The organism is Allofournierella massiliensis (assembly GCF_004345265.1).
Classification (GTDB): Bacteria; Bacillota; Clostridia; order Oscillospirales; family Ruminococcaceae; genus Allofournierella; species Allofournierella massiliensis.
The window spans coordinates 1-55,170 of the sequence record NZ_SLUM01000025.1 but is presented as its reverse complement, the minus strand read 5'-3'; the positions used below and the strand labels follow the sequence as shown (position 1 = coordinate 55,170).

Below are 55,170 nucleotides of genomic sequence, written 5' to 3'. Positions count from 1 at the left end.
GACTGGTGAGCTTGTAGCCCGCTGCACGCAGGGAATCGCCACCGCTCTGGAAGCCCTTTTCAATGGTGATGCCGATGCCGCACACGGTAGCGCCGGACTGCTCGCATACATCCAGCAGACCATGCATTGCTTTGCCCACGGCCATGAAGTCGTCCAGAATCAGCACCCGATCCTCGGGGCCCAGGAACTTTTTGGCCAGGGTAATATCGTAATCTTTTCCGTAAGTAAAGGAATGCACGGTGGAAGTAAAGACTTCGCCGTCCAGATTTTTGCTCTTTGCTTTTTTTGCAAAGACCACCGGCACATCAAAGTAACGGGCGGTCATGCAGGCAATGGCGATGCCGGAAGCCTCAATGGTCAGGATTTTGTTGATCCCGTCGTCTTTATAAATACGATAGAATTCCTTGCCGATTTCGTCCAGCAGGTTCACATCCAGCTGATGGTTCAAAAAGGAATCCACCTTAATAATATTGCCCGGGCGGACCTGACCGTCCTTTACAATTCGCTCTTCCAGCAGTTTCATACTTTCATAACGCTCCCTACACAAAAGTATCCCCACCGCGGGCAAAATGCACACACGGAAAAAGGTAATACACCTATTATACAGAAAAGCGAAGGGTTTGCAATGCTTAAAACGCTCTTTTTTGCCGAAAAAACGGCTTTTTAGCAGAATAATAATAACGAAAGCATTACAAATTGCCAAACGAACAGTTTTGTTTGTCCAAAAAAACAAAGAATACTGTGCATTATCACTACGTTTACGCTTTACAACGATAAAAAGTATGTGAAAATAGCGAATTGCAATTTTGCACTGATGTCCGTATAATTTAGAAAAGCAAAAAATTCCCCCCACAGAAAACGCATAAGGGGTGTGCGGGGGAAGATCGGAGGAGAATCCACATGAAAAAAGCAATGAGTTTGGTTCTTGCGGCCGCAATGGCATTCGGCTTCGCTGCTTGTGGCGGCGCATCCAGCACCAGCGGTGCAGCATCCACCGCTTCCAGCACTGCCTCCGGGGCAGCCATTAAGATCGGTGGCATCGGCCCCCTGACCGGTGGCGCTGCAATCTACGGCAACGCTGTTAAGAATGGCGCCGAGCTGGCTGTGGAAGAAATTAACGCACAGGGCGGCCTGCAGTTCGAACTGAACTTCCAGGACGATGAAAACGACCCCGAAAAGTCCCTGAACGCTTACAACAACCTGAAGGACTGGGGCATGCAGGCTCTGCTTGGCACCGTTACCACTCAGCCCTGCCTGACCGTAGCGCCCGAGACTGCTGCTGACAATATGTTCCTGCTGACTCCTTCCGCTTCTGCGGTAGACGTCATCAAGGAGGACAATGCTTTCCAGGTCTGCTTCACCGACCCCAACCAGGGCGTTGCTTCCGCAGACTACATCGCTGAGAACGGCCTGGCCACCAAGATTGCCATCATCTACGACAGCTCCGACGCCTATTCTTCCGGCATCCACGACAAGTTCAAGGAAGAGGCTGCCACCAAGGGCCTGGAGATCGTAGCCGACGAGGCCTTCACCGCCGACAATAAGACCGATTTCTCCGTGCAGGTTCAGAAAGCCAAGAGCTCCGGCGCTGAGCTGGTGTTCCTGCCCATCTACTACAGCGAAGCCAACCTGATCATCCAGGAGATGAACAAGCAGGGCTGCACCGCTTCTGTATTTGGTTGTGACGGTCTGGACGGTCTGCTGACCATCGAAGGCGCCGACACCTCCCTGTTCGAGGGCGTAATGCTGCTGACTCCCTTCGCTGCCGACGCGCAGGACGAGAAGACTCAGAACTTCGTTTCCAAGTATGAAGAGAAGTACGGCGAGACTCCCAACCAGTTCGCTGCCGACGCTTACGACGGTGTTTACACCATCCTGGCTGCCTGCGAGCAGGGCGGCGTGACCGCTGATATGGACGCTTCCGCTGTTTGCGATGCGTTGAAAGCTGCCATGACTCAGATCACCGTAGACGGTCTGACCGGCGAAGGCATGAAGTGGGAAGCCACCGGCGAAGTAAACAAGGCTCCTCGTGCCGTTAAGATCCAGAACGGTGCCTACACCGCAATGTAATTGAAACAGTCCGGCCTGGTCCGGTGCTGAAAGGGCTGCTCGCCGGGGGCGCAGCAGCCCTTTTTTATTCAAAAACCGGCAAAATCCGGCAGAAAATGCTGCGGGATTCTTGTGTGCACTTTACAGCAGTGCTATAATAATCCATATATTCTGTGCGGTGGCGGCAGACAGGTGTAGGCATCACCGGTCCGCCGCCGCGAAAAAAGGGGAATCGAGTATGGAATTTCTGTCCTACTTAATCAACGGCATCAGCCTGGGCAGTGTGTATGCCATCATCGCCTTGGGCTACACCATGGTGTACGGCATTGCCAAGATGCTGAACTTTGCCCATGGCGACGTAATCATGGTGGGCAGCTACATTGTGTTCATTGCGGTGAACCAGATGGGCATGCCTCCGCTGCTGGCCATTGTTATTTCCATGGCTTTGTGCACGCTGTTGGGCATCGTAATCGAGCGGTTTGCCTATAAGCCGCTGCGCAGTGCCTCTTCTCTGGCAGTTCTGATCACCGCCATCGGCGTGAGCTACCTGCTGCAGAACCTGGCGCTGCTCATCTGGGGCGCGGACCCCAAGTCCTTCACCTCCGTGGTGGGGCTGGCTCCGGTGCAGCTGGCCGGTGGCCGTCTGGTCATCTCCGGCGAGACCATTGTGACCATTGTGGTGAGCGCTATCATCATGGCTGGTCTGATCTTCTTCGTGAACAACACCAAAATGGGCCGGGCTATGCTGGCCGTGAGCGAGGATAAGGGCGCTGCTCAGCTGATGGGCATCAATGTGAACTCTACCATCGCCATGACCTTCGCCATCGGTTCTGCCCTGGCTGCAGTGGCTGGTGTGCTGCTGTGCTCCGCCTATCCCACTCTGCAGCCCACCACCGGTGCCATGCCTGGCATCAAGGCCTTCACTGCTGCGGTGTTCGGCGGTATCGGCTCCATTCCCGGCGCCTTTGTGGGCGGCATCCTGCTGGGCGTGATCGAGATCATGAGCAAAGCTTACATTTCCACCCAGCTGGCGGACGCTATCGTGTTCGCGGTGCTGATTATTGTGCTGCTGGTGCGTCCCACCGGCCTGCTGGGCAAGAAAATCAGTGAAAAGGTGTGAGGTGGCGGTTATGAATATGCTGAAAACCATGAAAAAGTCCACCCGCAGCAACCTGATCACCTATGGCATTGTGGTGCTGTTTTATCTGGTGATGCAGCTGCTGGCCAGCGGCGGTCTGCTGAGCAACTCCATGCAGGGCATGCTGGTGCCCATCTGCACCTATGTGGTCCTGGCAGTATCCCTGAACCTGACCGTCGGTATCCTGGGCGAGCTGAGCCTGGGCCATGCGGGCTTCATGAGCGTCGGTGCATTCTCCGGCGCGGTATACTGGATGATCGCGGGGCAGAACCTGCCCTCCGCGCTGGGGCTGGCGGTGGCTATGCTCATCGGCGGCGTGATGGCCGGTGTATTCGGCTTCCTGATCGGCATCCCTGTGCTGCGGCTGCGGGGTGACTATCTGGCCATCGTAACCCTGGCCTTCGGCGAGATCATCAAGAACATCCTGAATGCCATCTATCTGGGCTGGGACAGCAACGGCTTCCATTTCTCCATGAAGGATGCCACCTCTCTGAACATGGGCGAGGACGGCGAGGTCATCATCAATGGCGCCATCGGCATCAGCGGCATGACCAAAGCCTCCAGCTTTACCGCCGGCATCATTCTGGTGCTGATCACCCTGTTTGTGGTACTGAATCTGATCAATTCCCGTGCCGGGCGTGCGATCATGTCCATCCGCGACAACCGTATCGCTGCCGAGGCCACCGGTATCAACGTGACCAAGTACAAGCTGATGGCCTTCATCACCTCTGCTTTCCTGGCCGGTATGGCGGGCGTGCTGTATGCACTGAATATGTCCGCTCTGGCGGCCAAGAAGTTCGACTACAACACCTCCATTCTGGTTCTGGTGTTCGTGGTTCTGGGCGGTATCGGCAACATCCGCGGCTCGGTGATCGCGGCAGCTGTTCTGTATGTGCTGCCTGAGCTGCTGCGCGGTCTGAACGATTACCGCATGCTGATCTATGCGGTGATCCTGATCGTTATGATGATCTTCAACCAGAGCGCCCAGGTGGTCGCCTGGCGTCATCAGGTGTGGGAAAAGCTCTCCGCCACCGGCCCGTTCCAGAAGCTGGCCCGGGCAAAAAAACAAACGAAGGGGGAGGCATGATCCATGGCTCTGCTTGAAGTAATGAACGTGGGCATCGCTTTCGGCGGTCTGCAGGCGGTTGCTCAGTTGGATATGAAGATCGAAAAGGGCCACCTGTATGGCCTGATCGGCCCCAACGGTGCGGGCAAGACCACCGTATTCAACATGCTTACCGGCGTGTACCGTCCCACCGAGGGCGATATCATTCTGGATGGCAAAAATATCACCGGCAAGGCACCGGCCAAGATCAATCAGGCCGGCATTGCCCGTACCTTCCAGAACATTCGCCTGTTCAGCCAGATGACCGTGCTGGATAACGTGAAGATCGGTCTGCATAATCAGGTCAAGTACTCCATGTGGACGGGAATTTTCCGCCTGCCCGGCTTCCGTGAAAAGGAGCAGGAGATGGATTACAAGGCCATGAAACTGCTCAAGATCTTTGATCTGGACAAGGAGGCCAATCTGCCCGCTTCCAGCCTGCCCTACGGTAAACAGCGGAAGCTGGAGATTGCTCGTGCGCTGGCCACCAATCCCAAGCTGCTGCTGCTGGACGAACCCGCTGCCGGTATGAACCCCAGCGAGAGTGAGGAACTGATGAATACCATCAAGTTTGTGCAGAAGGAGTTCGGTGTGGCGATTCTGCTCATCGAACACGACATGAACTTTGTGATGGGCATCTGTGAATACATCTATGTGCTGGATTACGGCCGGGTCATCGCTCAGGGCAACGGCGAATCCATCCGCAATAACCCCAAGGTTATTGCGGCATATCTGGGAGGTGACTGACCATGGGTGAGATGCTTCGCGTAAGCGATCTGAATGTGTTCTATGGCTCCATCCATGCCATCAAGGATATCTCGTTCCATGTGGACGAGGGCGAGATCGTGACCCTGATCGGCGCCAACGGCGCCGGCAAGACTACCACCATGCACGCCATTTCCGGCCTGCTCAAACCCAAGAGCGGTACCATCGACTTTCTGGGCAGCCGCATCAGTCAGATGGAAGCCCACAAGATCATCCGGCTGGGCCTGGCCCAGGTGCCGGAAGGTCGCCGGGTGTTCAGCCATCTGACCGTGCAGGAGAACCTGTCCATGGGTGCGTTCACCCGCAAGGACGGCGCTTCCGCCATCGCGCAGGATCTGGAGATGGTGTTTGACCGCCTGCCCCGCCTGAAAGAGCGGCGCAAGCAGCAGGCGGGTACCCTGTCCGGCGGCGAGCAGCAGATGCTGGCCATCGGCCGTGCGCTGATGTGCAAGCCCAAGATGCTGCTGCTGGATGAGCCCTCCATGGGTCTGTCGCCCCTGCTGGTGAAGGAGATATTCAAGATCATCGAGGACGTGAACAAGGACGGCGTGACCGTTCTGCTGGTGGAACAGAACGCCAAGATGGCGCTGGAGATTGCCGACCGCGCCTATGTGCTGGAAACCGGCACCGTGAAGATGGAAGGCCCCGCCGACGAGCTGGCCAACAACATCGAAGTGCGCAAGGCCTATCTGGGCTGCTGAGCGGTCAAAGAAAACGATGTCTGTTGTATCCCCGCTGTGTGTTTCACAGCGGGGATTTTATTGTTTATGATCACGCTGTATCAACTGGAAAAAGTATGCTATAATAAAAAGCACTCAGCCCAGATGTCCGGCTTTGACCCGCGCGGGGCGAGTGCTTTTTGTTTTGGTATGGAGGCGGTTTTCGTTGACGAAAGATCTGACCCAGGGCGGCATCACAAAGACTCTGGTTCTGTTTTCCCTGCCCATGATTGCGGGCAACCTGCTGCAGCAGTTGTATAACATTGCCGACACTCTGATTGTGGGTCGCTTTCTGGGGGCGAATGCTCTGGCAGCGGTGGGCTCGGCCTACACCCTCATGATCTTTCTCACCTCGATTCTGCTTGGCCTTGCCATGGGCAGCGGGGCGCTGGTGTCCATCTGCTGGGGCCAGCGGGATGGCGAGCGGATGCGCTATTGTGTGGCGGCGTCCTTCTCGCTGATCGGTGTGCTGGCAGCTCTGCTCACCGTGGGCGTTTATCTGCTGGTGGATCCCATTCTCGCTTTGTTGCAGGTGCCGGAGCAGGTCTGGGCGCTGATGCGGGTGTATCTGCTGGTGATCTTCGCGGGCATCCCCGCCACCTTCCTGTACAACTATTTTGCCTGCATGCTGCGGGCGGTGGGGAACTCGGCAGTGCCGCTGGCTTTTTTGGGGATCTCCTCGGTGATGAACATCGGGCTGGATCTGCTGTTTGTTCTTCGCTTTGAATGGGGCGTGGCAGGTGCGGCCTTCGCCACCGTGCTCAGCCAGTATCTGTCCGGTATCGGGCTGGCGGTGTACAGCCTGTTTGCTGCCCGGGAGCTGCTGCCACGGCGAAAGCATTGGCGCTTTGGCCGGGCCCGTCTGGCGGAAGTGGCCAGCTATTCGCTGCTCACCTGTATGCAGCAGTCCATTATGAACTTCGGCATCCTGATGGTGCAGGGCAGGGTGAACAGCTTCGGCCCGGCGGTAATGTCTGCCTTTGCGGCCGCGGTGAAGATTGACACCTTTGCCTATATGCCTGCGCAGGATCTGGGTAACGCCTTTTCCACCTTTGTGGCCCAAAACTACGGGGCGGGCAAGGCGGACCGTATCCAGAAGGGCATCCGGCGGGCAGTGGCCATTTCGGCCGGGTTCTGCGTGGCGGTGAGCGTTCTGGTATTTGTGTTCGCAAAGCCGCTGATGCTCATCTTCGTGGTCCCCGAAGAGACCGAGATTCTGTCCATCGGCGTGCAGTATCTGCGCATTGAGGGCAGCTTCTATTGCGGCATCGGCTGCCTGTTCCTGCTGTACGGCCTTTACCGTGCCATGGAAAAGCCGGGCATGTCGGTGGTGCTCACTGTCCTTTCGCTGGGCACCCGGGTGATTCTGGCCTATGGCCTTTCTGCGATCCCGGCCATCGGCGTCGTTGGCATCTGGTGGTCGGTTCCCATCGGCTGGTTTTTGGCAGACGCGGTGGGCTTTGTATACTACTGGAAAAACCGTGCCCGGCTGCAATCTGTGCTGACCGGGAACGAAAAAGGAGAAACTACATGAAAGAACGTTTGACACATCTTTACTTCGGCAACGGCAAGGGCAAAACCACTGCTTCCATGGGTCTGGCGCTGCGGGCGCTGGGCAATGGCTGGCGGATAGTGGTGGTCCAGTTTCTGAAAAGCCACCCCAGCGGCGAGGTTGCCGGGCTGGAAAAGCTGGGCGCCAAAGTAATCCGCAGCACCGAGACCATGAAGTTCGTGTTTAAAATGACCGAGGAGGAGAAGCAGGCTGCCCGGGCTGTGCAGCAGAAGATGCTGAACGAGGCCATCCGTCTGGTGGATGAGGGTCAGGTGGATCTGCTGGTGCTGGATGAGGCAGGTTCTCTCTGCCAGCTGGATATGCTGGAGGATATGAATACCCTGCGTCAGCTGGTAGAGCACAAGCCCGCCGGGCTGGAGCTGGTGATCACCGCCCACGAGCCCGCTCAGTGGCTGCTGGATGCGGCGGACTACTGCACTGAAATGCGCTGCCATCGCCATCCCTTTGACCGGGGTATCCCGGGCCGCAAGGGCGTGGAGTTTTAAAGCATCGGATAAGAAAACAAAGAACGCCCGTGACCTGTGTGGTTTGCCAGGTCACGGGCGTTTTCGTTATTGCTTATGAAAGGATAAGAACGGAGAAATTAGACCTTTTCGGCGTTCTCATCCGCTTTGGTAGGCTCCGGCTGGGTCAGAGGGCTTACCACCGCATCCTCCAGACGGTGCTCCCGCACACGGGCGGTGTGAATGGTCACCGGCGGCAGCTTGACGGAAAAATGCGCCTGATCCTCCGGTACTGTGCCCAGCTGACCGAACACAAAGCCGCCGAAGGTGTCGTATGTATCCAGCACCTCTTCCGTAAAATCCAGCGAAAGGCTGCGGGCTACCTCTTTCAAAGGCGCGGAGCCCTGAATCCGCCAGCGGCCGGGAGCCAGCGATTCGATTTCCTGCGGCTGGGCTGCCTTTTCCAGGTCATCCTCCAGATCACCCACCAGCTGCTCCAGCAGGTCGTTCATGGTCACCACGCCGGTCACACCGCCGTATTCATCCAACACCACGGCAAAATGATTGCGGGTGCGCTTCATGTCCCGGAAAAGCACGTCCGCCCGCAGATGCTGGGGCACGAAGTAAGCCGGGCGAACGGCTTTCTCCATCACCAGAGCGCGATTGCGGTTTTGCAAACGGAAATAATCCCGTACATTCAGCACGCCGATCACATCATCGGCAGTCTCGCCGCACACCGGGTATTTGGCGAAGCGGCTTTCCCGGATGGTGGTATCCCAAACCTCGTCGCTGTCCTCCTGCCAGAGCACGGTCAGTTCGGTGCGGTGGGTGGCAAATTCGGCCACGGTGCGGTCGTCAAACTCAAACACATTCTGGATAAACTCCCGTTCTTCCTGGTCGATCACGCCTTTTTTGCTGCCCGCATCCACCATCATGCGGATCTCTTCTTCGCTCACTTCGTCCTCCTCGGCGTTGGGATCCAGGCCGCACAGCCGAAGCACAAAGTTGGTGGAGGCAGTAAGCACCCACACGATGGGCGAGGCCACCCGGGCCAGCGCCGAGATCATGCCGGACATGGCCAGCGCCAGACTCTCGGCTTTTTTCATGGCCAGACGCTTGGGTACCAGCTCACCGAATACCAGAGTGAAGTAGGAAAGAATCAGGGTGATCAGAACCACCGAAACCGCGTTCAGGGTTTGGGCGGGCACCGGTACGCCCAGACGGAGCAGGCCATCCACCAGAATACCGGCGAAGTTGTCCGCCGCGAAGGCGCTGCCCAGAAAACCGGACAGGGTAATGGCAACCTGAATGGTGGCCAGAAAACGTGCAGGCTGGCTGGTAAGCCGGGCAAGGCGCATGGCACGCTTGTCGCCCTGGGAAATAAGCTGGGCCAGTTTGGCATCGCTTACCGAGATCACGGCAATCTCAGCGCAGGCGAACACCGCGTTCAGGGCGATCAGAATGATTTGCAGAAAAATCTGCCATACAATGGGGTTCATAAATGAATATAACTCCTTTTTCGTGTATCAGGATAAAAATGAAAGCAGGCCGGAAGCCAGGGGGCGGAAGGCGTCCCGGAGCGGAGAAGAAATCCTAACGCAGCATCCGCCGAAAACGCAAGAAGACACGCCCGTTTCCCGTAAAAGCAGAAAACAGGTGTGTCTTGTATCGCCGGTCTGATTCAGTTGCAATGGGGCATCGGGCAGGGTCGCCGTCGTCCATAAGTCAAAAGCTCTCCTTTTCGGGTTTTATGGGAATGCCTAGATAATACAGGATATGAGGTGGCTTTGTCAAGCGCAGGATGGGGGCGATTTTGGGCGCTTTTACCAGTATCGGCCAGATAAACGCTGTGTGCACTGGAAAAACGGAAAAAGCGGCGAAATACCGGCAAATTTTCGGTTTTGCTGTTTTCTTGCCCCAAAAGATGTGCTATAATCATGGGTAAACTGTGAAGCAAACCAGTCGCAAAGGGAGGAAAATCAATGGCAGAAACCATCTTAGTTGTGGACTTTGGCGGCCAGTACAACCAGCTGATCGCCCGCCGTGTGCGTGAGTGCCACGTTTACAGCGAGATCGTGTCCTACACCAAGGCCATGGAGGCCATCCGGGAGAAAAAGCCCGCCGGTATTATCTTCACCGGTGGCCCCAACAGCGTTTATCTGGAGGATTCCCCCTCCATCAGCACCGAAGTGTTCGAGCTGGGCATCCCCGTGCTGGGCATCTGCTACGGCTCGCAGCTGATGATGCATCTGCTGGGCGGCCATGTATGCGTTGCCCCCGAGCGGGAATACGGCAAGACCGAGGTCACTGTGGATACCAGCAGCAAGCTGTTCCAGGGCGTGAGCGAAAAGACCATCTGCTGGATGAGCCATAACGATTACATCGAGAAGGCGGCCCCCGGCTTTACCATCAGTGCCCACACCGTCAACTGTCCCGTGGCTGCCATGGAGTGGCCCGAGCGCAACCTGTACGCCGTGCAGTTCCATCCGGAAGTTCTGCACACTCAGGAAGGCACCAAGATGCTCTCCAACTTCGTGTACAACGTCTGCGGCTGCAAGGGCGAGTGGACCATGGATTCCTTTGTGGAGAAGTCCATCGAGGCCATCCGCGCCAAGGTAGGCAATGGCAAGGTGCTGTGCGCCCTGTCCGGCGGTGTGGACAGCTCTGTGGCTGCCGTTATGCTGGCCAAGGCAGTGGGCAAGCAGCTCACCTGTGTGTTCGTGGATCACGGCCTGCTGCGCAAGAACGAGAGCGAAGAGGTTTGCAGCGTGTTCGGCCCCGAGGGCCCCTACGACCTGAACTTCATCTGCGTGAACGCCCGCCAGCGCTTCTACGACAAGCTGAAGGGCGTGGAAGAACCGGAGAAGAAGCGCAAGATCATTGGCGAGGAGTTTATTCGCGTATTCGAGGAAGAGGCCAAGAAGATCGGCACCGTGGATTTCCTGGTGCAGGGCACCATCTACCCCGACGTGGTGGAGAGCGGCGCCGGCGGCGAAAGCACCGTGATCAAGAGCCACCACAACGTGGGCGGCCTGCCGGATTATGTGGACTTCAAGGAGATCATCGAGCCCCTGCGCGACCTGTTCAAGGACGAGGTGCGCAATGCCGGCCGTCAGCTGGGTATTCCCGAGTACCTGGTGAGCCGTCAGCCCTTCCCGGGCCCCGGTCTGGCCATCCGTATCATCGGTGAAGTGACCGAAGAGAAGATCAAGATGGTGCAGGATGCCGACGCCATCTGGCGCGAGGAGATCGCCGCCGCTGGTGAGGACAAGAACCTAGGCCAGTACTTCGCGGCGCTGACCAACATGCGCAGCGTGGGCGTTATGGGCGACGAGCGCACCTACGATTACGCTGTGGCCCTGCGTGCGGTGACCACCACCGACTTCATGACCGCCGAGCCTGCCTACCTGCCCTGGGATCTGATCGCCAAGGTGACCAGCCGTATCGTGAACGAGGTTCCTCATATCAACCGCGTCATGTACGACTGCACCGGCAAGCCCCCGGCAACCATCGAGTTCGAATAAGGTAAAAGTGGATATGAGAGCCCGCAAACCCGCATAAACACTGGGTTTGCGGCTCTTGAAAATCCTCTTTGATAGCAGATTGATCGCATTTGCCCAATTTCGATTTATTCTTTAATGATCGAAAGACTGGCGAATGCGCGGTCAATTTATCCGAAAAGAAAAAGGTCACCGAAAGGTGGCCTTTTTCTCGTATTGGGTAGCTTGAGCGAGCGACAACCACCAGCTAAGCTGGTGGAATAAAAACGGCTTTAGCCCTAGACAAAGAGAAACCTCCCCGTAGAATAGAGTGTGGGTTTGCCAACCACATTCTAGGAACAGAGAGGTTTATCTTTGAAATGAAAAATAGCAAACTATTTTTTACAAAGGCATAATGCCAAGTGAAAAGATTTTAGATTTTCCAGTGGATTGTAACTTCCTCACTGGTAGCGTCAATTTGTGATATGAGAATATCAACCACCTTGCGCTTATCGTCAAAGCTCACGGACTCCCAATCATCCAGATAGCCCGTAATGCTGTCAATCTGTGAAGCGGAAACGGAATTAGCGGTGAGGTCGGCCACCAGCTTTAGCTGCTTTTGACGTTCCGCGTCCAGTTCCTCAATCCGGTTATTTGCGTATTGCAGGAGCAGCGGGTTTGCCCCGGACAAAGTGTCCAGAAGTTTCTCGATCTCGCTCTCTGTCTTTGCAAGGGCAACACGGGCGGCGGTCAGCTTCGGATTATAGCTTTGTTCCTTTCCGCCTTTCAGCGTGTGGAATTTCTGCATCTTCTTAACCATCTCGCCGTACACAAACGCCTCCATGTTTTGCGTTGTCAGCGTACCGGCCCCCTCACAGCTCCCATTTTCCGCCCGCTGTTTGCACCGCAGGTAGGTAACGCCATTTTGGGCTCTCAGAGCAGCCAGCGCATAGCCGCAGCGCCCGCACTTGATTTTCCCGGCCAGCCATGTATTATGGCATTTGCGGCCATTCTGGAAAGAGGTGTTCTGTGACAGCTTGCGCTGAACAGTCAGCCAGAGCTGGGAAGAAATGCGGCCCTGGTGCGGGGCGATCACAAGAATTGGCTCCTCACCCTCGCGCCCTTGATAGAGATAGCAGCTGTTGTCCCCTGTGAACATTTCCGGGGGACTTTCAATTTTTACGCCCTGGGCCTTGAAGTATTCGTAGATGTCCATATCAGCCTGGACATAAACGGGGTTTCTCAGTAGTTTGGAGATAAAGGCCCGCTGGAGTGCCTTGTCATAGACCTTGATGGAGTGTTTGACAAAGTACCGTGTTATATCGCCATAGGAATTGCTCGGCTCCGCATACATTTGAAACATGAGCTCGGCAAAATCCATTTCCGCATTTTCCACCAGCTTCTTTGTCTTGATCCCGTCCATGACGATGGGCTCGGTATCAAAGCCGTATGGCGTCCGGCCCCGCATATAGTAGCCTTTGGCACACCGGGAATAGAAAGCGTCCTGCACACGCATTTGGATGCTCTCACGTTCAAGCTGGGCAAAGACAATGCAGATATTGAGCATCGCCCGGCCCATTGGGGTGGAAGTATCAAATTTTTCCGTACAGGAAACAAACTCCACATCGTATTGCTTGAACAGCTCCATGAGCTTTGCAAAGTCTACAATGGAGCGGCTGATCCGATCCAGCTTGTAGACAATCACCCGTTTAATCAAGCCCAGCCGGATGTCCTGCAAGAGCCGCTGGAAGTCGGGGCGTTCAATGTTCTTGCCGGAATACCCTTTATCTTTGTATTCCTTACCTTCACCGCCTTTTAACTCATATCGGCAAAATTCAAATTGACTTTCAATGCTGATACTGTCCTTTTTGTCAATCGACTGCCGCCCGTAAATTGCATCAATTCTATTATCCATAATTAGCTCCCTTTCTGTTCATTGGGAGCCAACCTACAAGTATATTATACCTCTGCCGCCCCCCTACAACAAGGATGACTCCGGCCTACCCCCGCTGCCCGGCATACTTGCGGAACACGTCAAACAGCCGCCGCTCGATCTCGCGGTTGAGCTTGTCCTGTTCCTGCGGGGAAAAAACGGGGGTGAGATTTTTGACGGTGATCGTCCGATCTCCGAGAACAGCCGATTTAACTTCACTTTCATATTTGACCTGCGCCTGCATAAAATCCCTCCCATACAATCAAAGAATATTTTGAAGCATAGCAAAGGCCAGCACCGCGAAAGTGCTGGCCTTTGGCCGGATATGTACCTCTGGACAAAGTGTCCAGAAGTCAGTAAGGGCTTTCCTCAAAGTGCTGCTGGGCCTCTTCCAGACTGCGGAAGTCGAAAACCTCATAGAGCTCTGCCACCACGCGCCGGATGTCGTTGGGAGAAAACCCGCAGTTCTCCATCGCGTAGATGACATAGCCACGGCAGGCGTTGTTGCTCCACGGCTGGGACAGCATAGCAGCCAACATAGGATCATAGTCCATTCTGTTATCCCTCACTTTCATAAATGGCGGGGAGCGCCGCGCTCATTTTCTTGCCCCGTCATAAGACAGCCATACTCGGCAGCGGCGCTCCCCCACAAAGGGGGGCGGCGGCCTGCGGCCCCCGCGCCTCCTTTGCGGAGAGAACTTCCTCTCACATACCACCAGAAAAAGAGGGGTAAATGGAGATGGTAACTTAGAAATTTTCCTGCAAATATTTTTTCATGCGCTCAATCCCGCATTTCACGGAGCAGCGGACGGCGCTCTTGTCCACGCCCTCCTCGCGGGCGATCTGACGGTAGCTCTTTCCAAGGATCAAATGAGCGTCCACCCGGCGGCCCTGGATCTCCGGCAGGGAGTTGAGGGCGTTCCACAGACGGAAAAACAGCTCCTTGCGATCCATGAGCTCCTGGGGGCTGGGCTCGTGCAGGCAGGCGGAGTATTCGATCCCATCGTCACAATCCAGGGAATAATATGCCTTGTTGTAGCGTACCCGTTCCGCATGAGCGGCCTCACGCCGCTTGCTGGCCATGAGCTCCTCGGCCACCTCGTCAGGCACCTCCACCAGCTCGTCCGTTAAGTACCAATAATAAAAATCTTTCAGATTGATCGTTGTCATAGCTTGTCCTCCATTTTGTTTCGGTTGATGGGTTGATCGAAAACAAAATGGAGAGCTGGCGGGGAGCGGCACCCTGGGGAGCCGCCCCGAACCTCTGGACAAAGTGTCCAGAAGTCGGACAAACAAAATGCGCCTGCGCGACACACGGCCACACAAGCGCATGAAATTATAAATTCATTTATGTACTGCCAAATTTCATATCCGCTGCCAAACTGATCCTGTTGGGCGGGTGAGCTTTTTTTGACAGGTTAGGAGGAAAAAAAAAGATAAAGGACACGGCAATACCTCCAGAGGGCCTCCGTGTCCTTACAAGTCGTCATTAGTTTGTGTAAACGCAAAGGAACGGCGGCTTTGAAATCAAGCCGCCGTTCCCAATGGGCGTGTTAAAAAGGCTGCTGTACGACGGCTTTTTTCTTTTGCCGTCGTCCGGCAGGTCACTCCATCTCTTTTACACCAACTATTTTGTCATTTTCGTAAATCGTTTGGACATTGATGCTACCTCCATCTGTTGACTGGAACGTAAACACGTCTCCACTTGGGGATAAATCCAAGAAATACTTTACGAGTTTCCCGTTATAGTAGATATTTCCGGTACCGCTGGCGTTTTCCGACTCAACATATTCGATCCCAAATTCTTTATATTTGTCAAATCGATCTGCAAAACTCTCTGCGGTAGGATCATAAAAGCCTGAAACATAGACCGAACCACCAGGAGCATCATAAAAACTTGATAGATCCCTGTTGTCAAATTCCTCCTGGCTGTACCGTTCGATACCTGTCAGCCGACCAAAAGGATTGACACTTCCATCCGCATTTTTGATTGTTTCTCGCGTCGTGTGAATATCTACGGTGCCGTTTTCATTGAGAAATTCGCAGTAGACACTTTGGACACCGTCTGCCACATCGACACCATCATAAAAATACCTGACCAGCTCACCATCAAAGTACAGCTCATTTTTGCTTTCATCGTATTTGAGTCCAAACGTCTCGTACTCCTGATAGGATACCTGCTTTTGGGGTAGCTCGTGCTGCTCCACATAGGTCTGCCCAGCGTCGCTTGACGCAACTTCTGAAGTGCTGGAAAGTTTATCAGGAACCGCCTGTGCCGCAGCTGCAGCGCCACAGGCAGCCAAGCCGCATAACATTGTAAGAAGCAGGAGTGCGGCAACTCCTTTTTGAATTTTTTTCATAGAGAAATCACCCTTTCTTATTTTGTATGGTTATATCTTAGCAAAGATATTTGTGATAGAATTGGGGGCAATTTGTGATTTGTGTGTAGTTGAAAAAAGGGGCGGCTATTGAAAGCCGTCCCTTAGAAATTGCGATTTTATAATAAAAATGAAAAGCATACCCCCCGTTCTGTATTGGTGACATTACATTCACTTCCATGCTGTTTTAATATCTTTTGAACAATGTAAAGCCCCAACCCACTTCCACCTGTTTGTCGGCTCCTTGAATGGTCTACACGATAGAAAGGCTCAAAGATTTTGGATAAGTCCTCATTGGGAATGTGGACGCCTGTATTCTCTATACGAAACCTAAACTTTCCACTCTGTGTTTTGGCCGCAATATAAATATCGTTATCTGGAGGTGAATAGAAAATTGCATTACTGATCAGGTTTCCTATTACTTTTGATAGTAAACGGCTATCACCTAAAACCAATGCCGGAACTTCTATATCGGTATGCAATGTTAGGTTCTTGCGGATCATCAAATCTTCTGTGGAAGAAAGGTAGGTCTTGAGATACTGTGCAATATCAAATTGACTATGCACAATAGAGGCTCCGGATGTTTCTAAGCGTGAGATCGTTAATATCTCCTGCACCATGCTTTCCATTGTATTTGCCACTTCTAACGACCGTGTAAGGTATTTCTTGTGATCCCTATATGCCCCAACATCTAACAGCATACCCTCTAACTGTCCTTTAATAACCGTAATAGGGGTCTTTAATTCGTGTGATACAGCAGAAAAAAACTCCATCCTCTCTTTTTCCAACGCTTTCTCTTTTTCAATGTCCCCTTGTAGTTTTGAATTTGCTTTTTGCAAATCTGATAAAGCAGTTGAAAGATTTCGAGACAGTATATTGAGACTTTTTTGTAAAACTCCTAATTCATCTGTACGATTTTCCACGCAATCCCAGTCAAGAGAAAGCTGCGACATATTCTTAGCTACGCTACTTATTGTCAATACAGGCTTTGTTACAACACGCGAGAATAGGAATGCGATAACAGCAGCTAATATAATAATAAGGCATAGTATCAATGGCGCAGTTTGTAGAATTGACTGCCTAATTTGACTTACAGGCTGTGCATTACCATAAACAATCAATGTGTATTGAGTATTGTCATTAAGAAATGAAAAGTCAAAACTTTGTGTGGTAGTGGGCTCGCCCAGATCGTGGTCAGATAATATTACGGTAGATCCAGTATAGGTGTTTTGTAAAGATGGAAGTGGGATGGATGTCCCATTTTCATCTATCAACTCCACAGTTGAAATATCCGGGTTTCCTATAATGCTGTCAAACAAAGCCCCGCTGCTATCGAAATCCACAGTTTCCAATCGGGAAACAAATTGCTGGGCCTTTTCGGCAAGAGCATCATTCAAGTATAGCGAATAGGTTTTAGGCATAAATATGGCAATCAAAAGATAGGTAAGGAAACCACAAAGAATTAACAATAACAAGGAAAGTAAAAATACCTTTGCTGCCAAACTATCCTTAATTCTCTTTATCAATTTTATATCCCACCCCTCGAATTGTTTGAATAAAATCTATTCCTAACTTTTTGCGTAAATTTTTAATATGGGTATCAACAACCCGCTCGTCCCCATAAAAATCATATCGCCACAGCTTGTCCAACAGGTTTTGCCGAGTTAATATCCGGCCTTGATGGGTCAGTAGCTCCCGCAGTATTTCAAATTCTTTTTGTGTTAGTTCAAAAGTGTTGCCATTCATTGTAGCAGTATATCCGTCACAATTTAAAAGCAAATTACCGTAAGTGATGCTCTGATAGCTCTCTACTGTTCCCTGGCTACTGCGTCGAAGCACAGCTGCAATTTTTCTAATCAAGATTGGCATGGAGAAAGGCTTAGTAATGTAATCATCCACCTGCAAATCCAACCCCTTGATTTGATCATCCTCGCCGTTCAATGCGGTCAGCATAATGATAGGGACATCAGATTGCTTTCGTATCAGTTCACAAACACCGTAACCGTCAATTTTGGGGAGCATAATATCCAGGAGAATTAGGTCATACTTTCCATCAATAAAAATAGATAGAGCTTCAACGCCATCGCCTGCAATATCTACTTCATATCCCGTTTCTTGTAAAAAATTTTGCAAGAGTTCCTGAATGTCGAAATCATCTTCGACAACTAAAATTCTTTGCATAATATCACCTCAATATATAGCATATCATATGAATTTGTGATTTAAGTGTAGTCTGCAATTTTTCAACAACAATATTGTATCTCAAAGATTGCAATAATGGCAATCTTGCAAACATGAAATTATTTAGTCGGTGGTATGAAATATGTGGTCGTTCAAATAATAACACCTGAAATGTAAAATTACATTAGGTGATATTATGAAGATTGAAAGAGATGAACGACGGTTTGATTTTCACGATATAGGGCTCGCCATCAAGCGGGCAAGGGAAGCCAGCGGGATGACACAAGAGCAACTGGCCTATATTGTTGACCGGGCTCCGCGCACCATCATGTATAACGAGAATGACGGCCAGCACCCCAGCCTCAACACCTTTTATCAGATGGTGACAATGTTTGATATATCGGTAGATCAATACTTTTATCCGTCCAAGAATAAAGGGAGCGAGTGCAGAAAGCGGATTGATGCCATGCTCAATTCCCTGGACGAAAAGGAATTGAAAATTTTAGAAGCCACGATCCAAGCGATGATGGCGGCTAAAGAAACGGAGAATGCGTAAGAGAAGCACGCGCCTCCGTTTTTTCATGCCATGTTGCGGGGTGCGCGTTTTGGCAAGCAATTCGGGTGTGGCCACACTCCGAAATTTTCACAGGCCGCAGGCCCGTGAAAATGCTTGTTGGGGAGCTCCCCAAACCCGCTGAACTTCTGGACACTTTGTCCAGAAGTCCCGGCGCAAGCGCCCATTGTTGGCGGCCCGGAGCTAACGCTCCTGGGCCTTATTTTTTTGCTCGTCCGCGTGTCCGAGCAGGTGATCGATATTCGCCTTGACTGCCACGGCCTGCCGCATATCCGCCTGGGCCTTGCGGTATTCCGCGTAAAGGGCTTTTTTCTTTTCGGAGAGCTCCCGGCGCTGCTTTTTCAGCGTGTCCATTTTGGGGAGCTTTGCCCCGTCCAAAAGCTCACTCATGGCCGCCTTTGCCGCCCGGTAGTCTGCCAGCTCCGCCTCGTGCTGGGCCAGATACTTTTTAGAATACCGGGCCGCCTTGTAGCCGTCAAACACGGGCCGCGTCTTTGCGTACTGCACCACCGCGCCCATGAGCTCGGAGGTTTTGGAAAGGGCGGCCTCCGTGTCCCGCAGCTCCCCGGCCAGCTTGTGAGCCCGATCCACCGCCGCCTCGGTGCTGGATGCCAGCGCCGCATAGTCCATAAGATCGTGCTCACGGAGATACAGGAGCGCGGCGGCCATCTGCTTTATGTTATAGACTTTGGCCCACCGCTCATAGGCCGGGCCCTTGCCCTGGGCCATGCGTTCTTGAATGTCGATGATCAGATTAACGCGCCGGGCCGGGGCCGGGCTGTCCTGGGGAAGCTCCGGGATGGGCCGCTCCCCGGCAATCGCCGCCCGGATGTCATCGGGATCAAAACCGGGGCCCAGGGTAGAAGCCCGCAGGCGGGTGTACTTTTCCTGCCCAGGGGCCAGGAACGAGATCGCGCCGCCCCGCCCATGCTTTACTTGAAAGCCGGACTCCTCCATGAGCCGCAGAAACGCCGGGAAGTCGGCGGGCTTTTGCTCCAGAGCCGCCACGATCCCCAGCCGCACCCGCTGCTGGGCCGAGGGCGGCTTTTCCCCGATCCATTGTCCATAGTGAAGAAAGCGGCCCTTGCTGTGCTGCTTCGGATTTTGAATAACAGACAGCTCGTGCTCAATGCACACCCGGTCAGAGAGCCGCCGCACCGCAAAACTGGAGCCGATGAAGTTATGGAATTTCCGGGAACAATCCTGGGCGGTGGAGTTGTAATAAATGTGATTGTGAATGTGGCCCTTGTCAATGTGGGTGCATACGAAGAACTGATACTTGCCCTTTGTCCAGCGCATGGCTGTTTCATAGCCGATTTTATTTGCCTCCTCCGGCGTGACCTCGCCGGGCGGGAACGCCTGCCGGATCTGAAAGAACAGGGCCCCGCGCTCCACGGCCCGGCCCGTTTCCGCCTGGTACTGGCTTTTCAGCAGCAGGAACTCAGCGGGGGCGGATGCAGGATCACAGAGATAGGCAGACACAGCCCCCAGCTTTTTCGGATTGAGCCCATAGGCAAACCGCTCCTCCATCGTCTGGATGGCCGTTTTCCCAGCCGCTACCTTGTAGGGCCGGATGTAGGTTGTAGCGATAGCCGCACCTCCTTTCCCAGCAGAAAAAACGGGCGGCGGTCTGTTCCACCCGCCGCCCGGAACTTCTGGACAAAGTGTCCAGAAGTATCAGCTTGCCATAAAATCCATCGCCGCATACTTCACACCATAAAGGCGCTCCACCAGCCAGCCGCCCAGGGCCGGGAGCCCAAAGGGAGAAACCAGGAACGCCAGCACGAACATGGCGATGCAGCCTGTGGTCTGCCCGGCCAGCAGGCAAAGGATCGCCAGCAGGGACAGGCCCACACACGCCACAACGCACACAGCGCCCGCCACGCAGGACAGAAACGAGAGCACTGCCACGGCGAGGATTAGGGCCAGAATAAAGGGGGCCGCGATAATTTTTAAGATCGTCCGCATGGTTCATACCTCCTACAAAAGTTTGATATTTGCCTCTATATGTATATTATAACTCCGTAAGAGGGGCCCAACAAGGATGCCTCCGCTATCCCCACCTCTGGACAAAGTGTCCAGAAGTCGAGATAGCCGAGGAACGGCGCAGGGCCGCTCCCCGGCAGGTCAGAGCCGCACAATGGCGGAGAGCTTTTCCAGAAGATCGGACAGGGGACGCCACAGCTTTTCATAGTCCCGCTGCAACGCCTTGATTTCCTCCGGGTAGATACCGCCATAGGTGTTTGCCTGGATCGCCACCTGGTTTAAGTTGTTGGAGCACCGCCGCTGGAGCGACACCAACTCCTGGACAGGTGACAGGTCAACATGGAGCACATAGCCATTGAGGGCCATTTTCCGCACATAGGCCCCCATATTGCGGATGCCCGCCTCGGCCATGCGCTCCTGGATCAGCGCCAGCTCCTCCTCGGACACCATCACATGAAGATGAATAGGGCGGCGGCGTTTCTTTGTCACCGCTCCTCCCGTTCCAGGCTCCGGCTGGTACGGGGCGGCTCCTTTACCTTGTCCAGCGCCTTGTCACGCTCCGGGGGCAGCGCGGGGATCGGCGTACCAAACACCCCGCAAAGCCGCTTCACTTCCAGATCGGCAAAATCCTGTTCACGCTTCTTGTCCATAATCATCCTCCTATCTATCGCCCTAATTGGGCCAAAATCTGCGATTGAATAGTACTCAGAAAATGCTATAATTGGTTTATAAAATAAGAGGGAGCGGAGCCTATGGGTATTAAAATTACTGGGATTGATACGCCATTTGGGGGTGTATCATGGGAATATACTGAAACATCAAAAAATGGTATTCAAGAACTTTTCTACTATCTTGAAACTAAACGTATTTTGATCAATCCAGTAGAGATGGAAATAAAATCATGGTGTGTTCAATCTGCCATTGAAATGAAGCGAGAGATTGCATCGGTTTTATCCAAATATAAGTTTAATTCTGATACTATTTGTTGGTTGAGAGCAATGATAAACGCCTGTAATCTGTTCTTGGATAGTTTGAGCTCGGTTAAAAATTCCGGGATAATATATAAGAACAGTAGTGGAGATTGGGAAGATGCCACGTTTTCTCGAGCAATGAAGCAGTTTAGAAAAGTATTCAAAGAAAATATTTTGCTTTTATCTCAAGCGTATGACATCCCCTTTCCAAACGATATTCCAGATTAACAGCTTTTCAATTCCTTTTAAGATGTTGACAGCATCCGGGCCAAACAGGGGCAGGCCGTAGAAACACACGGCCCACCCCAAAAGCGGCCCCGGAAAGCCTTGTAATCAGCGGGGTTTCGGGGGCCTAATTGTCAACGCCCCAGCCCCGCTTTTTCCGCATATATTCCCGCTGTTGCCGGCGGTGGGCTTTCTTTGCACAGGCCGCCGAGCAGTAAGCCTGCCGCCGATCCGGGGCAACGGGCCCGCCGCAGATAGGGCAAATCTTAAAATCCGGCCTGGGCCCCTCGGTCAAGAGGGCGGCCTCCAGCGCCGGATCAAGGGGCAGCACCGCCTCCCGAAAGTAGCGGCACAGCGCCCCCGTCCAGCATTTCCCCAGCATATAGCACTCGCAGTCCAGGGGCAGGCAGCCGCACTCCCGGTCATAGTTGGCACACCATTTTGTCACCAGGGCGCGGATCGCCCGTTTTTCCTCGCGTGTCAGTTCACGGGCCAAGCCGTCACCTCCCGCCAGCCGGGGCCCGCATAAGCTCCCGGTAGCAGGACACGCAGCCAATCCCGCGCCAGTAGGGACACCCGGAGCACCGGGAGCCCCTGGGCGGCTTTGCCGGGGCCGGAGCCTGGGGGCGGGGCTTCTGCTGCATCATCTTTTCATAGGGGCTGTTGGTAAACCTCATTTGTCCGCCTCCTCTCCGTCATCGTCCTCCTCGTCCCAGGGCGGGCCGTCATCGTCCTCGTCCCCGTAGCCGTCCGGCTCGTCATAGTCCGTGAGCTCGTCGCCGTAGTCCTCCTGGGGCGCGGCGGCTTTCTGCTGTTTGGGGCGCAGCACCTTGAAATAGAACGCCGCTCCGCCGCCCACCAGGGCCACGGCCAGCACCGCCAGGAGCATCCCTGTGTTGCTACCCGTTTCCGGCTCGGCCTCCTCCGGGGCGGGCTCCTGGGTTTCCGTGGGCTCCGGCTCCGGCTCAACACCCACGCACTTACTCATATTGGCAGAGCAGACGGCGCAATCCGTATTGACGGCCCCCGCCTCGCATTTTTCAGAGCAGGAGCACACCGCCTGTTCCACGCCAGCGGCCTCCGCCGCAGCCAGCAGATCAGCCTCATCCACAACGCTGAAAAAGTAGGTTTCGTACTGTTCGCCCTCTTCGTCCACGGGCTTGTCATAGTCAATGACGATATAGAACGTGTTGCCGCCGCTGGTCTGGACGGTAATAAACTGCTTGTTTGTGTGCTCGTCATAGAGCAGATCGCGGGTCACAAGGCTGCCCTCTTCGGAAAAGCCCTCGCCGGGCTCAATGGTGGGCTCCGGGGTGGGAGTTTCCTCCGTCATGGTGGGATCGCCGTAGTCCGCGCCCTCGCCGCCGTCCGCGTAGGCATACGCCGGGACACTAAAGCCGCATAAAAGAACGACGGCGCAGAGCGCCGCCGCCATCACCCGAAAGCGTTTCATCTTCAATTTTCCTCCTTTCCGCCGTCCTCAGACTTCTGGACACTTTGTCCAGAGGTGCCGCCGTCCCGGAGCCGCTGGAGCACCAGGGGCAGTTCCTCCAGGGAAACGCTCATGCTCCGCACGATGTCCACGATCTCCTCGTTTTCCGCCTCCCGGTGCTTTTGCTCCAGCTCTTTCAGCCGGGCCTGCTGTTCGCTGATTTTGGCCTTGACCTTATCAATCTCGGCCTGGATTTTTTGGCTCTTGCTTGCCGCCATAGAGTACCTCCTTGTCAGGGTAAACGCCCGTAGGCGTAGAAATGAGATTGCCAGTAGCTTGTATTCAGGTTTGCATATTGGATGGGATCGCCACAATGGATCATCATCCCGTCCCCCACATAGATGCCACAATGGGACACGCCCGCCGTGTCATAGGTGCCGACAAAGAACACCAGATCGCCGGGGCGGGGTGCGCTGGTGGGGGTGCAGATGTTATAGAGCCCCTGGGCTCCCAGGCGGCCCACATTCCAGCCGGAGTGATTGATCACCCAGGACACAAAGCCGGAGCAGTCAAAGGACGTGGCCGGAGAGCTGCCGCCCCACACATAGGGATAGCCCAGGTATTTCTCCGCCTCGCCCAAAATGGCCGCAAAGGTTTCATCGTCCAGATATTCCTCCGGCACGTCATAGTCAGCGGGCGGGTTTGTGATGTATTTCCCCACATAGGCTGACTCCGGGAACAGATCGGGCCTGTTCCCCAAGGTGGACATATAGAGGGAATAGCGGGCCATCTGTTCCTCGCCCATCATTTCCAGGGGCAGATGGGAAAGGTTTTTGTTTTCCAGCGTGACATAACAGATGTACCAGGAGTAGGGATCGCCGTCGCTGTCATACCGGGTTTCCCGTACCACGCGCTCCGTCAGGATATACTGGCGGTCAAAGAGGGTTTCCAGGGTGCCCTGCACCTCGTCCGCCGTCCATTCCCCCTCATGGAGCACACAGAGGATAGAGATCAGCACATAGGGATCGTGCTCGATCTCGTCCAGGTCAAAATGGTATTCGTCATAGCTGTGGGTGGCGGTATAGGTGTCCAGGTAGTTTTGCAGCTCGGCCTCCATGCCGGAATAGGCCGCCTCCGCCGCCAGGATCTCCCCGTCCTCCGAGGGGTAGGTGGTAGCGCCCACGGCCCCCGCGCCGGAATTTCCCAGCATCACCAGGGAAGAAGAACAGGACTGCATCATAAAGAGCAGGAGCACACAGGCCAGGGCCAGCAGCACCCCCACGGGATGCCGCTTCACAAAGCCCGCGATCTTCGCCCCGGCCTTTTCCGTGGCGGCGGCGGTCTTTTTGGCCGCGCTTGCCGCTCCCGTCTTTGCCGCCTCCCGCGCCCGCTTTTGATACTGCTTTTTCAAGCGGTGCTTGCGCCACATCCGGGAAACAGGGTTGCCGGACATTTCCGGGTGCTCCTGGGCGGCCATGCGGAAATGATAGTCCGCCGTGGCCTTGACATATTTGGACTCGGCCCGCTGGACAGCCTTTGCCGGGTGCTGCCGGATTTTCTTTTGCACAAACCGCTTGCCATGCCGCAGGCCGGACTCGCCCACCAGCTCGGAGCGGTGGGCCCCCTCGATCCCCACGTTTTCCTGTTCATTCTCATAAATCTTGCCATGCACAAAACCGTGGGCGGCCCCGCCAGCGGCCCGGCCTATCCGCCGCACCAGGCCGGGCTTTTTGGGCGGCTTCTGTTTTGCCAGCTTATCCTTTGCCCGTTCCAGCTTTTCCCCGCGCTCCTCCATGCGGAGCTTGGACGCGGCGGCCTGCTCCTGTTTGCTTTTCTGCCGGAACTTTGACTTGTGGACACTTTGTCCAGAAGTGCCGTTGTCCGCAGCCCCGGCACCCCCTGAGGAGCCGCCCCCAGCGGCCCCGCCAGGATCGGCGGCGCTCTCCCAGGAGCCGGGGCGCTCCCTGGGCTCCTGTTTGGGCTTATTCGGTTTTCGCTTCATTCTTCAAATCCTCCGGACGGGTAGTCAGCAGGTTATAGATCTCCCCACGGGGGAACCGATCCACAAAGGGGATCGTCACATCCCCATAGAACAGCAGGCCCTCGCCGGAATTGCTGTGGGTGATGTAGGAGAGCTGGTGCTCCGAAATGCCGAGCTGCTTTGCCAGAATAGCCCGGTCACTTTGGGCCTGGGACAGCAGGATCATAAAATCCGTGTTGTCCAGAATGGCCTCAATCTCCCGGCTGGCCAAAAGGTCTTTGACGTTCTGCGTCAGGGCCGAGGGGACACAGCCTTTCTTTCTCAGCATCTTCCACACGGCCACAAAGTAGCTGGCGGTAAGCGCGTCCCGGAGCAGGATATGGAACTCGTCAAAATAGCACCAGGTAGAAACACCGCTGTGAAAATTCACATTGACCGCCGAAGTTACAAAGTCGTTGGTAACGTGCATGGCGATCTTGCGGAGGTTTTCTCCCAGCCCTTTGAGAACGATGCACACGATATGGGACGTGAGCTTTACGTTGGTCTGGTGGTTGAACAGGTTAAGGGAGCCGGTGCAGTAGAGCTCCAGGGCGGTTGCCACACGGCGGGCCTCCGGCTCCGGCTGCTTCAAAAGCTCCTCGTACAAGTCCTGGAGCAAGGGCGGCTTGCCGTCCCCGATCCCCAGGGCCATATCCCGGTAAATGAGCCGCACACAGCGGTCAATCACGGTTTTTTCGATGGGCTGCAAGCCGTCCTTGCCGCCCACCACCAGCTCACACAGGGACAACAAAAAATCCGCTTTCATGGAAAGCGGGCTTTCGTCATCGTCCAGGTCAAGCTGAATGTCCATAGGGTTGATATGGCTGGGAGAGCCGGGAGCGATCTCCACCACCTGGCCGCCCAGCCGCCGTACCAGCGGGGCATATTCGCCCATCGGATCAACAATGATAATCCGATCCTTTGGGATAGTGAGAAACACATTGATGATCTCACGCTTTGCGGCAAAGGATTTTCCCGATCCGGTTGAGCCAAGATACAGGCCGTTGGCCGATTTCAGCTTTTTGCGGTCAGCCATGATGACGTTATGGGAAAGGGCGTTCATGCCGTAGTAGAGGGACGGCCCGGCCATACGGAGCTCCCTGGTCATAAAGGGAATGAAGATGGCCGTGGAACTGGTTGTCATGCCCCGCTGGATTTCCACCTCGTTATAGCCCAGGGCCAGCGAGGACACAAACGCCTGCTCCTGCTGCCAGTCCAGCCGCTTCAAGGCGCAGTTGTATTTCTGCGCGATGCCGCCCACGGTAAACACATCGTTTTCCAGCCGCTGCCGGGTGGGGGCGATATTGATGACCGTGAACGTGAGCAGGAACATCCGCTCGTTGCGGGACTGGAGATCGGCCAGGAGCTCCGCTGCGTCTTTGGAAAACGTAATCAGGTCAGGGGGCAGAATGTCGGGATCGTACCCGGCCCGCACCGCCTTGCGCTGTTCCTCCACTTTCATTTTGCCAATGTCGGAGAGCTTTCCCTTGATGGTCTTAATGGCTTTGAGCTGATCCACCGTCTGAATGTGCATGGTAACGGTCATTTCCGCATCCAGCTCCAGAATTTCCGCCAGGAGCTTGTCAGAGAGCTCGGACGCCAAAATCTGCAAATAGGACGCAGCGCCCCAATACTGGCCCACCCGGAACGTCCGGGATTGCCGGAAGTCGAAACTGTCCGGGGCAATAAAGTCCTTTGTCCCCATGCCCGTCCGGGGAATGTCCTGCCAGGAGAAGCGGAACGGCTCCCGGCTGCCGGGGTGCATCTGACTGTGAAGCAGCGCCAGTCGTTCCTGCCCGTCCATCGGAGCAGAGGGAACGCCCAGCCGTTTCAGATTGCCTGTCACATCGGCCTCCACCCGTTCCAGGCGGGGCCGGGCCTCCGCGATCCCCTCGGCGGGCAGGCCAAACGTGATATACTTTGACCGCTCGATGCCGTTGTTGCTTTTGGCAATCTGATTTTTCAGCATACTTGTGAACTCGGCCCGGATGCTGTCAAAGTCATCCTGTGCCGGGGGGATATTGACCTTGTACTTGCTCCGGGAACGGGAGCGGCGGTTGATAAAGGAGAGCTGAAACGGCAGGGAGCTGTCAAAGTAATTGAGGAACGAGCTCCACCCGCTGAAAATCGCCGTCTGATCCTCGGTAGAAGCCACGGAATAATTGATGTCCTCATATTCCACGGTTTTCGTGTAGAGCCCACCGGGGAGCTGGCACACCCCGTCCGGGTGCATCACCAGGTAAGGGATCGTCTGCTGGGCAGACAACGCAGCTTTCCGGTTAGCGGCCTTTCCGGGGCCGCGCTTTGGGCTGTTTGCTTTCTGCAATCGCATCCTCCTTTCTCACAGCGCCCCGCTGGGTAAACGGGGCATAGATATTTTCCGTCTGGTAGGGCCTCACCCCAGGCCGCAGGAAACGGGCCCGCAGGATGTTCCGCACCACCTTTTCAAAGGGGAGCCCGTCTTTTTCGTACATCGCCAGCAGGAACGCCGGGAGCGCCACCGCCATCATCAGGAACATGGCTCCCGTGTTGCCGATGGCGCTCCGGGCCAGCAGATAGGACGGGATGCCCACCGCCGCCGCGATCCCGAAACACACAAGCTGGCGTTTCGTCAGGTTAAAGGCCAGTTTGGTCTTGATTTTGGATAAGTCGTTGGGAACATTCACATAGGGCATGGATCAACCTCCTTTCGCGCCCACCTCTGGACACTTTGTCCAGAAGTCCGGGACGGTGCTTTCCACCTCGTTCCCCCACACATCCCAGCCGGGCGGGGACTGCCGGGCGAACAGCTCCACCCTGGGTACGTCGCCCATGAGGGCCACGATCTTATCACGGGCCTCGTCCGGCTTTCGGCTGTGCTCCTGGATCGGGGCAATAATGAATTGATGGACGTTTGCCGCCTGCCGTTTTGGGTGTCCCCGTGTCGCCAGCAGGCAAACCTCCGCGTTGCCCCTCGTCCAAAAGCCCAGGCCATAAAACCAGCTCTCGGACTTTCGGTTTTTCTTCAGCCACACAAACGCCACGCTTTTGTAAGTAAAGCCCCACGCATTGATCAGCCGCAGGGCCTCCGGGAGCTGGGGGAACGTAGCCCACAAAAAAAGCACGCTGTCCGGGGCCGCCAGATCAGCCACCGGGAGCGCGCATATCTCGTCAATCCCCATTGTGGGGTAATGCTTCTCCGCCGCACCCTGCAAGCCCTTTTGCGTGTAGCGCCAGGGGGGATCGGCATAGATCACAGAATACTGTCCGATAGTTACACTCCTTTCTCCCCGGCCTCCAACGTTGCCCGCGCCAGACGGATGCGCTCTGTGGCGGCGGCGTAGTAGGCGGGGACGGTTTCAAAACAGATGAAGCGGCGGCCCGTGTTGAGGGCGGCAACCGCTGTTGTGGCAGAGCCCGCGCAGATGTCCGCCACCACCTCGCCGGGCCGGGTGTAGGTTTTGATGAAATACTCGCACAGGGCCACCGGCTTCTGCGTGGGGTGGACGGTGCGCTGGACGGCTGGAAAGGTCAGCACGTTTCCGGGAAAGCGCAGGCCGTCCTCCGATCCGCTGCCGGAACGGGTAAATTTTCCGTAGTTGGTGCTGTTCCCGTTATTGCCCGCAATTTTCTTGTAGGGCTTGCCCTGCTCAAACTGCGGATTGTAAAGCGGGAGCTTTTGATAGAACACCAAAATATTCTCCGTCTTTTTCAGCGGAGCGCGGCGGGCGTTGAGAAACCCTGTGCAGCGGCTTTTGTACCATACCCACTCATAGCGGAGCATGGACAGGTTGGATGCCCCCAGCACCTTGTCATAGGGGCATTGTGCAAAGAACAGTACAGCGCCGTCCGGCTTGACTGCCCACTTGACCGCCTCCCACAGCTCCGGGAGCGGCAGGGGCACATCCCAAAAGTTCCGGGTGGTGCCGTAAGGCGGATCGGTCAAGAGCATATCCACAGAATGATGGGGCAGGGAGCGCAGGCCCTCAATGCCATCCATAAGGAACAGGCCCTCCGGGAGCTCCGGGGACTTCTGGACACTTTGTCCAGAGGTGCCCTTATCGGTCATCCCTGGCCTCCTTGCCCTTTGCCGGGGCGGGCCGGGCGGCGTTTTCACGGGCGGCCTGCGCCCGCCCCTCGGCTAACTGCTGGGCAATCTTCTTCGCGTCATCCCTGCCGCCCAGCAATTCCTGCTTTTGCAAAACGGACTCTGTTTCCGCCATAAAGCGGTAAACATCGGCCTGGTTGAAGTCCTCCGGCGCTTTCCCGTTCCACAGGCGCGACCCGTCGGGCCCATATCTTCTCGGCATATAACACCCCTTTCTCAATGTGCGCTAAAGATACTTCGCGCAATCGTCCCGGTTTTGAACAGCATGAAGCAGAGCAAAACCGTATAGCCCACGGTGCCCCAAATCGCCCCAATGGGATCTCCGCCTGTGGCAATTCCCTGGATCAGCACCGCATAAATCGCAACACACACCAGAATGAGCAATCCTTGGAAGCCCACGGCAAACAGGGAGCGCAGATAGTTCTGCCCGATCTGTCCCACCTCCCGGTGGGAGATCGTTGCCATAGGGATGGGGGCCAAACTGGTAAGCAAATAAATTTCCAACATTCTGCCATACACCAAAACAAAAATGACGATGCCCAGCGCCCACATGGTAACGCCAATGATAGAGGACTGGAGCCACAGGCCCAAAAGCGGCCCTAAATCCATCCCCTCCAGGGTGGTTTCCAGCTCCGTCATCATATCCGGCGTGATGTCCGTGGAGCCCTGGATCAGACCGCCCGCCTGGGCGATCACCGTCTGCGACACGTCAAAGACGGCCATCACAATGTTAAAGGTGTTTGAGAGAATGAAGATGGCACAAGCCGTTTTGAATATCCATTTGTAGATATTCGCCACGTCAAACTCGTGCATATTGTTTTTTTCCAAAAGCATCTGAATGAGCTCATAGGTGGCAACAAAGGTCAGCACCAGCCCGGCAATCGGCAAGATCACCGTTTCGGAAAGCTGGCGGATGAGGGAAAATACCCCGGCGTTCCACGCCGCCGGGGTAGTCCCCACCTGTACCGCAATCTCTCCGACTTGGGTATTGACGTAATCAAAGAGCCCCTCCAGGTTCCCCATGATCCCGCCAATCAGCAGCTCTTTGAGCCAGTCCGTGAGCCAGTCGGTGAGAAAATCCATAAGCCGCTACCTTAAAACAGGCCGGACAGCAGAGGGATCAGGGTGGTGCCCAGCAGGATGATGCCGCCGCCCGCCATGAGCTGTTTTATCCCCAATTAGGTGTAAAACTCTGCTCAATGGCGGGCGGCGGCGTACAAAAAATCTATATGGTGTTTTTAAGAGAACCGTCCCGGCGGGACAGGTCAGGCAGTGACCTGTTCCACCTCCGGGATGGGTTTGAGATTAAAATGAATTTCGATAGAAATGTGTCTTATTTTATCTTCGTCAATGCGCTCATGCACGACGATTTCTTTGATTAAGCGGTTGAGGGTGGCTGCGTCCAACTCTGTGATGTTGGCGTATTCCTGAATGGCTTCCACCCATTGTTTTGCGTCATTGGCAAGCTGGACTTCATCGGACAGCCGCTTCCTGCCCTCGGACACTTTTGCTTTAAGTTCCGTCTGCTCGGTCTGTGTCTTTTCCAGCATGGTGTTGAAGTTCTGCTCACTGATACGCCCGGCAATCATATCCTCATACAGCCGCATGACCATTTTGTCCAGAACCTCAATCCGTTCCTCGTCCCTTGTAAGGGAGCGTTCCATTGCTTCCCGCTGTTCCCGCTGCTCGGCTTCACAGGTATTGGTCAGGCGGTCGGAAACCGCTTCCCCGTCCATCAGGGCAGCTCTGGCACATTCCCGGATTTTCCGCAGCACATGGCTGTAAAGGGTGTCATAATCAATCCGGTGCTGGGTGCAGTGGTTCTTTCCAAAGGCATTGTAGGTCTTGCAGGAGTATATCCGCTGGGGATGTTTTGCGTTTGTGTAGCGTACCGTCAGCGACTTCCCACACTCGCCGCATTTTAGCAGTCCGGCAAACAGGCTGATTTCATTGGTCTGCCCCGGACGCTGGCGGGATTTCAGCTTGTTCTGCACAATGTCAAAGCTCATGCGGTCAATCAGCGGTTCATGCTGTCCCTCCACCACAATCCAGTCCTCCGGCTTCTTTTCCCCAATCGTGCCGATTTTGAAACGGTAGTCTTTTTTCTGGGAAGCAATCGCCCCGGTGTAGACGGGATTCATCAAAAGGTCTTTGATAACGGAAAAGTCCCACATATACCGCCCGTTTTCCGGGTCTTTCTTTTCCCATTTGGTGCGGGTATTGCGAAGCCCCCGTTCCCGGTTCCACCATGTGGGGCAGGGGATTTTTTCTTCCTCCAGCCGTCTGCGGATATAGTTCGGACCATGACCGTTCAGGGCATATCCGAAAATCAGCCGCACAATCGGGGCGGTTTCCTCGTCAATGAGCAGATGGTTTTTGTCCTCCGGGTCTTTCCGATACCCAAACGGGGCAAGACACCCGGTAAACTGTCCTTTCTGCGCTTTCAGAAGATAAGAGGAATGGACTTTCTTGGAAATATCCTTGCTGTACATCTCGTTCAGGATATTCTTGAACGGGGCAATGTCGTTGTTATCCCGCAGGGTGTCGATACCGTCATTCATGGCGATATAGCGGACACCGTTTCTTGGGAAAAAGTCCTCAATCAAATGCCCGGTTTGCAGATAGTTACGCCCCAGTCGGCTGAGGTCTTTCGTGATGACAAGGTTGATTTGCCTGCGCTCAATGGCTCTCAACATTCTCTGTAAATCAGGACGCTCCATATTAAGACCTGTGAAGCCATCGTCCTGATAGACCGCCACAACCTCCCATCCCTGCTTTTCGCAGTATTTTTCCAGCATATCACGCTGGTTTGCGATACTGGCACTTTCGCCTTGCAGGTCATCGTCCTTTGACAGTCTGCAATAGACCGCTGCACGATAGCCCCCGGCAAGTGCCTTTCCGATTGTTCTATATTCCATTTCGTTCATCATAGCCATTTACCCACACAATCCAGACGGTATCTGGCTCTTTTGAACCTCATCTTCATTATACTTCAAATCTTTCTTTTTAGCAAGATATCCTTTTGTATTTGTCTTTCCGTATTTCTGGGAAATCAGGCTGACGAACACATCGGTTGCGTCCAGTTCCCCGTCAAACACCGTTGTAACATGAATCTCTGTTTTGCTTTTTGCCATAGGCAGTTATCCTCCATACATGAAAATAGCCAGACAGAGGGTGTCGGCAACGAAGTCCGGCAACGGACTTCAAAAGACCTTGCAAACAATCTCAATCTGGCGATGGTTACTATTTATACTTTTCTTTTATTTTTCTGTTGTTTTGGTTGTCATAGGGGAGAAAAGCCGATAGTTTCGGGATTTTCCCCGGCAACGGGATAGCAACATGGGGTGCAACGGGCTGTCATTTTCAGAATGGAAGCTCCATCTGTTCTGTGACCTCCACAAAACCGTCCATCGTTTTTTCAGACGGGTTGCCGGAGTCCGTTGCCAGGTTTTCACGCTCCCAGCCCTTTTGTCTGCCATATTCGGAAAACATTCTTGGGTTTTGGAAGTACCTCCAGCCGGAAATGCACTGGTTCATAATCTCGTTGATTTCCCGGATTTCCCATTGCTTCGGCTCGTCAAAAGCATGGTTCAAGGCTTCCTTATAGAGCTGCTTGGAGCAGACCATGCTCCCGGTGTACTTATCAAGGTATGCCTGTATCATCCCGGCTTTGGTGTCCTCCGGCATAAAATCCCGCTGGTGTTCTTTGAGATAGCGCTGCATGGCGGGGCTGAAAGCCAGCTTGAACCTGCCGCTTCGGTAAATCTCCATCGCTTCCGCCCACATCTGCCCGATATAGGCTCTGGAAGCAGCTTCGTCCTCCAAAATGTGAACCTCGGCTTGCTCCGGGTAAACCATGACGGGGATAAAGCGGCGGTTGCCGGAACGGTCAAGGGGCAGGAAGTCAAGGGCATTGGAAGTACCGCCAAACACGCACTGACGGGGGCGGTCTGCCGGGTGGGTTTCATAGGGTATCTTGTAAACCTCTTTCTGCCGGCTTAAAAATGACTTGATTTCCTCAATGCTCTTGGCGTTTGCGGTTGCCATCATTTCCGACATTTCAATAATCCAGTGACCTTGCAGCTTGCGGTACACATTGTCATCGTCCAGCTTCCGCAAATCATCGGAGAACCACTCGTCCCGGACTGCCAGCAGACGGAAGAAGGTGGACTTGCCAGCCCCCTGACCGCCGACCAGACAGAGCATGATTTCAAACTTGCACCCCGGCTGAAAGGCTCGTGAGATTGCACCCAGCAGGAACAGCTTCAACGCTTCATAGGTGTAATCGTCTGCGTCAGCCCCCAGAAAGTGCCGCAGGCAGAAACGGATTCGTTCTGTACCGTCCCACATAAGGGAATTGAGATAGTCCCGAATGGGATGGTACTTGTTTTCATTCGCCACAATCCCGATGGCGTTATCAATCTTTTTCTCATTGGTAAGCCCGTAGGTTTCTTCCAGATAAAGAAGCAGATACTTCATGTCCGTATCGTTCAGGGCGGTGCTTTCCCTGTGAAAACCGATGGGCTTTATGATGTCCTTGCGGTCAGTCAGGATGTTGTATGCGATAGCCCCGGAAAGCAGCGGGTCACGTTGGAATACGGTCAGGCAGTTCCGTATGCTCTGACGGACACCGCCTTTCTCGGTGGTTTCCAGCCCCGCCTTGATTTCCTCAATGCTCTGGGGCGGCTGCATGGCGTTCATGGTGTTTTTTAGTTCTTGCTGCGTCTGCGGCTGCAAGCTCTGCCATTCGCTGTTCAAGCTGTATCACATCCTTTCCGTAGTCCGTAATCAAAGCCGCTTTTTCCTCTGTCTCCCCGAACAGCAGCACATCCAGCAGATATTCCACATGGTCTTGCTTCTGTAAGGCTTCCACAAACCGGGGATGAAAGGCTTCCTCCGGGGAGTGCGGGACATAATCCTTTCTCCATGCCCGGAGCAGGTGGAGATAATCGGCAAGAATACGGAAGCAGCGGTTCTTTGCTTCCTGAAACTGTTCCTCCGGGGATTTCTGCCGGGGCTTGGGCTTTTTTGCCTTTCCCGGCGGCTTCCAGTCCTCATAGGAAAGCCCGAAGTCCTGTGCCAGTTGTACGGCGGCTTCTTTCTTTCCCAGTCCATACAGGGCAGCGGCAAAATCAATCACATCTCCATCCGCACCGCAACCGAAGCAGTGGTAACGCCGATCCAGCTTCATGCTTGGGGTCTTATCGTTATGGAACGGGCAGCAAGCCATCCCGTTCCGACCTACATGGATTCCATAATGCTCCGCAGCCTGTCTTGTTGTGACGGACTGCTTCACAGCTTCAAATACATTCAAATCTATCCCTCCTTGAAAATAAGAAAAGCACCTGACATTCTCTGATTGAAAATGGCAAGTGCCTGTTAAAGTTCCATATCCTGTTGTTTGTGTTTCTTCTGTGCCGGGGCGGTTCTTTGTGCTTTTTTCTCGTCAGCCTTATCCTGCAAGACTTCTTTGATAGGCTGTTTCTTGGGCGGCTCTTTGCTTTCTTCTGTGCCGGGTGTTGCTTTCCGTACCCAGTAGCGGATGTCCCGCAGTTTCCTCAAATCCTCCTGTACCTCGGTCAGCGGTACTTTCAGCTCTGCGATTTCGCTAAGAAGCATTTCCTGCTCCTGTTGCAGCTCATTTTTCGTTTTATCCTTATCGTCCGGATGCTTGGCAAGATAGGCGGCGGCTTTCGCATATCGGGCAACCTCCGGGTGTTCCTGTTTGAATTTCTCCTTTGTTTTCTTAAAAAATATCTTCTGGTACTTTTCATAGACAGGTTTACATTCCTTGCAGGCTGTCCGGCTGGCAAGAATCCCGTCAATCACTTTGCTGCGGGCTTCCTTTTGCTTCATCTGATTGCGGTAATCTGCGGCTGATTTCCCGGAAGATTCCAGAAAGGCTTCTAAGTCCTCCACAGTGGAAAGCCCCTTTTGCCGGAGATAGGACAGGGCTTCGCTGACTGCCTTTAAGTCCTGTGAAGTCCCCCGGTTCTGTCCAGCCCTTGTCCAGTCCTTCCGTTCTTCCTTTCGTATCTCCATATACTTCATCAACAGATTGGGAAGAAGTGTTGCTTCCTCCGCCGCTTTTTGTGCAAGCAGCTCTTTCCGTTTTTCTCCCAGCTCGGTAATCCAGCCTTTGAGGTTTTGGATAAGCTGCCGGATGGATTTCATCAGGCGGTTGGCGGCTCTGATTTCCCGGTTCAGGTTGCCGATATTCGTCTGGATACCACGCTTTTCCATCTGCCGGACAGCAGCCCCCTCATGGACAGTAGGGACAATATCAAGCCCCTGTCTGGCATAGGAACGCAAGTCCACACGCTCCGGGCGGTCATTGGCTTCCAGATAGCGGTTCTGGATGACCTCCCATTCATGCCGCCAGATTTCACAATACTTCTGGTCGTTCCAGTCCACCGTATCCTCCTTGTGGCTTTTCCATCTGCCGGATGGCAGCTTTATCCGTTCCCCATTCTCATCAAGGTCATAAACCTTGCGGCTCTTGGGAAGCCATTTCCCATGTTCGTCCATTGCCCTCATAGTGAGCAGGACATGGGCGTGGGGATTATGTCCCGGCGGATGGGGGTCATGGATGGCAAAATCAGCAATCATGCCTTTGGAAACAAACTGCTTCTGGCAGAACTCCCGGACAAGGACAGCGTACTGGTCGGGCGGTATCTCTCTTGGGATGGTAAGCACCCACCGCCTTGCAAGCTGGGAGTTCCATTGTTTTTCCACCGCTTCGGCGGCATTCCATAGGGTATTGCGGTCTGCATACGACCGTGGGGCATTTGCCGGGAGCAGGATTTCATTGTGGACGATACCACGCTTTTCCGGGTAGTGCTTCACTTGCTGGTCGTATTCACAGAACAGCTTTTCGCCGCTTTGGTAAGCAGCGGCGGCAACCGCAGACTGCCGCTGGCTTCGCTGCACAATCGTGATTTCATTGTGTGGACAGGGCATTTCGTGTCCCTCCTTTCTATGCTTGGTGGATGGGGTGGCGTTTTACCACCTCATTTTGGGCAGAAAAAAAGCAGGAGACCTTTTTCAGATTTCCTGCTCGGTGTGCCGCTGTGTGAGCGGCGGGTATTTAGTTGTAAAAGTTCGGAACAAGTTGACCCGATGTATAAGAAATAATAAACCAGAAGTTTACAAGCTAAATTTGTTACAACAAAAATGTAAATACTCTTTAACCGATATTTCTTTGCTATTCAAAATTCCAATAGCAACAAATATAACTTCTGCAACTGTAAGATAGCAGTCTTTCAAATCAAAAATAAAAAGGGTAGGTATCTGCAAAAAATCTAAACTTCCACCCCAAAACAGCTTATCAATCAAGCTACATAAACATCCCGATATGCCACAAATCATTATTATTTTTACCCAAAAACTTATATGTGCTCTTTTTGCCTGATATAGCATATATCCTGAAAAAAAGAGGAACAAAACAAACACATTCAATAAAATGGTAACAAACGGACTTGATAATAATTCGAAGAAATTTCCAGCATAAGATAAACGAGTATTTAGTTCTGGATTAAATCTTAAAACTTTGGCTATTATATCAAATTCGCATTTCATAAATACTTTTGAAATTACTATTTTAACCGTCTGGTCAATTAGAACCAATAATGCCACAGGTATAATAAACGGCTTAAACTTTTCCATCAGTAACACTTCCTCTCAAATTATTATTTTGTTATTTTTTCTTTTTCGATTTAGGGGTAGGCAATTCCTTATACATAGCATTAAACAATCCTGTCAAAAACTCTTTATTATCAACTTCATCTACCAACAACATTTCTTTTGCTCCCTCGTAAGGTAACTCATACGAAACCGTTGGCATATAACTTATTGCTGATTTTACTGGTTTGACAAGTAATCTATCATCATAGATACCGCCTACAATCTTACCACGATAATAAATGACAAATTCGCCCATCATAGCTCGATAGGTAATTTCATTCAAGCCAGATAACTGACCTAAAATAAATTCTAAATATTCTTTGCTGGATGCCATAACTTTACCTCAATTTCTAAATTTATTACTGACTTCATTATACTTTATTGCTTATCGAAAAGATAGCATATTTTATGAAACTTGTCGGCTGGGAACAGCTTGCATTGCAAGGTGTCCCCAGATGGCAAGTCCACAAAAGGGTAGCTGGCGGCAGCCAGCGCAGGGGAAGCGTAGCGTCCCCTGTATGATTTGGAGCAGACCATGACTGCGGAAAATCAAAGCCCTCCGGCGAGGAGCCTTCGGAGAACGCAATGCACCAACCTCTGGGTGGTGTATAATTGCGCCCTTAGTAAACTAAGGGTTTTCCGGCTTCTCCCGTTCCAGCAGTTTCTTCAATAGTTCCTGCGTGTCCTGCCTGTGAAAAATGAGTTTCAACAACAGCATGACATTATCATCTGTCAGGCGTTCCGGCTCTTGCAGAAAACTTTCCAGCATACCGCCACGAGTACAGAGCCGGTGTGTCCGTTCTTTTCGGGTAAGCTGCTTTAGCTGGTGCTGCAATGCCTTTTCATCATTGATGGCTTTCCGCAGTTTCTTTTCACTCTTTTCCAACTCTCGGTTGAGCTTTTCCAGCTTTGAGGTATCAGGCAAGGGCAGCGTCCTCCTTTCCCGGTATCAGCACATAAATCCTGTTTGGTTCTCCAACGCCCTGACGCACTCGCATGATCAGTCCGGCGGTTTCCAGTTCATTCAGAGAACGCTTGACCGTCATGGGGCTGCGGAACAGGACTGCGGCAATGGCTGTGACAGGGAAGCAGATAAACAGGATTCCGTTCTCGTCCTCCTGTCCGTTGGATAGCATAGCGTCCAACATCCGGCAGTACATGACCTTTGCGGTGCTGCTGACTGGAAATCCTGTCAACGCTCTGGGAAAGGGCATACAGGGCGGCAAGGGTGTGTCTATCGTCATAAATTCAAAATTCATTCGGTGTGTTCCTCCTTTTTCTTTGCTCGTTTGGATAAATAACGGGGGCAGTCAATCACAACCGCCCGGAAGCTCTGCTTGCACCCATGCTGGCATTTCCGGCATAATTCGTTGTAAGTGACACGCCCCCGGTCATTGAGGTAAAAGGAAAGCTCATGCTTCCTCTTTTTGCTCATTCTCGGCATATTGCGCTTCCTCCCGTTTTAGTGTATGGTTTCGGGTCGATTTTCGGCAAAATTACGGTCATAGAGCCGCTTAAAATCTCCCGAAGTATCAACGATAGGGTAGACTATCCCCCTATCAGATTGTCGTGTTTCGGTATCATTTCGGTGTCAGTTCGCCAGTTCTCCCCGGTGTCGTTCCTCCCCTGAATCTCACAGCGGCGTATCGCTCCCTTTGGTACGCTCGTTTCGGTCAGGGTTCCTCCACATCCCTGCCAAAAGTCATGGCACTACATCGCCGGGGAAGCATATCCCACACAGGCTGGTCATTCGATTGGAATAATCCATCGATGAACTACCTGTATCATAGAACATTTTTGTGCCCTGTGCCGTATGTCCACAAAGTAGGAATTAGGGGTAAAAATCAGAAATTTCCACGATTGCGGAAAGTGTGATATAATCCAGTTAAGCGGCAGCAATGAAACCGCCGGAAAGGAGCGTGTGCCCATGAAAGGAGCAACAAGCATACAGGAACGCCTTTGGGAACTCCGCAAGGATAAAGGCTTAAATCTGGAAGAACTATCAAAGCTGACGGACATTTCTAAATCAGCTCTTGGAAGTTATGAAAAAGAGAATGTTAAGGAAATCAATCATGGCTATCTTGTCACGCTGGCAGACTTCTATGGGGTTTCCGTTGATTATCTGCTGTGCCGGACAGAGAACCGGGAGCAGATCAACACGCCACTAACAGAGCTGCATTTGAATGATGAGATGGTGGCACTTCTGAAAAGCGGTCGGATTAACAACCGTCTGCTCTGTGAGCTTGCCACTCATAAGGACTTTATCAAGTTTCTTGCGGATATTGAGATTTATGTGGATGGGATTGCCACCATGCAGATTCAAAATCTCAACGCTCTTGTCGATACCGTCCGGCATAAAATCATTGAACGGTATCGCCCCGGCGAAGATGACCCGCATTTGAAAGTGCTACAAGCTGCCCATATCAGCGATGATGAATATTTCAGCCACATGGTTCTGGATGACCTCAATCTCATTATCCGGGATATTCGGGAAGCTCACAAAAAGGACAGTGAGAGTGCGCCCCAGACCACCGTTGCCGATGAACTGAAAGAAAATCTGGAAGCGGTCGAAAATTTCAAGGGCAGCCGGGATGAAAAGCTCGTTGTCCTTTACTGCAAGCAGCTTGGTATCAACTATAAAAATCTGTCAGACGAAGAATTTCGCTGGCTGATTCGGATTCTCAAAAAATCAAAGAAAATGGGAACGCCTATCAGCCAGAGGAAAAAACGGTAAAGAAAAAACCGCTGTTGCATGGTTTGTTGACTCCCATGCAGCAGCGGTTTGTGCTGTGGTTATTCAATTAAAAATTCAAAGCGACAAACTTAAACTTCTTCAACATCAATAACATTATATCCTCTTTGCTTTAATGCCTTCGCAAAAAATCCCATTCCAGAAATTAGTTTTCCAGTAAAGCTACCATCGTATATTTGATTTACACCACAAGTAGGACTTCTGGATTGTAATATAACCAAATCAATATCTTCATTTTGAATTTTTGATAATGCCATTGACACTGCTTTATTATATTCAGAATTAACATCATTTCCATTTTCATCTACTACAATCCCATTCACAATTTCTGCACAAGGTCTAGGAATTTTCATGCCAGCTAATACTTCTGGGCAAATAGAAATAACTTCTTTATCCTTTAAGAAATTGATAACTGCTAAATTTTTATTGTTTTTTCCGTTATATTTACAGTTTGTTCCCATAATACAGGCACTAACTAATACCTTCATATTTATCACCCCAAATCAAATTCATTTACATAATCATTCTACCACACCGTTATGAATAAATCATCTCATGCAAAACAATTTCTTCTGCCCGGTTGTGAATGTTATTGCAACGCTGCACCCATTCCATTTGAGAAGTACGCTTCAATTCCTCGGTCACGCCCTCGGCAGCTTTCATCTGCTCTATGATGGTGTCTAACCGTTCCTGTGCCTGTTCGTTCAGGTCTGCAAGATATGTCCATAACTCTCCGGTCAAGGTCAATGTGTTCAATCTGGCTGGGTGGATTTCTCTTAAATATTCCCGGTGCAGCCGTCCATACTTCCCAATGGGGCGGTGTTCCTTCGGCAGTTTCAAATCCGGGATGTAGTAATCTCCGACAAGGATATAATCAATTCCGTTTTCTGTTATTCTTGGTTTCAATTCGCTCATGTTCCTTACCTCCTGTGGAAGCAGGCTCGTCTGGTACTAACTCAATCACATCGGTAATCTCACAATTCAGCGTTTCGCAGATACGGGCTAATGTATCCATGCTGATGTGCTTTCCCTCTTTGCTCATGTTGGCAATCATATTCGTTGTCATACCGGCGGCAAGCCGTAAATCTTCTTTTCTCATATCACGCTCTAACAGTGTATGCCAGAGTGGTTTATAGCTAATGTGCATATTGTTTTCCTGCCTTTCTATCCATACTACCGGGGCGGCTGCCCCGGCAGGAACTTTTCTCTTATTATAGCACCAATCTTGTGTAATCACAATTTATTCTTGTAGCCTGCCGCTGATACCGTCTGGATTGTGCTTTTCCTTTCTTTTTGTTCCCTTTAATTAGCCATGAACTGCTTCATACCCTGGCTTTTTATTGATGTGTGATAAAGAAGCAATAGAAGTGTAAAAAATTTTTCCGTTCCTATCCGGCACTTACGCATTGTGTCGGATAGGTCGGGCGGTTATTCGGGCAAGTCCACCTTGCCAACAAAAGAATAATAAATCTCAATGTCCTGTCTGCGGGTCTTGTTCTCGTCATAGCTGCACTCATGCACAACAATTTTCTCTACAAACTCCCGCAGCAGAGTAGGGGTAAGTTCTTCAAAGCTGGTATGCCGCCGGACAACATTCATAAACTTTTCTGCGTTCACGGTGGCTTCCTGTGCTTTGGAAAGCTCCGCTTGGATAGCGGCGGCTCTTTCTTTCAGTTCCCGTTGCTCTGCTTCATAGTCTGCCGACAGCTCTGTGAAACGCTCGTCTGATATGCGCCCGGTCACGCTGTCCTCATACAGCCGCTTGAAGATAGCGGATAACTCGGCTATGCGTTTCTCGGCGGCTTCCAGTTCCTTTTTCTTGGCGGCGTTCCTGCGCTTGCCCCCGTCCTCGTTCTGCTCAATCAAGAGCTTCATAAACCGGGCTTCATGCTTTGCCGCATAGCTTGTCACTTTCCGCAGATTGGAGAGTACACCAGCGGTCAAGAGGTCGGTGCGGATAAAGTGCGCCGTACAGTCATGGGTGCGTTTCTTGTAGTTGCCGCAGATATAACAGTCCTGCTTGCGCTTGTCTGTCTGGTATCGCTGCTGATACATGACGCTGCCGCAGTCCGCACAGAACAGTATGCCGGAGAACAAGCCCACTTCATCATAGCGGTTGGGGCGTTTGCGCTGCTTGCGAAGCTCCTGCACCCGTTCCCATGTTTGCGTGTCTATGATAGGCTCGTGGTGGTTCTCGAAAATCACTTGCTTTTCCGGGGAATTTTCTACACTGTGCTTGACTTTGTAAGAAAGTTTTTCTGTCTTGAAGTTTACCAGACAGCCCGTGTATTCCCGGTTTTCAAGGATATGCACAACGGTATTGGTCGCCCACTTGCACTCATAGCCGGGGTGGTAGCGGCGGGTGCTGCCCGTCCTGCGGTATTCCAGCGTTCCCGGCGTGGGGATTTGCTGCTCTGTGAGCATACGGGCTATCTTGGTCGGACCATTCCCGGCAAGGCAGAAATTATATATCTGCTTGACTACGGGTGCAGCTTCCTCGTCAATGATGAAATTTTCGTCCTCGTCCATGAGGTAGCCATACACAGGCTTGCTTGTGATAGGCTTGCCACTCATGCCTTTTGAGCGTTTCACTGCTTTGATTTTCTTGCTCGTATCTCTCACCAGCCATTCGTTAAAGATATTCCGCAGCGGGGCAAAATCATTGTCGCCCTGTGCGCTGTCCACTCCGTCATTGATAGCGATGAAGCGGACGCCTTTCTGTGGGAAAATCATTTCCGTGTACATTCCCACTTGCAGGTAGTTTCGCCCTAACCTCGACATATCCTTTACGATAACTGTCCCGACTTTTCCGGCTTCAATGTCCGCAAGCATGGCTTGAAAACCGGGTCTTTGAAAGTTCGCACCAGAATAACCGTCGTCCGTGTACCAGCGCAGATTGGAAAAGCCGTTCTGCTTTGCATAGGTTTCAAGGATACGCTTCTGGTTGGAAATGGAATTGCTCTCGCCTTGCAGCTCGTCCTCATGGGAAAGTCTTGGGTAGAGGGCGGTAATTGGTTGTTGGTTGGTCTGTCTTAACATAAAATCCTCCGTTTCCGACAGCCAGCCCCACTATTCCGTACCTTGATTGTACCACATGGGGCGGCTGTCTGTATAGCGGCAAAAGCGTCAAATCTGCTTCTTTATGGTCGGTCAAATCGCCGTTTTTTGTGTAGCAGCTTCCGCTTCCAGCACTTTCATCATCTTGTCGGCTGCGGTGTCGGTTGCACCCTGCTTGAAGAAGCCGGAAACGGTAAGGACGGAGTTGCCCATGCGGATTTCTGTCACACAGTCCGGGCGGCGTTCTGTTTTGGTGGTGCTTGTCTGTTTGGTTTCTGTCATAGGCTCTCCTTTCGCTGCTTCATCAGTTGCTTTAATCGTTCCAGCTTTTCCTGTGCGGTTTCCTTTCGGAAGTTGCTGCCCGTGAAGCGGACGGGGGCGCACATGGAAGTCAGCCTGTCATAGATACGGGCGTGGGGCGTGTCCTGTGGGTGCTGCAATTCCTCCAGCGTGAGGTTGGTCGTGGCGATCAGCGGCTTGCCGCTTCGGTAACGGCTGTCAATCACGCTGTAAACCTGTTCCAGCCCGTATTCTGTCCCTCGCTCCATACCGAAATCATCAAGTATCAGCAGGGGGTAGCTGCAAAGGCGGGAAATATACTCATTCCTGCCCTCAAAGCTGGCGGCAAGGTCACCCAGTATCGTTGCAAAGTTTGTCATGCAGACGGCAACCTCTTTTTCCATAAGGGCGTTGGCGATACAGGCGGCAAGGTAGCTTTTTCCTGTCCCCACGCTGCCCCAGAACAGGTAGCCGATATTTTCAGCCTGCATGGTTTCCCAGCTCTCCACATAAAAACGGGCGGTTGCGGTCTGCGGGTTTCTGCCGTTGTCATGCTCAAATGTCCAGTTCCGCATAGCAGGGTCGGTAAAGCCCCGGCGTTTCAAGTCCTCCACTGTTTCAAGGTGCTTCTGTCGGCTTTCAGCGGCTTCCCGTTTTTCACGGGCTGCCCGCTGGCAGTCGCACTCTGACGGGTGTCGGTCATGCCCTAACCATTGGGCGGTTTCTTTTGAAAAATAGGCTTCTTTGGGCGTATGGCACTTGCCGCAGTATAAAAGCCCGTCCTCGCCTGTGTAGTCCTCCGCTTCGGCGGTAGTGGCTGTAATGTCCGTAATCATAGCTTCAATCCCGTTTCTCATAAGCTCTCGCCCTCCTTGCATGAATAATCGGGTATGCCCTGTTTCGGGGCAGCCTTGCCTTTGGCAGCGTCCTCCTGCGCCCACTTGTAAATGGTGGCTGCATGGCTGTGGTACTGCTTCCCGGTGGAAGCGATATGGCAGGAAAGCCGGTCAATATAATACTCCCACTTGTCGGGCAGCTCTGTTTTCAGCCCGGAAAGCTCTGTATCGGTCAGTATCACATTGTTGTATCTGCCATAAGCGGCGGGGGTGGGGTGTCCCGTTTCTCCCTCTCTCTCTTTTTCTATCTCTATCTCTTTCTCTAACTCTATCTCTATCTCTGGTGGACGAATGTCGGACAAATGTCCGCCTTTTGTCCGGGGCGGTAAAAGTGCTTTGTTTTCCAGCCTTGCAGCCCGTTTTCGCTCGGCTTCGGTAGAGGACTGTCCTATCATCAGCTCAATGTCGGTCATATAGAAAGCCCCGCTGTCAAGCTGCTCCACAAGCCCCAACTGCCGGAAAATCTCTAAAGCCCTCTCAACCGTCCCTATCTGGTGGCGGGTCAGTGTCGCTATCATCTGCGCTGTGTAGGGGATATGCTCGTCAAGCTGCAACTTCCCGCCGTTTTTCAGCGATTTTAAGTACAGCTTCAAGAGGATATTGGAATATAAAATCCCGTCTTTCATATCTTCCAGCAGCACAATGGAGTCGCTGTCAAAAAAGTTCTCTTTCAGCTTGAGGTAGTAATACTTGCGGTTATCTGCCATTGTCCCTGTCCTCCTTTTTCCGGCGTTTGGAGTAGTAGTGGGGGCAGAGTATGATAACCGCCCGGAAGCTCTGCTTGCAGCTATGGGTACAGCCCCGGCAGAGGTCGTTGTATGTGATACGGTCGCAGGTGGTATTCCCGACTTTTACTTGCCGCAGGAAAAAAGACCATTCCAGCCGCCGTTTCTTGCTCATTCTTGGCATGGGTGCGCTCCTTTCTGCCGTTTCCGCTGGTGTGGCGGTATCGGCGGTAATTCTGTATCATCTCGGTATCATTTTCGGGGTTTTTCTGCCCTGTAAGCCCGTTAAAAAATCCTTTGGTATTGCGGATAGGGTGCGGGGCAGCCCCCTTGTTCTGTATGGGTTCGGGTACATTTTGGGGCGGTTTTTATCGCTCCTGTTCCTGCCTTTTCACAGGCTTGCGCTCCCGGCGTAAAATCTGGTCGATATTGCCCTTGACGGTCTGTAAGCGGCGGTATTCCTCCCGTTTTGCCCGGTAATCGTTGTAGCCGCTGTTTTTCTCTTTGATAAGGCTTTCAATCTCTGCTTGCAGGGCTTTATAGCTCGGCAGCTTGGAAATGCCGTTCTCCCTGAAATAACGGGCGGCTGCGTCTGCTATGATAAAGTCGCTTTCGTGCTTCTGTCGGTAGGCTGCTTTTGCTTTGGCGTTTTTCTGCTGTTTCAGCCCGTCCCGGACAGGGCGGGTCTTGGAATAGGCAAGTACCTGCCGTTGCAGCTCCTTTTTCCCGTTCAGCGTCTTTTCCACCTGCTTCAGCTCTGTAAGGCTTTCCTGCATGGCGGTATAAGCGGCAGAACAGGCTTCGTCCAGTTCCTCCGGGGAAGAAAAGCCGTACTGCTGATAGGCGGTAACGGTAGCCGCCATTTGCTTTAGGTTGTGCTTTGCCGCCCAGCGGTCATAGCCCACGCCCTTGCCCTCGGCTCGCTTGGCTTCCCGGTCAACCATGCGCTGCAAGGTGTTGTCTGCCGGGGTGGTTTTTGTGGTTTTTTCCCCTTGTGACGGCTTTTTAACTGCGGCAGGGTATTCGGGTATGGCTTTGGTCTGTTCGGCGGCTCTGTGGGCGTTCTGCGTGAGCAGGGCAAGGACAGCAGCCTTGTCAAAATCGTCCCCCAGCTTCCGAGCTGTGATAGGCTTTGTCCTGTCCGGCGTGAGGTAGGAAAGCCGCCCCCGGCTCTCCTTGACGGTTACGCCCTCCCGCAGCAAAAGGGAAGAAAACTCGTCAAAGCTGCCAGCTTGGGAAAGTGCCTGCCGTATCGTCCGGCGCAGCTTCGCCTTGTTCGTTTCAAACTTGGTTGGCTTGGTCGGCTGTCCTGCGGTTTCTCTGGCGGCATTCTCTTTATTAAGGGCAAGCTGTCCTTTCTTTGCCGCCCAGTATTCCCGTTCGGTTATCCGTTCCTTGCTGCCGTTCAAGAGGTCGATTTGGTAAAGCCCCTCCCGGTGGCACATCTCCATGACTTCACTCTTGAAATATTCCATAGCGGCGTTGGTGCAGCGATGCTTGCAGCCCTCCCGTGTATCGGCTGGTCTGTCCATGTAGGGCAGAAGCGGGACTTCATAAATCCGCAGGGAGTTGATGACGATATGCACATGGATATTGCCGCTGTGGTTATGCCCGTCCGGGTGGGTGCAGATTAGGGCTTGGTGTCCGGGAAAATGCTCCTTGCAGAACTGCTCGCCCAGCTCCTGCGCCCGGTCTACGGTCAAGCCGTTGTCTGTCCCGTCCCGTGGGTCAAAGCTGATGATATAGTGGTGGCTTTTCACATCTTCCCGTTTTTGGTTTTTCTCATAGCGGAGATTGGCTCGCATACAGGCAACAGCGAAATCCTCGCCCTCGCAGTTGAGGGAAGAAATGCGGTAATCCTCCCTCGGTATCAGCCGCCCATTTTCATCAAGGGTGGGCTTCATGGTAAACTCGTCATGCTCAAATGTGAGGTAGGCTTCCGCTGCGCCATAGTCAGCATTTTTAGAGCTGATATGTTTGAATGTTGCCAACAGCGTCACCCACTTTCTGCAAGACTTCAAACTTTAGGGTAGCAAGATCGGAAACCGCCGCCCGTACCTCCCCGGCAAGCTGCGGGTAGGGGCTGTGCCACTCGTTCAGCGTCCGGGCTATCTGGTTTAAGTTGCCGCCGATCCTGCCGTATTCGGCGGTTAGCTTCCCGACGGCGGCAAGCAGCTCGTCGTTGACGGGGGAAACGGTTATGGTGGGGCGTATGGCTGCCCCGGTTATGGCTTGCCGGATAAACTCGGCTTGGCTCATGTGGTAAGCAGAAAGCCTTTCCGCAAACTCGGCGTATTCTTCCTCGGTCATGCGTGTCTTGACTACCCGGCTGCGGTGCGGTGTGTTGTATCGTTTTCGCATGGTAAAAACCTCCTTTCGGCTGTGCGTGGTGTCCTCTCACTAATAGGAGAAAAACAGGGTGTGAAGCGGAACTGTTTTTGAAAAATCCGAAAAAATATTTTGAGGGATTTTTCAGCGGCGCAAGCCGCATAAGCAGGGTTTGGGGAAGGCACTCCCCAACAAGATTCCCGCAGGGGCAAAATGAGCGAAAAGCGAATTTTGGTACTGCGGTAGAATCTTGCTCTGAAAAACTGCCACTTTCCTCTGCGGCTGACTTTGCGGCAATCTACAAGGGTCGGTGTGGCTGCTTTCGTCAATATAGCGATTACGGAGGCGTGTCCTGCCCACCTTTGTTCCCCTCTACGGACAGAAACGGAAAATGCCAAACGCTCATTTGGATTTTTCATCACTACTACGGCAGGCAAGCCCATTTCGGGCAAACTTCCCCGTCACTCACTACTACAAGGGAACGGGGCGTTTTGCCAAAAATGGGAGCAAAAAACGCCACGGATTTTCAAAAATCTGTGGCGTTGCTGTTTGGAGCAGTATTCAATTTTAGTCTCCCGTTCCCTCTTTTGGGTAAAAGAAAAGGACAACCGATTTTGGCTGTCCTGTGAAAATGTGTATTATGTTGTATTATGTATGATTGACAAGATTAAATTTGAAGATCATTCTTCTACAAAGTATCTGTATGCGGCGGCTTCAAGCTCTCCACATTCGTTAAGCAAGTTGCCATTTTCATCATAAAGCTTATAGGTAATTTGAGTATTACCTAACGACGCTTCTCCGTCCAATCCAAGCAACAAAGTATAGTAATTTTCTTTTAGTACCAAATTCAATAGATCATACAAATCATCTTTTGATATACCTTGTTCAGTTATTGCACTGATTTTTTTGCCGACAACTGATGAAGAATTAGGATTGAAGTATTCGGCTAAAATGGTTTTCTTTTCTTCGTAGCATAATTTAACAAATTGTTCTCCTGTCATTTTTATACTCCCCATACCGTAGTGTAAAATATATATTTATATTTCATTCTGTCGGAATTATTATAGCACATAGATGTGAAATTTTCTACTGTCTTTCCCCCATAATGGGCGGGAGCGACAGCACTTTAGTCTGTCGCTCCCTTGATTGCCACAAAAGCAGGACGGGCGGCGGCTGTCAACGGTGGCACATTTGCGCCGTTCATCTTGACCGTTGACTGGCTCGGCTGGATTTGCTATTTATTTCCTCACCATTCCTGTGTCTTGGCTTCCTTCCGGATTTTCATTATCTGTATTTGATATATACTGCCAGGAATTACAGAAACCAACGCAAAAATACCAAAGATTATAGATTGCTTTGTAACTGCGAATAGTGCAAACATGAGCAGTAGAAATAGCCACGGATTGCGTAAGTTGCGATAATATTTTTCTTTATCGTCATAAGAGGTATGGAGTTCAAAAGGCTTTCCATCATTTGCTTTTTCCACAATCAAGATTTCTCGATTAAAAGTTGTTGTGTTTGTCGCAATACGACCGCCCCTTTCTGCCCATGGGCGCCAACGAACTTTTCCAACAGAATAGTTTAGATTGATATTTTTAAAAAACACCTTATATCCCATATCCTCCAAAAAATTAGCATAATCTATTGAACTCTCTTTTGATTTTTCTCCGATAAACTCTACACAATAGGTCACTTCATCGGGCTTGCATTTTTCAAATTCGTATAACAGTTTTCCTGTCCGAACAAGTCGATAACCCTTTTCAGACATTTTGTTTAGCCATTTTTCCTGCGTATTTAGCAATCCGCCAAAAAAGCGATAACATTTTTTACTCATACTGCACCTCCAATAATTTCACTTGCAATGCTTACAAGTTCATTTAGTCTTGCAAGCTCTTTTTCTGCAATTTCTTTTCCCTGTGCTGTAATGTGGTATTCTTTTTTTCTTCCCTCACTATCTCCATAAGGTTCAATCCACTTCTTGTCCTGCAAAGAGTTTAATGCTCCATATAAAGTGCCTGCGCCTAACGAAAGCCGCCCGCCCGTTTTTTCTTCAACAAACTGCATAACGGCGTATCCGTGTTTTGGTGTATAAAGAGAGAGTAAAATATAAAAGGTCACTTCTGTAAGTGCGCCACTTTTTGCATTGTCTCTCATAGTCCAGCCTCCTTATTACGATTACTGTAATAAATATATCACTAACCGTAATATAAGTCAAGCAGATTCAAGGAAATTATTTAAGGGGCATGAAAATGGAGCAGCAACATTTTCGTGTTACTGCTCCACTTTGATACAGAATAGTAGGGTACGCTGTTCTCAATTTGTGTTGTTGCTTCTTTACCGTATATGAGCATTGGAACCGGGATTATCGCTGCCGTACCCCTCCAGGAGATTGACAACGCCCCACACGCCCAGGCCAGCGCCCAGAGCCACAACAAGGGTCTGCAAAGTATCAATAGCGGAAGAAAAGAACTGCATATAGCCTCCATTTCTCCGGGGTTTTCCCCGGCCATGAAAAAAGCCGCCCATACAGGCGGCAGGTTACGACCTCTGGACACTTTGTCCAGAAGTGCTTTATACATAGGCATCCGGATCGTCCACATCGTCGTAGTTGAGGATGTCCTCGTCCTCGCTTACGGGCCCCGTGTCCGATACGTCTACCTCGTACACCTCACAAGCCTCGTTCAACCCAGGCCGCCTGCGGCGGTTAATGAGCTTATCAAGGGCAAAGGCGTTTTTCTTTTTATCGGCCTCAGCCGTGTACTTGTAGTTCGGGTGCTGCTTCAAATCGTATTTAGACGAGAAGAACGGGGGCAGGCCCCGCAGCTGCAAAATGCACTTATCGCCCGGCATGGTAGCCAGCTCGCTGGGGGTCATCAGCTCCCGGCCCAGCCGCTGGGTGTTCTGGTTGTAGCTTTCCGACTGCCCACGGGAGCGGCCCTCGGTCTGCATGGAGATCGTGGCCTTTCCCAGCCAGTTCTCGGAAATTTCCTTGATAGTGGAGCTTTCCCGCCCGCCCAGGAAAATCACGCTGTCCATGTTTCCCAGGATCGTTTCGGCGTTGTCCTTGTATATGGCCTTGCATTGGGCGTACTGCTGGTAGAACAGGCACAGGCTTACCTCACGGGAACGGATGACGGCCACCAGCTTCTCCAGCGAGGGCACCTGGCCCGTGTTGGCCGCCTCGTCCCACAGCACCCGCACATGATGGGGCAGGCGGCCCCCGTGAACATTGTCCGCCCGTTCACACAGGAGATTGAACATCTGCGAAAAGGCCAGGGCAACAATGAAGTTATAAGTGGGGGTTGTGTCGGAAATCGTGAAGAAAACTGCCGTTTTCCGATCCCCGATGCGGTCAAGCTCCAGCTCGTCATAGCTCATGATCTCCCGGAGCTGGGGGATGTCAAAGGGGGCCAGCCGGGAGCCGCAGGAAATCAAAATGCTTTTCGCGGTCTTGCCGCTTGCCAGCTTATATTTCTTGTACTGCTTTACGGCAAAGCAATCCGGCTTGCGCTTTTCCAGGCCCTTGAACATATAGTCCACCGCGTTCATATAGGACTCGTCATCCTCTTTCACGTCCATGCCGGAAATCATATCCACCAGGGTATTGATGTTCCGATCCTCGGCGGGTGCCTCGAAAATGATATAGGCAATCAGGGCGCAGTACAAAAGCGTTTCCGCTTTCGTCCAAAATGGATCGCCCTCCTTGCCCTCGCCTTTGGTGTTGGCTATGAGGGTGTCCACGAATTTGAGGATGTCCGCCTCGTTGTGGATGTAGGACAGCGGATTATAGTGCATGGATTTTGAAAAATCTATGCTGTTGAACACTTTGACCTGATACCCCCGGCGTTGCAGGAAAGCCCCCACCTGGGAGAGTACCCCGCCTTTCGGATCGACGCACACATAAGAGCTGTGTGCCTGGAGCAGCTGGGGCGTGAGCCAGAAACGGGTTTTGCCGGAGCCGGACGAGCCGATGATACAGGCGTTGAGGTTGCGGGCGTTGGCGGGATTTTTGGGCCGGGTGTTCATAGTGAGAAACTCCGTCCTTGTCAAAATGACGTTGTTCTCAAACTTCGGATCGACAAAGGGCTTGATGTCTTTTTCGGTGCCCCAGCGGGCCGACCCGTATTCCTCATCCCGCCGAAATTTCTTTGCGTTCTTGCTTTTGAAGTAGATCAGCAGGCGAAAGCCCACCGCGCCCACAATACCGATGAGCCAGTCAAAGGGGGCCAGCCCCGGCGCAAAGTCGGCAAAGGCCGGGCCGATGCTCTGCCCCAGGCCCATGAGCTTGTGAGCAAAGTCTGCTCCAGGGGCCAGGCGGTAGGCCGTCCCCAGCTTTAGGCAGGCCCACAGAATAAACAGATACGGGATATTGGGTATCACATACTTTTTGACGCTATCTGTCCTCATGTACCGCCTCCCTTGCACGCTCTTTCTTGTGGGACGGCTGGCGGGCCAGTTCAGCGGCAGCCCGTTTGAGCTGTTCCCGGATGGGAACACGCTGGGACTTGGAACGCTTCAACACGCGCCGGGAATATTCCGAAAAGCAAGCGGTGATGGCGTCGGCCTGCCCGCTCTTAAAGAACAACAGGTATTTGTCCGGCCCGGTCTTATAAAAGGCATAGTCCACATTCCAGCGCCGGGCCACCCGGTCAAAATCCTTTGGGGACTCCACCTCGATGCTGTTCGTGGCGGCCCCGTGGCCCATGAGCTGGCGCACCGTCTGTTTTCCGTGGGGTGTCTGGCGGGCCCGGTACATTTTCTTGATCTTCCGGCCCACCGCCAGACACGCCTGGGCCAGCACCCGGCCCGTGAGCTTTGTCGCCTTGATCGAAACTGCTATGGTACGTCTGGAAACGTCCTCGTCAATCAGCCGTATCCCTCCTTTCCATGAAAAAAGCACCTCTGGACAAAACGTCCAGAAGTGCCGTTATCGTTCCTCGTGTTCCTTTGCGGCAATCTTCCGATAGCCCTCCAGGGAGGAACCGTCAATAATTTCTTTGTAGGCCGCCATCTGCTCCCGCACCGTGAGCTGCGGAAAGGCAAAGACTTTGTGCTCGGCGGGAATATCCTCGATCCCGTGATAGTGCTCGATGAATTGACCGCCGTTGTTCAGCACATAGCCGCCAGGGGCAAAGTGGCCGTCCTCTTCAAGCCGAATATCCCGCCCGTATGCCTCATAGTCAAAATAATTCAGCAGGTGCTCCGGCACGTCAATGGCCTCCATGTCCTCCACATAGATGCGGCCCAGGGTTTCATCGTCCTCGACACCAGGATAAAACTCGTAGCAATCCAGGTTTTGCGCCAGATTGATGAGATCGGCCACGCTGGACGTATGTTCACCGCTGTCAATCACGGCCTCAAATTTCTCCAGTTCGCCCTGATCCAGCTCGGAGAGCAGGCAGGCCAGATGATTGAGCTCGTCCAGGTTTTCATATTCCGTGAGATAGTCGTAGAGCCCCAGCACATCACCGTCAAAGCTGGTAATGAAAAATTCCTCATAACGTACCCCATCCACGCCAATGCGTTTCAGAAGCCCCTGCACCTCCTCGGTGGTAGTAGGAAATTTCAAGGTTTCGCCAACCAGCTCGCCCTCGTTGTATTTTCCCAGGTTGGTGATGTAGGCTTCAAACAGGGACGCCATCAGCACCGCCCCTGGCCCTTGACGGTCAGGATGCCCTCAAGGGTAGTCGCGGTGATCCCCAGGCGCTGGGCCACGGCAATATCATTTTTCATGGCCTCGGTCACGGAATGGCCGCATACCACCAGCACACGGGAGCGCCGGAGCAGATCGCGGCCCATGTCGATGCCGTTCTTGTGCTCCTCCGGCACCGCGTCATTGAGGAACAGCGGCAGATAGAGCATGGGGCAGATGGGGGAATAGCCCGCATCATAGACCACGCGGCAGTAATGCGCCGCCTGCTCCATATCCACCGCAGGATCACCGCGCCACGCAGCGGTGATATAAGCAAGGGATCGTTTCATTATCACACCTCCGATATTTATATAGGTAGTTCAACCCTATCACCCCGCCCTTTCCCATTCATGGGAAAGGGGGCGGCTCTGGAGGATATACCCCCGCCGCCTTGCCGGAAATAGCACAGCCGGGCCAGGCCGTCAAGGGCAAGCCGCCGCAAACGGCGGGCGTTCCGCCCCTTGACTGCCCGTTTCCGGCTGCGCTGCAAAATATCCGGCGACGGGGGATATATCACCACAGAGCCCATCCCCGGCGCGGGGCGTTCACCTCTGGACAAAGTGTCCAGAAGCGGGGCCCGGTTACTTCTCCAAGTCCTTTTTCCTGTCCGGCTGCGCCAGTTCGGGCGGCTGTTTCTCTTTCCACTCGTCCAGCAGCGCCATGATCTGCTCTTTCATTTTGGCAGGAGTGACCTCCTTTCCGAAATACTTAGACAGTTCAGCAGTCGAAATAATCACACCGCGATCCTCCTTTTTTTCTTCACTCAAAATGCCGTCGATCACATCGCCGTTGAGCTTGCCCTCCTTGTCCAGCTCGTGGAGCCGCTTCGCCTGGGCCACCGAGGGGGAGGACTGCTCCCCGTCAATGGAAACGGCAATCAGCCGCTGGTTTTCCGGCCTGATATACGAGATCTCCACCGCAGGCATAAAGCCCATCTGCTTTGTGTCCACCTTGTCCAGAAGCTCCGGCACCAGGGAGTTGAGCCGGATATACCGCATGACCTTTTTATAGTTCATGTCGTGTTCCTTACCCACGATCTCCACCGAGAGCTTACCCAGGGCCTCCGCCTCTTTCTCATTTTTCGGACGGGCCCCCTGGCGTTTGATAGCCTCCACCTCCAAATCCAGCAGCTTTGCCAGTTCGCTGGGGAGAGGATCGCCCCGCTGCTTGTTGCTGTTCCGCATTTCCCGGACAGCTTCAAGATCGGTCATCTCGCGGACGATACAGGGCATTTCCTCCAGCCCGGCCCGTGTACCGCCATGATGGCGGCGGTGGCCCGCGATAATCTCATAGCCCCTGCCGTCTTTTTCCGGGCGGACGGTGGCGGGGGTCATAATGCCGTGTTCCTTGATCGTCCCCACCAGATCGTCCATCGCCTTATCGTCCTGCACCTTGTAGGGGTGCTCCCGGAACGTATGGAACGGATGAAGCTCCGCCATTTTCAGATAGACGATTTTTCCCTCTTCCACCGGGCGGGGCGGCACGTCAGGCGTGGGCGGCAGATTGATCTCCGGCGGTGGGACTGCAGCCTCCTTAACGGGAGCGGCCTTGCCCGGCTTTACCGCCTGAGCGGGTTTAGACGCAGGCGCACCGCCGGAGCCCACTTCCTTGCCCTTGTCAGCTTTCTTACCTCTGGACACTTTGTCCCGAACAGCGGGCGGGGCCTCCTCACGGGCCGTCTTGTCAACCTTAGACGGGCGGCCTGTGCGGGGCTCCGCCGCTTTCTCCTTTTTCCCCGCAGACATCGCAGCCTGCTCTTTCGGGGGACGGCCCCGGCGCTTTTTCGGCTGATCTGCCTCCGGCGCTTTCTTTTCCGGGGCGGTAGTAGAAGCCTCCTTGCCGCCCTTATCAGCGGCCTGGATGTCCGAGAGGTTGATCGCCTTGCCGGACGGGGCGGGTGTATCTTCGCCCATGCCGGGAAGAACAGTCTGCTGTGTGTGCTTGTCGGCAGACAGTGGATCGGGCTTCACATGATCGGGGGCCGCTTTATCTTCACCAGAAACAGCAGGAGCATTATTTTCCTCCAGCGGTGGCAGATCACCCTGGCCGGGCGGGGATTGGTTTTCCGGGGTCTTATTTTCCTCCGGGCCCATGTTCACTTTTTCATCGGCCATTTGCTAACCTCCTTTTTGATGGAATGAAAAAAGGCCAGACCTCCCGGCCTGACCAGCAAAAATAACTCCCCCTTTCATTTTCAATTTGAAATCAGCATCACTCCTTTCCAAAACCAGGCCATAAAAAAACGTCGCTTTTCACAAAGAAACAGCGACGTTTTAGTGTAGGTTGGCTCGGTTTTTGTTGTGATTTATGATTATGCCTTTGTAAAGAAACCTAAAGACTAGGAAAGAACAAAAAGAAAATCCAAGAGTACATTAAAAATCAACTGCAACAGGACCAGATTGCCGATCAGTTGAGCCTTAAGGAGTTCGTGGACCCGTTTACGGGTAGCAAGGAAACTAAGGCGTAAATAAAAGGGCCCCTTGAGGGGCCTGCCACGAGACAGGAATGCAGTTGGCAGACCCATTCGTGGCCCCTTAAGGGGCTTTGCTAGTATTATGCCCTTCTAGGGCTTACTCAAGCCACCGGCTCAGCCGGTGGTTTTGACTGAGGAAAAGAAAGCGGTATAATAGTGTGGGGGGATAAAAATGCTGGTAAAGAACGCAGAAAATCGAGGACAGCTGGAATTTGTAAGTTTGGAAA

The 55,170-nt window shown here is 52.8% G+C and carries 64 protein-coding genes and 3 pseudogenes (1 of these 67 only partly in view); 13 read left to right on the top strand and 54 right to left on the bottom strand.

Going from position 1 to position 55,170, the window contains the following annotated elements; translation table 11 throughout:
• Window positions 1–523, bottom strand: partial view of a xanthine phosphoribosyltransferase gene (locus EDD77_RS13865; protein ID WP_058966463.1) — the 5' portion only. The gene continues 62 nt to the left of window position 1, outside the view; only the first 523 of its 585 coding nucleotides appear in the window; it begins with the start codon at window positions 521–523; its stop codon lies off the left edge, out of view.
• 377 nt (window positions 524–900) lie between these two features.
• Between EDD77_RS13865 and EDD77_RS13860 the strand changes: the two genes are divergently transcribed.
• The 7 genes from EDD77_RS13860 (at window position 901) to EDD77_RS13830 (ending at window position 7,834) form a co-directional block, all read left to right on the top strand.
• The gene (locus EDD77_RS13860) at window positions 901–2,070 is read left to right on the top strand and encodes an ABC transporter substrate-binding protein (protein ID WP_058966461.1); all 1,170 of its coding nucleotides are present in this window, start codon (window positions 901–903) and stop codon (window positions 2,068–2,070) included.
• Between the two features lie 217 nt (window positions 2,071–2,287).
• Window positions 2,288–3,169: a branched-chain amino acid ABC transporter permease gene (locus EDD77_RS13855; RefSeq protein ID WP_058966459.1), complete on the top strand. Its 882-nt coding sequence runs from the start codon at window positions 2,288–2,290 to the stop codon at window positions 3,167–3,169.
• Window positions 3,170–3,179: 10 nt separating this feature from the next.
• Window positions 3,180–4,274 carry a branched-chain amino acid ABC transporter permease gene (locus EDD77_RS13850; protein WP_058966456.1) on the top strand — a complete coding sequence of 365 codons (1,095 nt, stop codon included), beginning with the start codon at window positions 3,180–3,182 and terminating at the stop codon, window positions 4,272–4,274.
• 3 nt (window positions 4,275–4,277) lie between these two features.
• Entirely contained in the window at window positions 4,278–5,039 is a 762-nt protein-coding gene (locus EDD77_RS13845) for an ABC transporter ATP-binding protein (RefSeq protein ID WP_058966454.1), read from the top strand.
• A gap of 2 nt (window positions 5,040–5,041) precedes the next feature.
• Entirely contained in the window at window positions 5,042–5,758 is a 717-nt protein-coding gene (locus tag EDD77_RS13840) for an ABC transporter ATP-binding protein (RefSeq protein WP_058966452.1), read from the top strand.
• A gap of 184 nt (window positions 5,759–5,942) precedes the next feature.
• Entirely contained in the window at window positions 5,943–7,310 is a 1,368-nt protein-coding gene (locus EDD77_RS13835) for an MATE family efflux transporter (protein ID WP_058966450.1), read from the top strand.
• A complete protein-coding gene (locus tag EDD77_RS13830; RefSeq protein ID WP_058966448.1) occupies window positions 7,307–7,834 on the top strand; it encodes a cob(I)yrinic acid a,c-diamide adenosyltransferase in 528 nt (175 codons plus the stop codon). The genes EDD77_RS13835 and EDD77_RS13830 overlap by 4 nt, the downstream gene beginning before the upstream one ends.
• Before the next feature lie 98 nt (window positions 7,835–7,932).
• Here EDD77_RS13830 and EDD77_RS13825 read toward each other — a convergent pair whose 3' ends face one another.
• Window positions 7,933–9,291 carry a hemolysin family protein gene (locus EDD77_RS13825; RefSeq protein ID WP_058966446.1) on the bottom strand — a complete coding sequence of 453 codons (1,359 nt, stop codon included), beginning with the start codon at window positions 9,289–9,291 and terminating at the stop codon, window positions 7,933–7,935.
• 483 nt (window positions 9,292–9,774) lie between these two features.
• On the opposite strand from EDD77_RS13825, the gene guaA reads away from it, so the two are divergent.
• The gene (guaA, locus tag EDD77_RS13820; RefSeq protein WP_058966444.1) at window positions 9,775–11,316 is read left to right on the top strand and encodes a glutamine-hydrolyzing GMP synthase; all 1,542 of its coding nucleotides are present in this window, start codon (window positions 9,775–9,777) and stop codon (window positions 11,314–11,316) included.
• 388 nt (window positions 11,317–11,704) lie between these two features.
• On the opposite strand, the gene EDD77_RS13815 is transcribed toward guaA, so the two are convergent.
• The 7 genes from EDD77_RS13815 to EDD77_RS13790 form a co-directional block, all read right to left on the bottom strand.
• Window positions 11,705–13,186, bottom strand: a complete 1,482-nt coding sequence (locus EDD77_RS13815; protein WP_058966442.1) for a recombinase family protein — start codon at window positions 13,184–13,186, stop codon at window positions 11,705–11,707.
• Between the two features lie 85 nt (window positions 13,187–13,271).
• A complete protein-coding gene (locus EDD77_RS18140; RefSeq protein WP_172733327.1) occupies window positions 13,272–13,448 on the bottom strand; it encodes a hypothetical protein in 177 nt (58 codons plus the stop codon).
• A gap of 109 nt (window positions 13,449–13,557) precedes the next feature.
• Window positions 13,558–13,758, bottom strand: coding sequence for a hypothetical protein (locus EDD77_RS13810; RefSeq protein WP_058966440.1), 201 nt, complete (start codon window positions 13,756–13,758; stop codon window positions 13,558–13,560).
• 193 nt (window positions 13,759–13,951) lie between these two features.
• Complete coding sequence (locus EDD77_RS13805; protein WP_006573372.1) at window positions 13,952–14,374, bottom strand: sigma-70 RNA polymerase sigma factor region 4 domain-containing protein; 423 nt, start codon at window positions 14,372–14,374, stop codon at window positions 13,952–13,954.
• 434 nt (window positions 14,375–14,808) lie between these two features.
• Entirely contained in the window at window positions 14,809–15,564 is a 756-nt protein-coding gene (locus EDD77_RS13800) for a hypothetical protein (RefSeq protein WP_058966438.1), read from the bottom strand.
• A gap of 137 nt (window positions 15,565–15,701) precedes the next feature.
• On the bottom strand, window positions 15,702–17,084 hold the full coding sequence (locus EDD77_RS13795; RefSeq protein WP_242868476.1) for a sensor histidine kinase: 1,383 nt from the start codon (window positions 17,082–17,084) through the stop codon (window positions 15,702–15,704).
• Window positions 17,085–17,091: 7 nt separating this feature from the next.
• A complete protein-coding gene (locus EDD77_RS13790; RefSeq protein WP_455577864.1) occupies window positions 17,092–17,766 on the bottom strand; it encodes a response regulator transcription factor in 675 nt (224 codons plus the stop codon).
• Window positions 17,767–17,959: 193 nt separating this feature from the next.
• Here EDD77_RS13790 and EDD77_RS13785 point away from each other — a divergent pair, with 193 nt between their 5' ends.
• Window positions 17,960–18,319 (top strand): helix-turn-helix transcriptional regulator, encoded by a 360-nt coding sequence (locus tag EDD77_RS13785; protein ID WP_058966433.1) that lies wholly within the window; start codon window positions 17,960–17,962, stop codon window positions 18,317–18,319.
• A 201-nt stretch (window positions 18,320–18,520) separates the two neighbouring features.
• Here EDD77_RS13785 and EDD77_RS13780 read toward each other — a convergent pair whose 3' ends face one another.
• From EDD77_RS13780 to EDD77_RS18135, 4 genes are all read right to left on the bottom strand, one after another.
• Window positions 18,521–19,867 (bottom strand): relaxase/mobilization nuclease domain-containing protein, encoded by a 1,347-nt coding sequence (locus EDD77_RS13780; protein ID WP_058966431.1) that lies wholly within the window; start codon window positions 19,865–19,867, stop codon window positions 18,521–18,523.
• Between the two features lie 147 nt (window positions 19,868–20,014).
• Complete coding sequence (locus tag EDD77_RS13775; protein WP_058966430.1) at window positions 20,015–20,305, bottom strand: CD1845 family protein; 291 nt, start codon at window positions 20,303–20,305, stop codon at window positions 20,015–20,017.
• A gap of 159 nt (window positions 20,306–20,464) precedes the next feature.
• Entirely contained in the window at window positions 20,465–20,812 is a 348-nt protein-coding gene (locus EDD77_RS13770) for a plasmid mobilization protein (protein WP_058966428.1), read from the bottom strand.
• Complete coding sequence (locus EDD77_RS18135; RefSeq protein WP_172733326.1) at window positions 20,809–20,973, bottom strand: hypothetical protein; 165 nt, start codon at window positions 20,971–20,973, stop codon at window positions 20,809–20,811. Before EDD77_RS18135 ends, EDD77_RS13770 begins: the two co-directional genes overlap by 4 nt.
• 102 nt (window positions 20,974–21,075) lie before the next feature.
• On the opposite strand from EDD77_RS18135, the gene EDD77_RS13765 reads away from it, so the two are divergent.
• Entirely contained in the window at window positions 21,076–21,522 is a 447-nt protein-coding gene (locus EDD77_RS13765; protein ID WP_058966425.1) for a DUF6650 family protein, read from the top strand.
• Between the two features lie 124 nt (window positions 21,523–21,646).
• Here EDD77_RS13765 and EDD77_RS13760 read toward each other — a convergent pair whose 3' ends face one another.
• The 22 genes and pseudogenes from EDD77_RS13760 to EDD77_RS13655 all read right to left on the bottom strand — a co-directional run bounded on the left by EDD77_RS13760 (window position 21,647) and on the right by EDD77_RS13655 (window position 38,185).
• Complete coding sequence (locus EDD77_RS13760) at window positions 21,647–22,015, bottom strand: cysteine-rich VLP domain-containing protein (protein WP_006575040.1); 369 nt, start codon at window positions 22,013–22,015, stop codon at window positions 21,647–21,649.
• 4 nt (window positions 22,016–22,019) lie between these two features.
• Window positions 22,020–22,196, bottom strand: coding sequence for a hypothetical protein (locus tag EDD77_RS18130; protein WP_007491259.1), 177 nt, complete (start codon window positions 22,194–22,196; stop codon window positions 22,020–22,022).
• Window positions 22,193–22,972, bottom strand: a complete 780-nt coding sequence (locus EDD77_RS13755; protein ID WP_058966423.1) for a DUF4366 domain-containing protein — start codon at window positions 22,970–22,972, stop codon at window positions 22,193–22,195. The genes EDD77_RS18130 and EDD77_RS13755 overlap by 4 nt, the downstream gene beginning before the upstream one ends.
• 2 nt (window positions 22,973–22,974) lie before the next feature.
• A complete protein-coding gene (locus tag EDD77_RS13750) occupies window positions 22,975–23,229 on the bottom strand; it encodes a DUF4315 family protein (RefSeq protein WP_021659243.1) in 255 nt (84 codons plus the stop codon).
• 14 nt (window positions 23,230–23,243) lie between these two features.
• Window positions 23,244–24,953, bottom strand: coding sequence for a C40 family peptidase (locus tag EDD77_RS13745; RefSeq protein ID WP_058966421.1), 1,710 nt, complete (start codon window positions 24,951–24,953; stop codon window positions 23,244–23,246).
• A complete protein-coding gene (locus EDD77_RS13740) occupies window positions 24,934–27,237 on the bottom strand; it encodes a VirB4-like conjugal transfer ATPase, CD1110 family (RefSeq protein ID WP_349140354.1) in 2,304 nt (767 codons plus the stop codon). The genes EDD77_RS13745 and EDD77_RS13740 overlap by 20 nt, the downstream gene beginning before the upstream one ends.
• Before the next feature lie 13 nt (window positions 27,238–27,250).
• Window positions 27,251–27,646 (bottom strand): PrgI family protein, encoded by a 396-nt coding sequence (locus tag EDD77_RS13735; RefSeq protein WP_058966419.1) that lies wholly within the window; start codon window positions 27,644–27,646, stop codon window positions 27,251–27,253.
• A 3-nt stretch (window positions 27,647–27,649) separates the two neighbouring features.
• Entirely contained in the window at window positions 27,650–28,207 is a 558-nt protein-coding gene (locus EDD77_RS13730; protein ID WP_058966417.1) for an MT-A70 family methyltransferase, read from the bottom strand.
• A 17-nt stretch (window positions 28,208–28,224) separates the two neighbouring features.
• Window positions 28,225–29,019 carry a DNA-methyltransferase gene (locus EDD77_RS13725; protein ID WP_058966415.1) on the bottom strand — a complete coding sequence of 265 codons (795 nt, stop codon included), beginning with the start codon at window positions 29,017–29,019 and terminating at the stop codon, window positions 28,225–28,227.
• Window positions 29,009–29,260 (bottom strand): hypothetical protein, encoded by a 252-nt coding sequence (locus EDD77_RS13720; RefSeq protein WP_006575050.1) that lies wholly within the window; start codon window positions 29,258–29,260, stop codon window positions 29,009–29,011. Before EDD77_RS13720 ends, EDD77_RS13725 begins: the two co-directional genes overlap by 11 nt.
• A 14-nt stretch (window positions 29,261–29,274) precedes the next feature.
• Window positions 29,275–30,141 carry a VirB6/TrbL-like conjugal transfer protein, CD1112 family gene (locus tag EDD77_RS13715; RefSeq protein WP_058966413.1) on the bottom strand — a complete coding sequence of 289 codons (867 nt, stop codon included), beginning with the start codon at window positions 30,139–30,141 and terminating at the stop codon, window positions 29,275–29,277.
• 11 nt (window positions 30,142–30,152) lie between these two features.
• Window positions 30,153–30,233: pseudogene (locus EDD77_RS13710) on the bottom strand (Maff2 family mobile element protein); the annotation flags it as partial.
• 90 nt (window positions 30,234–30,323) lie between these two features.
• Window positions 30,324–31,994: a recombinase family protein gene (locus EDD77_RS13705; RefSeq protein ID WP_058966412.1), complete on the bottom strand. Its 1,671-nt coding sequence runs from the start codon at window positions 31,992–31,994 to the stop codon at window positions 30,324–30,326.
• Window positions 31,995–32,192: a hypothetical protein gene (locus EDD77_RS13700; RefSeq protein ID WP_058966410.1), complete on the bottom strand. Its 198-nt coding sequence runs from the start codon at window positions 32,190–32,192 to the stop codon at window positions 31,995–31,997.
• Between the two features lie 229 nt (window positions 32,193–32,421).
• Entirely contained in the window at window positions 32,422–33,759 is a 1,338-nt protein-coding gene (locus EDD77_RS13690; RefSeq protein WP_058966407.1) for a virulence-associated E family protein, read from the bottom strand.
• The gene (locus EDD77_RS13685) at window positions 33,728–34,372 is read right to left on the bottom strand and encodes a CHC2 zinc finger domain-containing protein (RefSeq protein WP_040342894.1); all 645 of its coding nucleotides are present in this window, start codon (window positions 34,370–34,372) and stop codon (window positions 33,728–33,730) included. The genes EDD77_RS13690 and EDD77_RS13685 overlap by 32 nt, the downstream gene beginning before the upstream one ends.
• A gap of 65 nt (window positions 34,373–34,437) precedes the next feature.
• The gene (gene mobQ, locus EDD77_RS13680) at window positions 34,438–36,018 is read right to left on the bottom strand and encodes a MobQ family relaxase (protein WP_058966405.1); all 1,581 of its coding nucleotides are present in this window, start codon (window positions 36,016–36,018) and stop codon (window positions 34,438–34,440) included.
• A gap of 186 nt (window positions 36,019–36,204) precedes the next feature.
• Complete coding sequence (locus EDD77_RS13675) at window positions 36,205–36,723, bottom strand: signal peptidase II (RefSeq protein WP_016218015.1); 519 nt, start codon at window positions 36,721–36,723, stop codon at window positions 36,205–36,207.
• A 31-nt stretch (window positions 36,724–36,754) separates the two neighbouring features.
• On the bottom strand, window positions 36,755–37,075 hold the full coding sequence (locus EDD77_RS13670; protein WP_058966403.1) for a TfoX/Sxy family protein: 321 nt from the start codon (window positions 37,073–37,075) through the stop codon (window positions 36,755–36,757).
• A gap of 294 nt (window positions 37,076–37,369) precedes the next feature.
• Window positions 37,370–37,666 (bottom strand): DUF3847 domain-containing protein, encoded by a 297-nt coding sequence (locus tag EDD77_RS13665; RefSeq protein WP_058966401.1) that lies wholly within the window; start codon window positions 37,664–37,666, stop codon window positions 37,370–37,372.
• Complete coding sequence (locus EDD77_RS13660) at window positions 37,659–38,000, bottom strand: DeoR family transcriptional regulator (RefSeq protein ID WP_058966399.1); 342 nt, start codon at window positions 37,998–38,000, stop codon at window positions 37,659–37,661. The genes EDD77_RS13665 and EDD77_RS13660 overlap by 8 nt, the downstream gene beginning before the upstream one ends.
• Entirely contained in the window at window positions 37,997–38,185 is a 189-nt protein-coding gene (locus EDD77_RS13655; RefSeq protein WP_002304353.1) for a hypothetical protein, read from the bottom strand. Before EDD77_RS13655 ends, EDD77_RS13660 begins: the two co-directional genes overlap by 4 nt.
• Window positions 38,186–38,668: 483 nt before the next feature.
• Here EDD77_RS13655 and EDD77_RS13645 point away from each other — a divergent pair, with 483 nt between their 5' ends.
• Entirely contained in the window at window positions 38,669–39,475 is an 807-nt protein-coding gene (locus tag EDD77_RS13645) for a helix-turn-helix domain-containing protein (RefSeq protein ID WP_058966398.1), read from the top strand.
• Between the two features lie 89 nt (window positions 39,476–39,564).
• On the opposite strand, the gene EDD77_RS13640 is transcribed toward EDD77_RS13645, so the two are convergent.
• From EDD77_RS13640 to EDD77_RS13590, 10 genes are all read right to left on the bottom strand, one after another.
• Window positions 39,565–39,981: a DUF523 domain-containing protein gene (locus EDD77_RS13640; RefSeq protein ID WP_016222237.1), complete on the bottom strand. Its 417-nt coding sequence runs from the start codon at window positions 39,979–39,981 to the stop codon at window positions 39,565–39,567.
• Window positions 39,982–40,030: 49 nt separating this feature from the next.
• Entirely contained in the window at window positions 40,031–40,408 is a 378-nt protein-coding gene (locus tag EDD77_RS13635) for a TnpV protein (RefSeq protein WP_058966396.1), read from the bottom strand.
• Entirely contained in the window at window positions 40,368–40,730 is a 363-nt protein-coding gene (locus tag EDD77_RS13630; protein WP_317246136.1) for a helix-turn-helix domain-containing protein, read from the bottom strand. The genes EDD77_RS13635 and EDD77_RS13630 overlap by 41 nt, the downstream gene beginning before the upstream one ends.
• Window positions 40,731–40,921: 191 nt before the next feature.
• A complete protein-coding gene (locus EDD77_RS13625; RefSeq protein WP_005921270.1) occupies window positions 40,922–42,532 on the bottom strand; it encodes a recombinase family protein in 1,611 nt (536 codons plus the stop codon).
• 111 nt (window positions 42,533–42,643) lie between these two features.
• Entirely contained in the window at window positions 42,644–42,832 is a 189-nt protein-coding gene (locus EDD77_RS13620; protein ID WP_058966394.1) for a transposon-encoded TnpW family protein, read from the bottom strand.
• Window positions 42,829–43,686: an ATP-binding protein gene (locus EDD77_RS13615; RefSeq protein ID WP_058966392.1), complete on the bottom strand. Its 858-nt coding sequence runs from the start codon at window positions 43,684–43,686 to the stop codon at window positions 42,829–42,831. The genes EDD77_RS13620 and EDD77_RS13615 overlap by 4 nt, the downstream gene beginning before the upstream one ends.
• Window positions 43,683–44,432: a phage replisome organizer N-terminal domain-containing protein gene (locus EDD77_RS13610; protein ID WP_005921277.1), complete on the bottom strand. Its 750-nt coding sequence runs from the start codon at window positions 44,430–44,432 to the stop codon at window positions 43,683–43,685. The genes EDD77_RS13615 and EDD77_RS13610 overlap by 4 nt, the downstream gene beginning before the upstream one ends.
• Window positions 44,422–44,634: a hypothetical protein gene (locus EDD77_RS13605; RefSeq protein ID WP_058966390.1), complete on the bottom strand. Its 213-nt coding sequence runs from the start codon at window positions 44,632–44,634 to the stop codon at window positions 44,422–44,424. The genes EDD77_RS13610 and EDD77_RS13605 overlap by 11 nt, the downstream gene beginning before the upstream one ends.
• A 184-nt stretch (window positions 44,635–44,818) precedes the next feature.
• Window positions 44,819–46,441: a relaxase/mobilization nuclease domain-containing protein gene (locus EDD77_RS13595; protein WP_058966389.1), complete on the bottom strand. Its 1,623-nt coding sequence runs from the start codon at window positions 46,439–46,441 to the stop codon at window positions 44,819–44,821.
• Window positions 46,413–46,811, bottom strand: a complete 399-nt coding sequence (locus tag EDD77_RS13590; protein WP_058966387.1) for a plasmid mobilization protein — start codon at window positions 46,809–46,811, stop codon at window positions 46,413–46,415. Before EDD77_RS13590 ends, EDD77_RS13595 begins: the two co-directional genes overlap by 29 nt.
• Before the next feature lie 77 nt (window positions 46,812–46,888).
• Between EDD77_RS13590 and EDD77_RS18125 the strand changes: the two genes are divergently transcribed.
• Entirely contained in the window at window positions 46,889–47,407 is a 519-nt protein-coding gene (locus EDD77_RS18125; RefSeq protein ID WP_172733325.1) for a hypothetical protein, read from the top strand.
• 51 nt (window positions 47,408–47,458) lie between these two features.
• On the opposite strand, the gene EDD77_RS13585 is transcribed toward EDD77_RS18125, so the two are convergent.
• From EDD77_RS13585 to EDD77_RS13540, 9 genes and pseudogenes are all read right to left on the bottom strand, one after another.
• Window positions 47,459–47,779, bottom strand: a complete 321-nt coding sequence (locus tag EDD77_RS13585) for a hypothetical protein (RefSeq protein ID WP_044960761.1) — start codon at window positions 47,777–47,779, stop codon at window positions 47,459–47,461.
• Between the two features lie 245 nt (window positions 47,780–48,024).
• Window positions 48,025–48,612 (bottom strand): DUF2812 domain-containing protein, encoded by a 588-nt coding sequence (locus EDD77_RS13575; protein WP_005927795.1) that lies wholly within the window; start codon window positions 48,610–48,612, stop codon window positions 48,025–48,027.
• The gene (locus EDD77_RS13570) at window positions 48,609–48,932 is read right to left on the bottom strand and encodes a PadR family transcriptional regulator (RefSeq protein WP_005927798.1); all 324 of its coding nucleotides are present in this window, start codon (window positions 48,930–48,932) and stop codon (window positions 48,609–48,611) included. The genes EDD77_RS13575 and EDD77_RS13570 overlap by 4 nt, the downstream gene beginning before the upstream one ends.
• Window positions 48,933–49,124: 192 nt before the next feature.
• Window positions 49,125–49,253 (bottom strand): annotated as a pseudogene (locus tag EDD77_RS13565) (Maff2 family mobile element protein); the annotation flags it as partial.
• A gap of 96 nt (window positions 49,254–49,349) precedes the next feature.
• Window positions 49,350–51,185: a VirD4-like conjugal transfer protein, CD1115 family gene (locus EDD77_RS13560; RefSeq protein ID WP_058966385.1), complete on the bottom strand. Its 1,836-nt coding sequence runs from the start codon at window positions 51,183–51,185 to the stop codon at window positions 49,350–49,352.
• Window positions 51,172–51,678, bottom strand: a complete 507-nt coding sequence (locus EDD77_RS13555; protein ID WP_058966383.1) for a PcfB family protein — start codon at window positions 51,676–51,678, stop codon at window positions 51,172–51,174. Before EDD77_RS13555 ends, EDD77_RS13560 begins: the two co-directional genes overlap by 14 nt.
• 27 nt (window positions 51,679–51,705) lie before the next feature.
• Window positions 51,706–52,419, bottom strand: a complete 714-nt coding sequence (locus tag EDD77_RS13550) for an antirestriction protein ArdA (RefSeq protein ID WP_058966381.1) — start codon at window positions 52,417–52,419, stop codon at window positions 51,706–51,708.
• Window positions 52,419–52,760: a DUF7768 domain-containing protein gene (locus EDD77_RS13545; RefSeq protein ID WP_050618702.1), complete on the bottom strand. Its 342-nt coding sequence runs from the start codon at window positions 52,758–52,760 to the stop codon at window positions 52,419–52,421. The genes EDD77_RS13550 and EDD77_RS13545 overlap by 1 nt, the downstream gene beginning before the upstream one ends.
• A gap of 291 nt (window positions 52,761–53,051) precedes the next feature.
• Window positions 53,052–54,584, bottom strand: coding sequence for a ParB/RepB/Spo0J family partition protein (locus tag EDD77_RS13540; protein ID WP_058966379.1), 1,533 nt, complete (start codon window positions 54,582–54,584; stop codon window positions 53,052–53,054).
• A 224-nt stretch (window positions 54,585–54,808) separates the two neighbouring features.
• On the opposite strand from EDD77_RS13540, the pseudogene EDD77_RS18560 reads away from it, so the two are divergent.
• A pseudogene (locus EDD77_RS18560) lies at window positions 54,809–54,937 on the top strand (IS200/IS605 family transposase); the annotation flags it as partial.
• Window positions 54,938–55,170: the final 233 nt, after the last annotated feature.

Coding starts and splice junctions, on each gene's coding strand:
- EDD77_RS13860 (WP_058966461.1), top strand. CDS start 901: ATGAAAAAAGCAATGAGTTTGGTTCTTGCGGCCGCAATGGCATTCGGC.
- EDD77_RS13855 (WP_058966459.1), top strand. CDS start 2,288: ATGGAATTTCTGTCCTACTTAATCAACGGCATCAGCCTGGGCAGTGTG.
- EDD77_RS13850 (WP_058966456.1), top strand. CDS start 3,180: ATGAATATGCTGAAAACCATGAAAAAGTCCACCCGCAGCAACCTGATC.
- EDD77_RS13845 (WP_058966454.1), top strand. CDS start 4,278: ATGGCTCTGCTTGAAGTAATGAACGTGGGCATCGCTTTCGGCGGTCTG.
- EDD77_RS13840 (WP_058966452.1), top strand. CDS start 5,042: ATGGGTGAGATGCTTCGCGTAAGCGATCTGAATGTGTTCTATGGCTCC.
- EDD77_RS13830 (WP_058966448.1), top strand. CDS start 7,307: ATGAAAGAACGTTTGACACATCTTTACTTCGGCAACGGCAAGGGCAAA.
- EDD77_RS13825 (WP_058966446.1), bottom strand. CDS start 9,291: ATGAACCCCATTGTATGGCAGATTTTTCTGCAAATCATTCTGATCGCC.
- guaA (WP_058966444.1), top strand. CDS start 9,775: ATGGCAGAAACCATCTTAGTTGTGGACTTTGGCGGCCAGTACAACCAG.
- EDD77_RS13815 (WP_058966442.1), bottom strand. CDS start 13,186: ATGGATAATAGAATTGATGCAATTTACGGGCGGCAGTCGATTGACAAA.
- EDD77_RS18140 (WP_172733327.1), bottom strand. CDS start 13,448: ATGCAGGCGCAGGTCAAATATGAAAGTGAAGTTAAATCGGCTGTTCTC.
- EDD77_RS13810 (WP_058966440.1), bottom strand. CDS start 13,758: ATGGACTATGATCCTATGTTGGCTGCTATGCTGTCCCAGCCGTGGAGC.
- EDD77_RS13805 (WP_006573372.1), bottom strand. CDS start 14,374: ATGACAACGATCAATCTGAAAGATTTTTATTATTGGTACTTAACGGAC.
- EDD77_RS13800 (WP_058966438.1), bottom strand. CDS start 15,564: ATGAAAAAAATTCAAAAAGGAGTTGCCGCACTCCTGCTTCTTACAATG.
- EDD77_RS13785 (WP_058966433.1), top strand. CDS start 17,960: ATGAAGATTGAAAGAGATGAACGACGGTTTGATTTTCACGATATAGGG.
- EDD77_RS13780 (WP_058966431.1), bottom strand. CDS start 19,867: ATGGAGGAGCGGTTTGCCTATGGGCTCAATCCGAAAAAGCTGGGGGCT.
- EDD77_RS13775 (WP_058966430.1), bottom strand. CDS start 20,305: ATGCGGACGATCTTAAAAATTATCGCGGCCCCCTTTATTCTGGCCCTA.
- EDD77_RS18135 (WP_172733326.1), bottom strand. CDS start 20,973: ATGGACAAGAAGCGTGAACAGGATTTTGCCGATCTGGAAGTGAAGCGG.
- EDD77_RS13765 (WP_058966425.1), top strand. CDS start 21,076: ATGGGTATTAAAATTACTGGGATTGATACGCCATTTGGGGGTGTATCA.
- EDD77_RS18130 (WP_007491259.1), bottom strand. CDS start 22,196: ATGAGGTTTACCAACAGCCCCTATGAAAAGATGATGCAGCAGAAGCCC.
- EDD77_RS13755 (WP_058966423.1), bottom strand. CDS start 22,972: ATGAAACGCTTTCGGGTGATGGCGGCGGCGCTCTGCGCCGTCGTTCTT.
- EDD77_RS13750 (WP_021659243.1), bottom strand. CDS start 23,229: ATGGCGGCAAGCAAGAGCCAAAAAATCCAGGCCGAGATTGATAAGGTC.
- EDD77_RS13745 (WP_058966421.1), bottom strand. CDS start 24,953: ATGAAGCGAAAACCGAATAAGCCCAAACAGGAGCCCAGGGAGCGCCCC.
- EDD77_RS13735 (WP_058966419.1), bottom strand. CDS start 27,646: ATGCCCTATGTGAATGTTCCCAACGACTTATCCAAAATCAAGACCAAA.
- EDD77_RS13725 (WP_058966415.1), bottom strand. CDS start 29,019: ATGACCGATAAGGGCACCTCTGGACAAAGTGTCCAGAAGTCCCCGGAG.
- EDD77_RS13720 (WP_006575050.1), bottom strand. CDS start 29,260: ATGCCGAGAAGATATGGGCCCGACGGGTCGCGCCTGTGGAACGGGAAA.
- EDD77_RS13715 (WP_058966413.1), bottom strand. CDS start 30,141: ATGGATTTTCTCACCGACTGGCTCACGGACTGGCTCAAAGAGCTGCTG.
- EDD77_RS13705 (WP_058966412.1), bottom strand. CDS start 31,994: ATGGCTATGATGAACGAAATGGAATATAGAACAATCGGAAAGGCACTT.
- EDD77_RS13700 (WP_058966410.1), bottom strand. CDS start 32,192: ATGGCAAAAAGCAAAACAGAGATTCATGTTACAACGGTGTTTGACGGG.
- EDD77_RS13690 (WP_058966407.1), bottom strand. CDS start 33,759: ATGAACGCCATGCAGCCGCCCCAGAGCATTGAGGAAATCAAGGCGGGG.
- mobQ (WP_058966405.1), bottom strand. CDS start 36,018: ATGCCCTGTCCACACAATGAAATCACGATTGTGCAGCGAAGCCAGCGG.
- EDD77_RS13675 (WP_016218015.1), bottom strand. CDS start 36,723: ATGGAAAAGTTTAAGCCGTTTATTATACCTGTGGCATTATTGGTTCTA.
- EDD77_RS13670 (WP_058966403.1), bottom strand. CDS start 37,075: ATGGCATCCAGCAAAGAATATTTAGAATTTATTTTAGGTCAGTTATCT.
- EDD77_RS13660 (WP_058966399.1), bottom strand. CDS start 38,000: ATGAATTTTGAATTTATGACGATAGACACACCCTTGCCGCCCTGTATG.
- EDD77_RS13655 (WP_002304353.1), bottom strand. CDS start 38,185: ATGCCGAGAATGAGCAAAAAGAGGAAGCATGAGCTTTCCTTTTACCTC.
- EDD77_RS13645 (WP_058966398.1), top strand. CDS start 38,669: ATGAAAGGAGCAACAAGCATACAGGAACGCCTTTGGGAACTCCGCAAG.
- EDD77_RS13640 (WP_016222237.1), bottom strand. CDS start 39,981: ATGAAGGTATTAGTTAGTGCCTGTATTATGGGAACAAACTGTAAATAT.
- EDD77_RS13635 (WP_058966396.1), bottom strand. CDS start 40,408: ATGAGCGAATTGAAACCAAGAATAACAGAAAACGGAATTGATTATATC.
- EDD77_RS13625 (WP_005921270.1), bottom strand. CDS start 42,532: ATGTTAAGACAGACCAACCAACAACCAATTACCGCCCTCTACCCAAGA.
- EDD77_RS13620 (WP_058966394.1), bottom strand. CDS start 42,832: ATGACAGAAACCAAACAGACAAGCACCACCAAAACAGAACGCCGCCCG.
- EDD77_RS13615 (WP_058966392.1), bottom strand. CDS start 43,686: ATGAGAAACGGGATTGAAGCTATGATTACGGACATTACAGCCACTACC.
- EDD77_RS13610 (WP_005921277.1), bottom strand. CDS start 44,432: ATGGCAGATAACCGCAAGTATTACTACCTCAAGCTGAAAGAGAACTTT.
- EDD77_RS13605 (WP_058966390.1), bottom strand. CDS start 44,634: ATGCCAAGAATGAGCAAGAAACGGCGGCTGGAATGGTCTTTTTTCCTG.
- EDD77_RS13590 (WP_058966387.1), bottom strand. CDS start 46,811: ATGCGAAAACGATACAACACACCGCACCGCAGCCGGGTAGTCAAGACA.
- EDD77_RS13585 (WP_044960761.1), bottom strand. CDS start 47,779: ATGACAGGAGAACAATTTGTTAAATTATGCTACGAAGAAAAGAAAACC.
- EDD77_RS13575 (WP_005927795.1), bottom strand. CDS start 48,612: ATGAGTAAAAAATGTTATCGCTTTTTTGGCGGATTGCTAAATACGCAG.
- EDD77_RS13570 (WP_005927798.1), bottom strand. CDS start 48,932: ATGAGAGACAATGCAAAAAGTGGCGCACTTACAGAAGTGACCTTTTAT.
- EDD77_RS13560 (WP_058966385.1), bottom strand. CDS start 51,185: ATGAGGACAGATAGCGTCAAAAAGTATGTGATACCCAATATCCCGTAT.
- EDD77_RS13550 (WP_058966381.1), bottom strand. CDS start 52,419: ATGGCGTCCCTGTTTGAAGCCTACATCACCAACCTGGGAAAATACAAC.
- EDD77_RS13545 (WP_050618702.1), bottom strand. CDS start 52,760: ATGAAACGATCCCTTGCTTATATCACCGCTGCGTGGCGCGGTGATCCT.
- EDD77_RS13540 (WP_058966379.1), bottom strand. CDS start 54,584: ATGGCCGATGAAAAAGTGAACATGGGCCCGGAGGAAAATAAGACCCCG.